Below are 57,671 nucleotides of genomic sequence, written 5' to 3'. Positions count from 1 at the left end.
GGAAACAAATGCCAGACTATCGTTCAAAAACATCCACCGCAGGCCGTAATATGGCCGGCGCTCGTGCGCTTTGGCGTGCAACAGGCATGAAGGATGATGACTTTCACAAACCGATTATTGCTGTCGCTAACTCATTCACCCAATTTGTGCCAGGTCACGTACATCTAAAAGACCTAGGACAGCTCGTCTGTCGCGAAATTGAAGCTTCCGGTGGCGTAGCCAAAGAGTTCAATACTATCGCGGTGGATGATGGCATCGCAATGGGCCATGACGGCATGCTTTACAGCCTTCCTTCTCGAGACCTTATTGCAGACTCTGTTGAATATATGGTCAACGCACACTGTGCCGATGCACTGGTCTGTATATCCAACTGCGATAAGATCACTCCAGGAATGCTGATGGCTGCAATGCGCCTAAACATACCGGTTATTTTTGTTTCCGGTGGCCCAATGGAAGCCGGAAAAACTAAGCTTTCTGAGCACAAACTGGATCTTGTCGATGCGATGGTCATTGCAGCAGATGACAGCGTATCTGACGAAATGGTTGAGGAAATTGAACGCTCAGCGTGCCCAACTTGTGGCTCGTGCTCGGGTATGTTCACCGCTAACTCAATGAACTGTCTAACGGAAGCGCTTGGTTTAAGCCTTCCAGGTAACGGTACGGTCGTGGCAACGCACGCAGATCGCAAACGCCTTTTCCTTGAAGCTGGACAGCGTATCGTCGAAATCACGAAAAAATACTACGAGAAAAACGAAGAGAAATGGCTTCCGCGCTCGATCGCGACATTTGAAGCATTTGAAAATGCGATGACTCTCGATATTGCAATGGGTGGATCGACAAATACTATCCTTCACCTCTTAGCGTTAGCACGTGAAGCCGAAGTCGATTTCACGATGAAAGATATTGATCGTTTATCTCGAAAAGTGCCTCAACTTTGTAAAGTTGCTCCTAATACACAGAAATATCATATCGAGGACGTGCACCGTGCCGGCGGAATCTTTGGTCTGTTAGGCGAGCTAAACCGTGCAGGGGCATTACATAGTCATGTACATACTGTACATTCTGACACCATGCTCGATGGCCTGAAGAAGTGGGACATCATGGAGTCACCAACCCCAGAAGTGGTCGAGTTCTTTAAAGCAGGCCCTGGTGGCATCCCGACACAAGTCGCCTTTAGTCAAGATAGCCGCTGGCCGACATTAGATGGCGATCGCGCTAATGGTTGCATTCGCTCTTTAGAAAATGCGTTTTCATTAGAAGGTGGTCTGGCCGTACTGTATGGCAACATCGCTCAAGATGGCTGCGTCGTCAAAAGCGCAGGCGTGGACGAGTCAATCTTGGTCTTTGAAGGCAAAGCACATGTGACCGAATCTCAAGACGAAGCCGTCAAAAACATCTTGGATGACAAAGTTGAAGCGGGTGACATTGTAATCGTTCGCTATGAAGGACCAAAAGGTGGTCCTGGTATGCAGGAAATGTTGTACCCGACATCGTACATAAAATCTAAGGGGCTTGGTAAGGCCTGTGCCCTGCTGACTGACGGTCGCTTCTCAGGCGGCACCTCAGGTCTGTCTATTGGCCACGTATCTCCAGAGGCTGCAGCGGGTGGTGCTATCGCACTTGTCGAAAATGGTGATCGCATCTTGATCGATATTCCAAATCGAACCATCAACGTGATGATCTCTGACGAAGAGCTGGCACACCGACGTGCAACCATGGAAGCCAAAGGCGCAAACGCTTGGAAGCCTGCCGAGGTTCGCCCACGCAAGGTGTCTCCTGCATTAAAAGTTTATGCGCACTTCGCGACCAGTGCTGACAAAGGCGCAGTACGCGATCTAGATCAACTAGACTAGTTTCACAACGAAACTTAAAAGCCGCGCCTTTTTGATAGAGGGGCGGCTTTTTTCATTCTATCGGAATTAAATTTATGCTGAGCTACCGACATATTTACCACGCAGGAAACCATGCGGATATATTAAAGCACTTGGTTGCCAGCCAAGTATGCCGACACCTAACCAAGAAAGAAGCGTCTTTCTTCTACCTTGATACTCATGCGGGAATTGGCTTATATGAGCTCAATTCGGATCAGGCTCAACTGAACCAAGAGTTTAGCACTGGAATAGGCAAGCTTATGTCAAGAGCTGACCTACCTGAACCGCTTGAGCATTTTGTTAGTATCGTTAAAACGTTAAACCCCGATAATAAACTAGCAGTCTATCCGGGCAGCCCGAAAGTCGTAGACCATTATTTACGCCTTAAAGACAAGATGCATCTTTGTGAACTGCATCCCAACGATTTCCCTCTACTCGCAGCATTGTTCCCGCAAAAGCGTCGGGCAAATGTCGTTAAAGATGATGGGTTTCTCGCTGTAAAAAGTATGCTTCCACCACCACAGAAGCGTGGTTTCGTTCTTATGGACCCACCTTACGAAGTCAAACAAGATTACCAAAAAGTTGTTAAGGCTCTAGAAGAAGGTTACAGACGCTTCAATCAAGGCACCTATGCCATCTGGTATCCAGTTCTAAATAGACGACAAGCAGATGATTTATTAAATGCCGTACAACGCACAAGCATTCGCAATACTTTATTATTAGAACTCAATATTCGTGGCACTGAAACTAAGCGCGGTATGGCGGGAAGTGGTATGATTATTGTCAATCCACCATGGACGTTGGAAAATGAAGCTAAGCGATTTCTACCCTACCTAGTAGAAATACTCGCAGAAGACTCGGATGCTCATTACCAGTTACGCTGGATTACACCTGAGTAAGACCCTACGACGTACCCCGTCAGACAGATTAAGAGGAGCGCCACATGACCATTCCATTTAACATAGCCTTTCAACATATGCCAACACCAGCCTTTGTTGCGCGTATTGAAAGCGGAGAGATTGTGGCGGCTAACGAACACCTCGAAAATCTCTACCTCAATGTTGGCGCCGCACGCCAAGCCACTTGGGCAGAACTAGTAAACGATGACAAGGCATGCTTGCGGGATACCATATCACTTGTTAAAGAAGGCCGTATTGAAAAGGTAACCGCCCAGCTGCAGGTTGGAGACCGAATCATTGCAGGAGAAATTAGCTTTAGCATCCTTGATGACGCCTATACATTAGGTTACATCTCGCACACCGAGCACTTAGACTTTTCCGCAGCGGAAAACACCTTGCTCAAATTTGCTTTGACTGAATCATCTGCTGGCCTCTGGATGTGGGAAATTGAAAGCGACACCATTTCTTGCTCACAGTCTATCGCCTCTCTGTTAGGCTGTACCTTAGAGGCTACTCCACATAACGCAAATGCGTGGCATGATCTTATCCATAGAGATGACGCAGAAAAGCTCATTCGCACAGTGCAAGAGCATATTGATCATCAACAAAAATACTATGAAGCGGAATACCGCATTCGAAGAGCAAATGACGAGTACATTTGGGTACGTGAGCGAGGACGTACATACAGTCAAAGCAAAGATGGCAAGGTGCTAAAACTCATCGGGTTCGTTGAGGATATTAGCCACCAAAAAGCTCTCGAAGAGCATTTACGCTCCCAAGCGACCTTTGATGAATTAACAGGGCTGCTTAACCGTGGCGCCGCGCTCACGCACTTCACCAAACAGCTAGGATTGGCTCGCCGACAATACACTCCATTGACCATGGCTAAAATAGACTTAGATGCGCGAGGCCTATTGGCAGACATGCCATTGGAGAACCGTAATACAGCTATCCACACGACCGCACGCTATATCTATAAAAAAATTCGAGAAGCAGATATCTTGGCCCGAGTGGCTCACGACAAACTACTACTTCTATTACCAAATACTAGCCTTAAAGATGCGCAAAAGCTCATCAACGAATTTTTAATGCCGCGAGAAGAAGAGAAGAAAGTACTAGAATTTAGTGATAGTAGTCATCTCAACCTATGCGTTGGTTTAGCAACCTTCCCAGAAGACGGTGAAACCATTGAAGAGCTTGCAAACAGCGCCAATTCCGCAGTTGAAAGAGGGCGTACCGAAGGTATTTCAGTTTCGATTGCCAAATGATCGTTTTGTGCTTAAGGAGTGCTTTGACTCCTTAAGCACTTTGATCCGCCACACTATTCCCCATGTAATGTTAAAACTAACGTTCGGGAACCGCCCCTATTCCGATGCTCACAAAAATAGATACCTTGCCAAGTTCCTAAATTCAGACGCCCCTGTGTCACTGGTATAGATAAACTAGCGCCCAAAATGCTGCTCTTTAGATGCGCTGGCATATCATCACTACCTTCGAACGTATGCTGATAATATGGCTCTTCTTCGGGTACTGCGTGGCTAAAAAAGCTTTCGAAATCTATCCGAACCGTTGGATCCGCATTTTCATTAATTGTCAGTGACGCCGAAGAATGCTTAATAAACACATTTAGCATTCCGACCTCCAATGCACGCATTTCCGGTAACTGATTCAAAATTTCTTCCGTCACCAAATGAAAGCCGCGTTTTCTAGGGGATAAACGAATTTCCTTTTGAAACCACATATTATCTACCCTTTTTGATACACCGAAAAACGATAGTCATAAGGGTTTGGGCCTTCCGCAGCAAACGCCTCTTCTCCTACTTTTTCATAGTTTTGCCAAGGTACCTCAGGAAAAAAGGCGTCTCCCTCTAAGTGCGTATCAACATGAGTAATATACAATCGATCAGCCCTAGGCAAGGCTAACTCATAAATCTGCGCGCCACCGATCACCATGACTTCTTCATGCCCATCGATCAAGCAAATATCCTCTCCTAGCTTGATCGCCTCTTCTAATGAAGACACCACATCAATGCCTTCAGCTTGGTAGTCTGGATTTCGTGTGATAACAATATTGCGACGTCCGGGCAGCGGCCGGCCAATCGACTCATACGTATTACGCCCCATGATAATTGGTTTACCCATCGTCACTTGCTTGAAGTACTTTAGGTCGTTTGGCAGATGCCAAGGCAAAGCGTTATTCACACCGATCACTCGGTTAGTCGACATAGCGACAATAAGAGATAGCATAGTGGCTCCAATGTATATTCATTGTCGATCTTAAGCAGCTGTCGGCTTTATTTTAAGATCTGTTATAATTGCCGCCATCTTACCCCAACAAAGAGTTCAATTACATGAAACAGTATCTCGACCTTTGTCGCCGCATAATAGATGAGGGGGAATGGGTAGCGAATGAACGCACTGGTAAACGCTGTCTTACCGTGATTAATGCCGATCTAACCTATGAAGTAGGCGCTGGAGAGTTCCCTCTCGTTACGACCCGTAAAAGTTATTGGAAATCTGCCGTCGCTGAGATCATCGGCTATCTTCGGGGCTACAATAGTGCTGCAGACTTTCGTGCCTTAGGTACAAAAACTTGGGACGCCAACGCGAACGAAAACAAAGTTTGGCTCGACAACCCTTATCGTAAAGGTGAAGACGATATGGGACTTTGCTACGGCGCCATTGGCCGTAATTTCCCAAAACCCGATGGCGGTACAGTCGACCAATTACAGCTGATTGTTGATGACTTAACTCGTGGCGTTGATAACCGCGGGGAGATTTTCACCTTCTATCACCCAGGCGCACTACACATGGCTTGCCTGCGCCCGTGTATGTACAGTCATCACTTTTCCCTTCTTGGTGATACGCTCTACTTAAACAGCACGCAACGTAGCTGCGACGTGCCTCTAGGGCTGAATTTCAACATGGTTCAAGTATATTTCTTGTTGGCCATCATGGCGCAGATTACGGGGAAAAAACCAGGCAAGGCGTATCACAAGATAGTAAACGCACACATTTACGAAGATCAGTTAGAGTTAATGCGTGATGTTCAGCTCAAGCGTGAGCCTCTGGCTGCGCCACGCTTTAAAATCAATCCAGATATTAAAACGCTTAAAGATCTAGAGACTTGGGTTACCTTAGACGATTTCGACGTGGAAGGTTATGAGTTCCACGAATCTATTGCGTACCCATTCTCTGTTTAGCCTTTATGCTAGACACCTAGCCAAAACTAGGTGTCTAGCAATACACTATTTCTGCGGAAAAGTATTGCGTTTGAAGCCCACCCAGATAAGCCCCGCCCCCAGCAGAACCATAGGCACTGATAACAACTGCCCTTGAGTCAACCAGCCAAACGCCAAATAACCAATCTGAGGATCGGGTTCGCGAACAAACTCTACCAAGATACGAAATAGTCCATAGCACAATAGGAATAAACCGGAAACACAGTAACGCGGTTTAGGCTTGCTAGAGAAAAACCATAAAATCAAAAATAACGCGACGCCTTCTAACGCAAACTGATAAAGCTGCGACGGATGTCTTGCCAGCTGTAATGGATCCCCAGGAAAGATCATCGCCCAAGATACATCTGTAGGCTTGCCCCAAAGTTCACCACCAATAAAATTCCCAAGTCGTCCCAAGCCTAAACCTATCGGCACAAATGGCGCTCCAAAATCGGTAATATCGACCAAGTGCTTTTTCGTTTTACGCGCGAACCACCACATGGCAACGATGACGCCTAGCAAGCCTCCATGGAATGACATACCGCCTTCCCATATTCGAACTAAAACCAACGGATTGTCCACAAAAGATGGGAACTGATAGAACAGAATGTATCCTATACGTCCTCCAAGGATGACACCAATCGCTCCATAAAAAATCATGTCGCTGACTTGTTCTGGAGTCCAAATGCCTTGAGAGCGTTTCGCACGATATACACCTAAGTAATAGGCGGAGACAAAACCAATTAGGTACATTAAGCCGTACCAATGGATTGCCAATGGACCGATGGACACAGCAACTGGGTCAATATTAGGGTAAGGAATCATATAGAAAGGTCTTTTATTAGCAGAATTAGTGCAAAGTGGCCGTTTTAGACGGGCGAATCAGACGTTCGACACCAGCCTCTCTTACGAGTTTCATTAGCGTTTGTTTCACGGCATCGGCATGTGCCAAAGGCATAACCTGATGCAACATATTTTGCGCTTGCTCCATACTAAGTTTACGCAGTACCGCTTTTACCCTAGGTAAGCTCGTAGAACTCATCGATAAGGTATCGTAGCCCATCGCCATGATCAGAATAGCGCCTAGCGGATCACCGGCCAGCTCACCACAAACGCTTAATTTGATGCCTTCGCCCTTCGCTTGTCGAACAATATCTGACAAGGCCCGCAAAACCGCAGGATGGAATGTATGGTAAAGCCCTGCGACGCGAGAGTTATTTCGATCGACAGCCAATAGATATTGTGTCAAATCGTTACTACCTACGGACATGAAATCAACCATACCCGCTAGCTCTTTAACCTGATATACCGCTGCAGGAACTTCTATCATGACGCCGACTTTTGGCATCACCACATCATAACCTTCCTCTTTGACCTCTGCGTAAGCACGGCGAATCAGGGCTTGAGCCTCTTCCACCTCAGCGACGTTGGAGATCATAGGAAGCATGATTTTCAGATTATGTAAGCCCGAACTAGCCTTAATCATGGCCCGTATTTGTGCCATGAAAATCTCAAGGTGATCCAATGTTACTCGAATACCCCGCCAGCCCAAGAAAGGGTTTTCTTCGTTAATTGGGAAGTACGGTAAGGCCTTATCACCGCCGACATCCAAGGTACGAATTGTCACAGGGGCAGGAGCAAAGCCTTCGAGCTGCTGACGATATATTTGCTCTTGCTCAGCCTCTGTAGGGAATCGATCTCGAATCATAAAAGGCACTTCAGTTCGGTAAAGCCCGACGCCCTCCGCACCACGATCTAAAGATCGGTTCACATCGGCCAATAGCCCTGTGTTGACGTATAGACCTATGCGTTGACCATCTAGCGTTTCACAAGGCAAATCTTTAAGCTGCTCGTACTCACTCTCGAGCTGACGCTCTTCGTCAACGATCTGTTGATAGCTGTCTATGATCGCATCGGAAGGGTAAGTAAAAATCTGCCCCGAGTATCCATCAACAATCATGTCAACTTTATCAAGCTTGGCATAAGGCAAATCAACAGCCCCCATGACCGTTGGAATCCCCATCGCACGAGCTAAAATCGCCACGTGAGAACTGCTGGAGCCCATTACGGAAACTAAGCCTTTAATCTTGTCTAACGGCACTTCACCTAACATTGAAGCCGTTAACTCTTCACTGACAAGTATCGCTGGCTCAGTGAGATTATCCGCCATTTTAGGTGTTTGCTCTTGTAGATGGGATAGAATTCGACGGCCAAGATCACGGATGTCACTGGCCCGCTCACGCAAATACGGATCTTCCATCTGCTCAAAAAACGAGATATGCAGTTTAATCACCTGTCGCAATGCCCCAGGTGCCCAATTTCCTTCTTTGATCTTGGTCTCAACTTCACCCGCTAATGAGTTGTCATCAAGAATTTTCAAATAGACGTCAAACAGTGCTTTTTCGTCACTGCTAATATGCTGACTTAAACGGCTGCTAACTTTTTTTATGTCTCGACGAACGGAGGCAAGAGCTTGATAGAACTCTTTAATTTCAAAGTTAATATCTTCAGGTGTCCGATCAGGAATAGCATCCAAATCGGCAGGAGGGAAAACAACAACAGCCTTACCTATCGCAACACCTGAACTGCCCGCGATACCTTTATAGCGAAAATCAGCGCCCGCAGGTGATGTGTTCGGGGTTAGCGACATCATTGCACCGGTTGCTTCTGCGTGAGCAATGACGCCGGCGAGCTGAGCTGATAACGTAATTAAAAAAGCTTCTTCACCTTCATCAAAACGGCGGCGCTCTTCATGTTGAACAACCAACACCCCTAAAACCTGACGATGATGAATGATCGGTACACCAAGAAAAGAGCGATAACGCTCCTCTCCAGTACCACTCAAATAATGAAATGAAGGGTGTATATGGGCATCTTCAAGATTAACAGGCTCTGCACGACGCCCAACAAGACTCACCAGCCCCTCGTTGGCTTTTAGGCTAAGCTTACCCGCGGCGTCCGCATTCAAACCTCGGGTAGCCATTAAGATATAATCCTGTGAATTAGGATCGACTAAGTAAATTGAGCATACTTCAGAGCGCATCGCACGACGTACACGACGAACGATAATATCAAGCGCCGCTTGTAATGACTGAGCCGCGGTGACTTCTTGAGTGATTCGTCTCAATAAACTTAACATAATTCTTCTACCCTCTATGTAGAAAGAAGTTTATGCAGACTTCTTTCTACGATTAAGCCACCTATGCGCATTGGGGATTAACTCCTTTAATGCACGTCGGTAGACATCCTTTTTGAACGCGACGACTTGTCCTAGCGGATACCAGTAGCTGACCCAGCGCCACCCATCAAACTCAGGGCAATCGGTACCATCAACACAAACACACGCATCCGCACAGCGAATGGAAAGCAAAAACCATTTCTGTTTCTGTCCGATGCAAAGGGGTTTACTGTTGTGGCGTAACATACGCTTTGGTAATCGGTAACGTAACCAACCACGAGTTCGACCGACAATTTCTACTTGATGTGGCTCTAACCCCACCTCTTCTTTCAATTCTCGATACAGCGCTTGTTCGGGTGTTTCATCCGCTTTTATACCACCTTGGGGAAACTGCCAAGCATTTTGACCTACTCGCCTTGCCCAAAGTAGCTGGCCTCGCTCGTTCATCAAGATGATGCCTACATTCGGTCTATATCCGTCTGCATCAATCACGAGACTCACCTTATAACTAAAATCTAATTACTGTCATTGTTCCATAATTCGGTGTTGCGCACAATTAATCGGGCTGTTATTTGTCATAAGCATCGCTATACTGACGCACATTATTTAAAGAAAAGGTAACGTTGTGACACTAGCAATTTTTGATTTAGACGGCACATTATTAAGCGGTGACAGCGACTATAACTGGGGGCAGTTTTTAGTTGAAAAAGGATTGGTTGATGTAGACGTGTATAAAGAAGCTAATGATCGCTTCTTTGCTCAATACCAAAGCGGGGAACTGGATATCTACGAGTATTTAAGGTTTAGCCTAGAACCTTTAACCCGCTTCAACAAGGACGAACGAGATACATTACATCAAGAGTTCATGACGCAAAAAGTTCGCCCGATGATGCAGGAAGAAGCAACAAAACTGCTAAAACACCATCGTGATCAGGGCCACTTCCTGCTTTTAATTACGGCCACTAATCAATTCGTCACAGGGCCAATTGCAGAAGAGTTGGGCATGGATCACATTATCGCTCCGATACCAGAAATTATTGATGGTCAATACACCGGCAAGGTTGTTGGCGTCCCGAGCTTCCAAGAAGGCAAAGTAACCCGTCTAAACGATTGGCTCGCTGAGACGGGACACTCTATGGAAGGTAGTTACTTTTACAGTGACTCACGCAATGATTTGCCATTATTGGAACTAGTAAGCCATCCAGTAGCCGTCGATGCGGACCCAGTGCTAACAGACATAGCCAAAGAGCGTGGCTGGCCACATATTTCTCTGCGCGGCAATTCTATGTAGCTTGACATTGGCAAGAAAGCGTTCTCTATGCTTTCTTGCCAGCATTCGGATGCTCGATAGCATTCATGTCAACTAAATCCCAAGGCATACCTTGATGCCGATAAAGACGCTTGTTTAGGTTTGGATACTCCCCAATATCGTGCTCTAAACGCTGACCAACCACAATACACTTGAGGCTGTTTGCGCCTGTATTGCGGATTGAGTGCGCTTCACCACCCGCACGATACCCAATAAAATCTCCGGCTTTAATGGTATAAACCTCTTCCCCTATTTGAGCTTCACCAACACCTTCCAGAATATAAACACACTCATCTTCGTGATAATGCTTATGAAACTCAGTGGATTCATGGCCAGGCTCCACGGCAATCAAATGAAAACCAAAACCAGTGAGGCCTGTAAGATCCCCTAATGATTTATTCACGCGTTTCGCATTGTCATTCAGAAAATGTGTTTTAGAGATCCCTTCATACTGATCTATCTCTTCTTTCGTAATTAAATACTTATCCATTACTTACCTCAGACAAAGACCTTAGCGCCAAGAACTGACTAATCACGCATACCGAAATAAATATGCACCAATAAACTTAGGTTAATTCCCTATGCTACTCCTTCGTGTACGTTAACTCCTATCAAAGACTCAAATTAATAGCACAACACAATTTGACAAACAGGTTGACTACATTATGCTCGAACAATACTTAGATACTCTAGACCTAACCCTGCCTAAAAGCCCTAATCTTGCCTTCTTGAATGAATACACTCGCGCGCACTTGGCAAGGTTTACTTTTAACAACCTCGCAGTGTTACTACGCGAAACGATTTCTTTAGAAACGTCCGATATCTTTGATAAAGTCATTAGCCGACAGCGGGGCGGGTACTGCTTCGAACACAACAAAATTGCTCATGAAACGCTTAAATCATTAGGCTATTCAACTCGCATCATACTGGCTCGGGTACTTAACAACCATGATCGGCCGGTACCTCGAACTCACCGAATTACCCTGGTTAAACTTGGGGAAGAACTGTATTTAATTGATGTAGGATTTGGAGGAACTTGTCCTGTAGCGCCGATTTCACTCAGCAATTCCGGACCTCAAACCGCCGGATTTGAGCAGTATCAGGTAAACAAACTTAGCCACACTGAATTTGAGCTTGTCCTACTCACCAAAGAAGGGCCATTTTTACTCTATCGCTTTGACTTAGCAGTTTACACCGAAGCCGATTGTGAAATGGGGCATTTTTATTCCCATCAGCACCCTAGAGCAGTCTTTGTTAATAATTTCGTCGTTAGCCGGAAAACCCCCTCTGCGATTTACACCCTAATTAACCACCACTTCACTCAACACACAGAACATAAGGTAAAAGAGGTTCTAATAGATTCTGCTGATGCTTTACGGCGCTGCCTTACTCAAGAGCTAGCGCTCATTATTGAGCCTGAAATTTGTGATTATCTTTTCGACAGCTATATCAAGCCAAAACTGAACGAAGATCGTAATGAGGACCAAAAACCATGACGTCTATCCTATCTGCCTTATTGTGGGCCTGGTTAATGGCTTCGTCTTTTTTGGTTTCTGCGTTTATCGTGCCCTTCGCTTCACCCATGGCTACGACAGGTCTGCGTTTTTTGTTTGCATTAATCATCATGACACCGTTTTATTTAGCGCAATCACGCCCATCGGAAAGCACTCTTCGATCTCTGATTCGATCTCCAGTTTTTGTACTGAAGTATCTTTTCATTAGTGGCTCTTTGGTCGGTTTTTTCATCGGCTTGTTTACTGCGCTTAAGTCCACAACGTCATTAAATACTTCCGTCATTTATACCCTAGTTCCTTTGATCGGTGCCCTGATTATGCTGGGGGTTGGCATTAGGACACCTCTGAAACACTGGGTCGGCTATGTACTTGGGACAGCAGGCGCAATCACCGTTCTCATATTTTCTCGTGATGGGCATTTAGCTTGGCACTCAGGTGACGCAATCTACGTTGTAGCGTGCGTTTTACTTGCCTTACATGTAGTAAGTGTGCAGGTGTGGGGAAGCAATGCGTCTCCTTTCGAAGGAGCGTATCGCATTACTTTATTCGGATCGCTATGGTTATGGCCCATCATGATTTTTTGGGGGGATCTCACCAATGTCCGATGGTATTCGAGAGAATTTTGGCTGCTATTGAGCTATCTAACACTGTTTACTACATTGATAACATTTGTATTACAGCAAATGGTTGTCAAGCAATCGGGCGCATCCCGTTTATTAGCATTCAGTTATACGATACCTATTTGGGTGTCCCTATACTTCGCCAGTCATACAGCCAGCCTGACTGAAGAACTATCGCTGGGATTCGTTATCGGCGCTTTAATGGTCTTAATCGCACTGGTATTAATTGATAACTCATTACTTTTTCGGAACACGTCCAATGGATCGACTTCAACTTAAACAGCAATTTATCGACTACTTCAATCAATACCATTCTAAAATTGACTGGTCACTGTTCAAGTGTGAGATCGATCTACATCTATTAAAAAAAGGCCAGCACTTATTTCAACAGGGTGATGACGCCAAGCGGCTCTATTTCCTAAACAGCGGCTTAGTACGCTATTGCAACGTTTCAGATAAAGGTAAAGAATATACTCAATCAATCGCTAAAGCTCCGAGAGTCGTAGGCTCAACCCGAGCCATGACACTAGGAACGCCTGCTCTATTCAGTATTGAGGCTGTCACCGACAGTATTGCGATTTCGTTTCCTTGGGATATCTTTTATCAGCAGATGAGCCAAGATTTAGGATTTATGAAAGCCTATGCGACGTTCCTTGAAACCATTTTTATTCAGAAAGAGCTAAAAGAAAGCTCAATCATTCATCTATCGGCAACCCAAAGATACTTAAATTTCTGTAGGGACTTCCCTGAGCTTCCAGGCACGATGCCACAACAGCAAATTGCTTCGTATATTGGTATTACCCCTATCGCTTTAAGCCGGATTCGAGCGCGCATTAAAGAAAGCGCCGGATCGCGATAGTATTTTGACCAGTCTTATAAAAAACGCAGCCAAGGCTGCGTTTTTTATAAGACTATTTAAAGCCCCATATTATTATGCACACGATAAAAAAGGGCTTTGAGATATTCCGTTTCTGGTATCGCTGGATGAACAGGATGATCTGGTGCTTGCGTCCCGCGATAGATTAGTTGCGAAAACCGCTCCAACTGTCGACTATTACTGCGCACAATGTCATGTAATCGCGACGTTTCCAAATGCATTGAGCAAGACCCAGAAACAAGGACACCACCTTTGGCAACCAAGCGCATTGCGAGTTGATTAGCGCGATGGTAAGCACCTTCCCCAGCTTTAATGTCCTTACGGCGGGCAATAAAAGCAGGCGGATCCATAACGACCACATCAAAGCGTTGCTTGTCGTCAATCAAAGATTGCATCGCATCAAATGCATCGCCATGCATCAAACTGGCATCACCTTCGTACTGATTAAGAGCTAAATTTGCATCCACATGCTCAAGAGCCGATTCTGAAGCGTCAATAAAAGTGACGTCCGTCGCGCCTGCTGAAGCAGCTTGCACCCCCCAACCACCTACATACGAAAATACATCTAAAACACGTTTACCAGAACAAAAGCCCTGCATGGTTTTTCGGTTCTCGCGATGATCATAAAACCACCCTGTCTTCTGCCCATCCCAAACTGGCGCTTGGAACAAGACATCGTTTTCCTTTAAATAAACGACTTCCGGCACGTGCCCAAAAACTTCTTCAACATACGTATCAAGCCCCTCAATGTTGCGCATTTTGCCGTCATTCTTCATCAGAATGGCACTCGGCTTAACAACGTCTTGCAGAGCCTCAATAATTTCTTGCTTCAACCGCTCCATTCCAGCAGTAGAAATTTGCACCACCAAAATGTCATCAAAACGGTCGACAACAAGGCCTGAAAGCCCATCTGAATCACCGAATACCAAGCGATAATAAGACTCTGGATACACCATTTCGCGTAACGAGAGCGCTATTTTAAGTCGGTGAATGAGCGTAGACTTGTTCAATACTGTATCAATACTGCGGCTCACTAAACGCCCACAGATTAGAGTATTCGGATTGATGGTCGCAACACCTAACGGCTTACCTTGCGCTGTTTCCACAACGACTTGATCCCCCGCACTAAATTGCTTTAATGGCGTTGCGTCGGTATTCACTTCATTGCTATAAATCCATTGATGGCCCGCACGAAGTCTTCTATCTGCTTGCCCTTTTAACCGAATTACGCTCAAACTATTCACCAAGGTTACATTAAAAAACGCTATTATAAATGTTCACTGAGTGATTTCTATGCTTACTGGGGATTTCACTGTTTTTTTCGCCCACCCCTCATACATTAAGAGGTAAAGATGTCGACAGATCTTAATGAAGAACAACTCAATCGCGTCCTGCAAGGCGTCACAATCCCCCCTCAGCCACAAGTGATGGTTGACCTTCACATGGAGCAGGCCATGCCTGAGCCAGATATGGAACGTATCGCTCAAATCATTTCACAAGATGTTGGCTTGTCCGCTGCCGTGCTTAAGTTTGTCAACTCTGCTTACTTTGGATTACCGCGCAAAATATCTTCGATACACCAAGCTGTCATGATGCTAGGCACTAACTCAATCGCCAACATCGTCAATGGTTTATCGGTCAAAAGCGAATTATCAGACGGTGCGATTGAAAACCTACATCACTTTTGGGATAACGCGATGGATGTGGCTGCTGTCTGCTCAAGTATTGCCCAGCAAATTGGCTTCAAATACCAAGACGAATGCTATGCATTAGGCTTGTTCCACAATGCAGGCATTCCGCTCATGATAAAGCGATTTGACGGTTACCAAAAGATCTTAGAGCAGGGCTATCAGTCTAAGACATTTGAACTAACCGACTTAGAAAACAAATCGTTTCGTACTAATCACTCTGTAGTGGGGTATTATCTCGCTAAATCATGGGCATTACCCAAAACTTGCTGCTATGTCATTGCTCATCACCATCGCTCAGGACGCCTATATAACAATCGAATCGCAGGCGACAGTAAGCACCTTACGTTTATGTCGATATTAAAAATGGCGGAACACATTAGTGGAACGTATCGCCATTTAGGTAAAGCGGAGGAAAACTATGAATGGCTTAATATGGGTCATTATGCCCTTGAGCACTTAGAGCTGACCGAATATGACTTTGAAGGGATTATTGATGCTTGCCATGAGCAAGGTATTGGTAACCTCTGAGCTAGGCATCGTAAATGGGCGCGTTTTCGCGCCTTTACGATTAAGGCGCTCGCCGTTTTATCTGGCGTTAGACGCAAACATTACTAAATGGTCTAGCTCTACCCGAATACCAATCTCTTGGCCAATCGAGTGATTATGATGAGAGGATGCGAAACAATAAATTACTTTCCCCGACGACAATTTTACGCGATACAAAAAATACGACCCGCGAAACCATTTACTAACAATTAGCCCTTTAAATTGACTCTCGTCATCATGCAAAATGTCGTCTGGTCGAACCAATAAATCGACCTTTTCCCCTGCTGCAAACCCGTGATTCAAATCACCATGGATTTCCCCTAAATCAGAATGCACACAATTGTCGCCACAAACAACCGCTGGCAAGAAGTCCCCCTGCCCAACAAACATTGCTACAAAGCGAGATACCGGTTCATGATAGATTTCATAAGGGGTACCAACCTGCAAAATTTTACCAGATTCCATCACAGCGACCTGATCTGCCATTGCAAACGCTTCTGACTGATCGTGAGTAACAAGTATTGCACTAACGCGCTCATGCATAAGAATCGCGCGAATATCCGGTACTAGTTCTTCTCTGAGCTTTGCATCTAAGCCTGAAAAAGGCTCATCCATCAGCAATAACTTTGGCTTTGGTGCGATCGCTCGAGCCAGCGCAACGCGCTGCTGCTGCCCTCCTGATAACGAGTGTGGATAACGCTCTCCAAACCCAGATAAGCCCACCAGATCAAGCAAGTAATCAACTCGTGCCTGCGAGTCCCGCTTTGCCCAACTTTTCAAACCAAACGCAATATTGTCGCGAATCGTAAGATGAGGAAACAGAGCGATGTCTTGAAACACCATACCAATACTGCGTTTCTCTGGGCTCAATACATGGTCCGCCGATGACAACTCTTCATTGTCTAATACGATTGTCCCAGCCATGAGGGGCTCAAAACCAGCAATCGCACGAAGTAGAGTCGATTTACCGCAACCACTTGGCCCCAACAAGCACCCTATCTGCCCTTCAACAATCCGAAAGCTAGCATCTTCAACGACGGCTTTATCATGATACCCGACGCAAATACTATTCAGGCTTAATTCTTTCAATATCTTGTTTGGAGGCATAGCTGTCATATTCTTATCTCTTAACCGTTAGTATTAGCGGAGGAAATAGAGCGACTCAGTAGAATCACAGGGATTAGCCCCACTAAAACTATCATCAAAGACGCAGGCGCGGCGTCGACCAACCGTTCGTCAGACGCCAACTCAAACGCTCGTACGGCTAGTGTGTTGAAATTAAACGGACGCAAAATCAAGGTTGCTGGCAACTCTTTTAATACATCTACGAACACAATAAGCAAGGCAGTCAGCACAGAGCTTTTCAATAACGGCACGTGAATACGTCGCAGCACCTCAGCTGGGGAGCACCCTAAAGAGCGGCCAGCCATGTCCATACTGGGCTTCACTTTACCTAAACCACTTTGCACAGACCCTAAGGAAACGGCCATAAACCGAACTGTATAAGCGAATAATAGAGCGATAATAGTACCTGAAAAAATCAGTCCGATTTTCACATCAAACATTTGCTTCACCAAAGCGATAATTTGATGATCTAACCAAGCCAGTGGCACAATCACACCGATAGCGATAATTGTACCAGGTAAAGCATACCCCATACCTGCACTCAGAGCCGCAGCATTCACACTTTTGGAGTGATGCAAACGTACGGCATAAGCTATTACTAGCGCCAACGATACGGTGATTAGTGCTGCCGAAGCTGCTAAATAGAATGAATTCCAAGACAGAATTACAAAATCCCAGCCAATGCTTTCAGCTTCAAATAGCGCCCAGTATCCCAACACACTCGCAGGAACAACAAAGCCCGCTAGGACTGGGATAGAACAGGCCAAACACGCCAATGCACCAGAGAGGCCCGTTAATGGAATCCTTCTTTGACTCGCTTTGCGTATGCCGGACGCATGATATTTAATCTTCCTTCGAGAATAACGCTCGGTAAAAATAAGAACGGCTACAAATAACAACAACACACCTGCTAATTGCGAGGCTGCAGCCAGATCTCCAAAGCCGTAAAACGTTCGCATGATTCCGGTTGTGAATGTCGTCACGCCGAAATATTGGACTGTGCCATAATCTGCAAGTGTTTCCATCATAGCCAGCGTCACCCCAGCAACAATCGCAGGGCGCGCCATAGGTAGCGCCAACTTAACAAAAGCATGTGGCGCCGAATAGCCAAGCGTACGAGATACTTCTAAGGTGTTAGCAGACTGTTCGAGAAACGCAGCGCGACTCATTAAATATACATAGGGGTACAACACCAAAGAGAGCATGACAAATGCGCCGCCTAGCGAGCGCATCTCGAAGAACCAGTATTCGCCATAACCCAACCCAGTCACTTCACGTATAAAGGTTTGCACAGGCCCTGCAAAATCAAACAACCCAGTATAGGTATAAGCAATAATGTAGGCAGGCATCGCTAACGGCAGCAGTAGCGCCCAAGAAAACATTCGCTGACCAGGAAAATGGCAAACGCTGGTAAGCCACGCCGCAGGAACTCCCATTACGAGGGTACCAAACGTGACTCCAACCATTAAAAGAAGCGAGTTAGAGACGTAATCAAATAGCAGCGTGTCATAAAGATGCTGCCAAACTTGATCGCCCCCTAAAAAGATATTAACGACAATGATTAAAACTGGCACTGCTAACAATATAGCAACCAACAGCGCACTCAGTTTCAACCAAGGAAGTCGGCGCCGAGCTCTCGGCGTCGACAACTGGCTGGTTAATGTAGACATTGTATTACGCTACTTAGCTTGACTATTTCCAACCCCCAATATCCATCATTTCAACCGCTTTGCGGTTGTTGTCTCCCAAGACACTAAGAGATAACGAGTCCGCTTTAAATGGACCAAATGGCTGCAGGCTTTTCGGTGGGGCAATACCTTCGACAACAGGATATTCATTATTCACATCTGCATACCATTCTTGGCTTTCGTGGTTAGTGAGGTACTCAACCAATAATTTTGCATTCGTGATATTCGTTGCTGATGCAGTTAACCCAATGCCACTAACATTGACATGAGCACCACGCTCATCTTGCGCTTGGTTTGGCCAGAATAAAGCAAGAGCGTCGTATACCGCTCGATCTTTCGCATCATTGCTTTGACCTAAGCGACCAAAGTAATAAGTATTCGCCAAGGTAACGTCACATACGCCCGCGGCAACTGCTTTTAGTAAGTCTGTATCTCCCCCAAAAGGAGGGCGTGCTAAATTCGCAACAAAACCATTAATCCACTTCTGCGTTTCAGCTTCTCCATTGGCTTCAATCATTGATGCGACTAAAGACTGGTTATAAATATTTGAGGATGATCGAGTACAAATACGTCCTTTCCATTTGGGATCAGCCAACGCTTCATAGGTAGATAGTTCTGATGCGTCTACTTTTTTAGGGTTATAAAAAATGACACGAGCTCGTTGCGATAATCCGTACCAGTATCCATCACGGTCATGCAAATTATCCGGCACAACCTCATTCAATAAATCTGTTTCAAACGGTTGTAACACACCCGCATCTTTTGCTCGGTAAAGGCGCCCCGCATCGACAGTAATGAAGACATCTGCAGGGCTCGCATCGCCTTCGACTTGCAAACGACGCAATAGCGCATCAGCGCTTCCAGTAATGAGATTAACTGTCACATCATTCGCTTTCGAGAAGGCGTCTAATGCAGGAGCAATTAAAGCTTCTTTGCGTGCCGAATAGACATTCACTTCGCCTTCTGCATAACTGACCGAACTTCCAATAGTAGCGCCAGCCATTAACGCAAAAAGCCCCCCCTTCACTACAAGAGATGCTTTAAAGCTCGCTAAAATATTGCGTGATAACATTATTGAAAACCCTTTTAAGATTGATAGTACTCAAGTGCTACCGAAACGATATGAAAATGTTCTACAAATGCAACTATAAATGAAAACCGTTCCTGTTTACAATTTTTTCTTGGTTCTATTTTGGATATTCATGTTCTATTTTGAGGAAATCTAAAAAAGAGGCTTATAGCCTCTTTAGAAACACAAACTCGCCGTTTGATACCACAAGTCAGAAAAAACCCGACTTAAGTTAGTACGAATGAATGCCCGCGGCATGGGCGACTAACTGACGTTTCATATAAGCAGACGCATTACATAGACTCATCCCAGTATTACGTAACTGCACCACCAAAGGATGCTGAGTGGTAAACGCTCGCTTAAACGCCTCCATTGACGCTGCCATTGCGATATTATCCAGCATTCGAGCACGCTGGTATCGACGCAATGTTTTTAAAGCGCCAAGCGACTCTCCACGTTGGTGAGCCTTAACTATTATTGGCACCAGTGCACTGACATCGGCAAAGCCAAGATTCGCGCCTTGCCCTGCCAATGGATGGATAGTATGTGCGGCATCCCCAACTAAGGCGATGTTCTCTTGTACATATTGTTTAGCGTGACGCTGGCGCAATGGTATTGCCAATCTCGGCACCGTAATCGCCAGCGCAGTAAAGCGACGATTCATCGCATAAGTTAGGCGCTGACAGAATTGAGTCTCATCCAGCGCCAATAAAGCTTCGGCTTCTCTAGGCGCTACCGACCAAACAATCGATACGTAATGTTTGTCCGCAATACTGGGAAGCGGCAAAAAGGCTAAAATTCCCTCCTCACCAAACGCCTGCCACGCCGTATCCTGGTGAGGTTGGTCGATCTGGACAGTAGTAACAATCGCGTGATGACCGTAGTCCCACTCAACTGTATCAAAACCGCTCTGCTCTCTTGTTTTGGATTGTGCGCCATCGGCAGCGATTAGCAACGCCCCTTGCAATTGACGATCAGACGCTAGCGTGACTTCTATACTATCCGACACATAGCGTTGCTCTGCAACCGTGTCATTAAGATATAGATCTATACCGCGGGTATCTTGAACAGTTTTCATTAAGGCATCACATAACACGGCGTTTTCCACCAACTGCCCTAAATCGTGACGATGCTGAGTCATCGCGTCAAAATCTATTTCTCCAGCGCCTAGCCCATCCCATACCACCATATTTTTGTATGGCGCTAAACGGTTTGGATCAATTCGCTGCCATGCTCCGGCTTCCTCCAAGAGTGTTTTGGATAACGTCGAAATCGCACTCACACGTGCGTCATAGGCAGGAGGCACCGACAACGGGTATTGGCCAGAGTGTTTATCAACCAATGCGACCGTTAATCCTTTCTTTGCCGTTAAAACAGCGGTCAAAGCTCCGACCATTCCAGCGCCAATTATGATGAGATCGTATTCTCTGGCCATACCTTACCTCTGCTCTACTAACGTGATGCCATCAAGGCTTCAATCTCGCTTATTTCTTTCGCTAACCCGTGGGTCAATACGTAGGGGCCGTCTTCTCGTATCAATATATCGTCTTCAATTCGAATCCCAATACCACGCCACTTAGCATCTACCGTTTCATTGTCAGGATTAACATACAACCCAGGCTCAAGCGTGACCACCATGCCTGCTTGTAACATTCGAGACTGTCCATTTTGCTTGTAGCGACCGCAATCATGCACATCCAGCCCTAACCAGTGCCCAGTATTATGCATGTAAAAGTCTCGGTATGCCTTGCTCTCTATCAGCTCTGATACATTTCCCTGCAACAAGCCATGCTTCACAAGCCCGTCAGTCAGCACTTCTACTGCAGCATTATGAAATGCGTCATACGGCTTACCGACCCTTAGCTGCTCAAGGCCTGCATGGTACGCATCCAATACTACTTGATAAAGTTGTGCCTGCGGCTCACTGAACTTACCATTAGCAGGAAAGGTGCGAGTAATGTCCGAGGCATAACAACCTAGCTCGCCTCCCGCATCAATCAAGATTAAATCGCCATCTTCGATTTGCTCATCGTTTTTGATGTAATGCAAAACACAAGCATTGCTCCCCGAGGCCACAATATTGTTATAGGCAGGGACACGAGCGCCATGCTTCATAAAGTGATAATTAAGCTCCGCTTCCAGCTGATATTCCATCATTCCTGGTTGAACGGTCTTCATAGCTTGGATATGGGCTGCTACGCTGATTTGCGCAGCCTTTTCCATGATTTCAATTTCCGCGCTGTCTTTTATTAATCGCAGCTCATGTATCTCATCGCTCATATCTATTACTGCTTGCGGCGCCACAACACCAGCGCGAGCTTTGGCAGCTAAAGCATCACGCCAACCAAGTGCATGATCCCGCATGACTTCATCATCCATTAGTAAAGCAATGTTCTGAGCTCCGTCTAGCAATTCAAAAGCTAAATCGTCTAGCTCATCTAGCTCAACCGCGCCATCCATACCAAATTCATTTATGGCTCCTGTCATACCGTAGCGAAAGCCATCCCACTGTTCGCGTTCAGGATCTTTCGGCAAGACCGCCAAATGGCTTTCACCCGTAGGTAAGATTAATAACACGGCACTGGGCTCTGCAAAGCCAGTTAAATAGTAGAAACTTGAATGCGGCCGAAACTCATAATCACAGTCGTTATTACGTGTGCATAACTCACCTGATCGAATGACGGCTACGGTATGGTCGGGCAGGTTTGCCATTAATGTATGACGGCGCGAACGATAAATGTCTGTCGACAGCTTCATAGCAGGGGTCCTTATCTATTTCGGCTTTGGTGTATTCACAGCGATTTGAAAGACAGATTAATGAAACAGCGGTGCTTGCTCTTTGTTCGAATCACTGACTCCATGATGCTCAGAATAGAGCATAAGTGCAGATAGGCGCACGTACTCAATCAATTCCGTTAAGTCAGTTTCATTGTCATTATTATCTTCAAGGTCCGCCATATCGGCTTGCATCGAAGAAATATTGGCAAAGTCATGTAACACTTGTTTTGTATCGTCTGATAATTTTTCTTTACGACCAGATAACCCATATCCCGCAAGAAAGCCGTGAGCCCATTGAGATAATGTGGTGCCGCGCTCACTTAAAGGAGAATCATCATCACTTATGCAGGGTACGAGTGCGTATTCACCGTTTTGAAATAGTGCTTGTGTCGATTGGTATAATTCAACAATTGCAACCCGACTCGCCTCTTCTTTCCAGCCTTCAATGTCACAAAAATCTGCAACCATTGTCAGCCAGTCTTCTAACGGCAAAGCGACACCTGACGCGAGATACCCACACAGTTGGCCATGAAGCTCGGCTGGAGACGCCGAGATGGACTCGGTCACAAACACGTCAGCGATTAAGTCAAAATCTAGGGCATCAAGAAGCATTTCAGTGGACATGAACAAAACCTTTCATTCGATAAAAAACAAAGCCGCACCCGAAGGTACGGCTCTCTATATAATCTATATATGGATTACATAATCAGATTCAAGCTCAGCCAAGTTGCTTCAGGCCGGATTCAAGAGTTTGTAGGATAAGAGTGTTGATGGTCATTGGACCTACCCCTCCAGGGACGGGAGTATAGGCAGACACACGTTCTTTCAAAGGAGACAGTTCGATATCACCTACCCCACCAGGATGGTAGCCAGCATCAATAACAACAGCGCCATCTTTGATCCATTCGGCTTTTATTAGCTCCGGTTTGCCTACCGCACCTACAATGATATCTGCTTGCTTAACGAACTCTGGTAAGTTTTGCGTCCGCGAGTGGCAAATAGTAACGGTTGCATTAGCATTGAGCATCATCATTGCCATTGGCTTACCCAAGATAGGACTGCGCCCCACTACCACCACATGCTTGCCTTCCAGCTCTATATTGTATTCTTCCATAATACGCATGATGCCTGCAGGCGTCGCTGCACCATATGCAGGTTCTTTCATGGCCATACGGCCAAACCCTAAGCAGGTGACGCCATCTACATCTTTGTGCGCGGCGATAGCATCGAAACAAGCGCGTTCATCAATTTGAGCTGGGACAGGATGCTGTAACAAAATACCGTGTACATCGGCGTTGTTATTCAGCTCATTAATTTTTGCCAACAATTCTTCAGTCGTTGTTGTTTCAGGCAACTCGATTGCCATCGAATCCATCCCTACACGGCGACAAGCGTTTCCTTTCATCTTTACGTACGTAGCAGATGCTGGATCAGCTCCGACTAGAATTGTTGCCAAAATGGGCGTACCGCCTGTACGCTCTTTTAGTTCAGCAACCTGTTGTGCCAAACGCTCTTCGGTTTCTTTGGCACATCGCTTGCCATCAAGAACCAATGCAGTCATGAACGAACTCCTGCGAAAATTGTCAGTGTGGTTAAAATGAGGGACGCCGATTATATCCTATTATCGACGAGTTGCCGCCCCTAGCAGAGCAAATACTCGTCGTTTATTACCCAATTGCCTAAGAAACATCGGTAATATGATCGATCAATAACTGTAAATTACGCTGGCCCCGAAACTCATTCACATCAAGCTTGTATACTAAATGGGCTTTTTGAGCGGTACTCGGCCAAAGATCTAAGTCCGCAAAAAAATGTATACCATCAATTAAAAGACCTGTTTTAGGCTCTCTAAGCGTCAACTTTAAATGCTTTTGGCCGACAATTCGCTGTTGCAACAACTCAAACACGCCATCAAAACAGGGCTCAGGAAACGCCTGCCCCCAAGGCCCTGCCGCACGCAACAATTCCGCAAACTCCAAACTAAAGTCTTCCCCAGCTAATTCTCCGTCCGTATAAATGGTCGCCTCAAGCTGTTCAGGAGTTACCCACTCAGTAATGATGTGGTCAAATGCCTCCGCAAAATCTGGATAGTCAGCCTCATTAATAGACATCCCTGCGGCCATCGCATGACCACCAAACTTACTTAACAAATGCGGATGGCGTTTCGCTAGCAAATCCAAAGCATCACGAATATGAACGCCAGGAATGGACCTCGCAGAACCTTTTAAAAGCCCTTCATCTGTTTTCGCAAATGCAATCACGGGACGGTGGCACTTTTCTTTCATTCGTGAGGCCAAGATACCAATCACACCTTGGTGCCAATCCGCTTGATAAAAACACATACCATTAGGAAGGTCGTTCCCCTCATCCAAACTAAGCAAATAGCGCTCAGCTTGTTGCTTCATGTCAGACTCAATGGATTTGCGCTCTCTATTAAGGTGATCCAACTGCTCTGCATAGGAACCTGCCAACATCGCTTGATCAGACAACAAACACTCAATCCCAATCGACATATCATCTAGTCGTCCCGCGGCATTAAGTCTAGGGCCAACGACAAAACCGAGGTCAGTCGCTTTTACCCGAGAATAATCTCGGCCGCCTAACTCTAATAACGCTAAAATGCCAGGACGAGCATGCCCTTCTTTGATCCGCTGCAATCCTTGCTGCACTAAGATTCGGTTATTAGCATCTAACGCCACAACATCTGCTACCGTGCCCAGCGCGACAAGATCCAAATAGTCCGCCATATTAGGGCGAGGAATATGCTCTCTCTCGAACCATCCACGCTGAGTCAATTCAGCACGCAAGGCGGACATGACGTAAAAAATAACACCGACTCCCGCCAGTGCTTTGCTCGAAAAACCACATTCTGGATGATTTGGATTCACGATGGCATCTGCGTTAGGCAGGGTATCACCCGGCAAATGGTGATCTGTTACGACCACCTTCATACCCGCTGCTTTAGCAGCCGCAACTCCGTCGATGCTAGCAATACCATTGTCTACCGTGACCAAGACATCTGGCTCAAGCTCTGTGGCTAGAGCTACAATTTCAGGTGTTAAACCATAGCCGTACTCGAAGCGATTAGGCACTAAATATTGGGGATCGACTGCCCCCATAGCACGCATTGCAAGAATACCTAACGTAGTCGATGTTGCACCATCTGCGTCAAAATCCCCCACAATTAGAATACGCTGCCCGTGCTCAATAGCATCCGCCAATATTGTTGCCGCATTTTTGATATCAAAAAAACGTTTGGGGTGCTCTAGACTGGAAAGCTTATATTCTAACTCGGAGGGATTGGATACGCCGCGCGCTAGATAAATACGCGCTAAGGTTTCAGGGAAGTGAGCGGGGAATTCACTCGCTTGCGTCGTCAACGCTCGTTTCAAAATTCGCATGCTAAGATGGCTCTGATATACTTTTTTAAAATATTACCATACTCACCGAACTTACATACTAACTAAGCACGAGCGACATAGAGGTAAAAGCCTTACGTAAATCAGGTTTGAGCGATCATAAGCACAGAATCAATGCATCTACTTTGCGATAGCCTGATCACGTCCCCTGCGTTTTGCTTCATATAGCGCACTGTCAGCGCGCCCTAATGCTTTAGGAATCCCCTCGCCAGAGGCCATCATTGTAAGACCAATACTAACGGTTGTTTGAATCGCTTGGTCGTCATTTGTTTTTACAACTGTGTTCTTTAATACATCAATCAAGCGTTCACTTAGATTTAGCTGAATGGATGGTCTATCCAATATGATCAAAAACTCCTCACCTCCCCAGCGAGAAATCAGCGCCTGCTCATTCTCTAAAAAACGAGTCAACTCTTGAGCAACGGTTTTTAGATAGGCATCGCCCAGCTCATGCCCAAAGTCATCGTTGATTCGTTTAAAGTAATCAATATCCAGTAACCAAACATTGGATGTAGAGTAGTTCACTTTTTCATACTGCTGCGCCAATCCGCGTCGGTTCAGTAAGCCGGTCAATGGATCAGTCGTGGCTGCAAGCTCTAGCTTCCTAGACACCTGTTGTAATGATTGATTAAAACGCGATGAAATATATTCATAAATCGTCGACAAGAACGTGATCAGAACAAAAGAATACACAATTCTAGAATTGAGATCGGGATGAAAATTTAAGTCATCGAATGGCGTTTCCATGAAGAAAAGAATCACAATCAGCCCGACGGTAAAGAGTAGTACTTCCGTCAAGCCACGCTTCAAGCCATGTAAAAACAGTGAGACGGGGGGAATACAATAGATCCAAACATGTCCTGTACCGTTTACTCCACCGCTGTAGACTAAATAAAGCATCAATCCATACAAGGGATAAAGAATAATGTTCCCTGACAGCACGTGGTTTTGAGTACGTCGTAAATAGATATGATTACCGATGTAGAGTAGTGCAACACCGATCAGCCCACTGCCCACCAACCAATAGCCATGAAAAAGCGAAAGCAAACCTAGGGGTGCGGTAAATAACACTCCCACCAAGCAAAATAAATTGATAATAAAAGTGCGGCGTGATGAGTCGGAAATGGCGTCACTGGATACCCCGACTTGCAAGGTATTTGAAATCAATCTTGAAATCCAACGACAAACCGCCGCACGTAAATACTTTCGCATACACTACTAACCCTTCTACATGTACACATTATCACCACGTTTGTGCGAAATGCATACAACAAGTTAGTAAAGTTTCTTATCTAGCGGGGTACAAACGAGATATCACCACAGGGACCGCTGTCTCAACTTTCAGTATACGCTCTCCAAGATGGACGGTATCCATACCAGCTTCAACCCACTTCTCTACCTCGAACTCATTCCATCCGCCTTCAGGACCAATGCCTAATAGGCAAGAATATTCGATATCTATAGGGCAAGATTTAGCTTGGTATGGGTGTGCTAGAAGACCTTTTTTATCGGCAAGTATTGACGGCAGTACATCTTCAACAAATGGACGAAAGCGTTTGTGAAACTCAATCGTTGGTAATTGCGTATCACGTGCTTGTTCCAAACCCTCCAGCAAGTATTGATGCAAAGCATCGGCCTCTAGCACTGGACTTTGCCAATAACTTTTCTCAACTTTCGCAGAGTTTAGCAAATGGATTTTTTTTACCCCCATTGCCGTTATATTCAACAAAGTTCGTTTCAACATATTCGGTCTAGGCAATGCCAACACAAGCTCCATTGGCAACGCTGCCGGAGGCGAGGTATCTAAGTTCAAAATAGTTACCCTATGAAGCGATGCATCGAATACGGCCTCTCCTAAATCACCATTGAGCACTCCAACACGAACCCTGTCTCCATCTCGCTTTTTTAAAACTTTAGTCACATGCTGAATTTGACGCTCGGATAGATCATAGCTGTTAAGTGAGCACTGCTGCTCAGGGGCAAGTAGAATTAAGTTCATTGTTAGAAACCTAGGGGGCGGAGAAGAGGACAATTACAGCGGGGTAATTGTCCTTTAGTATCACTTAGATATTTTTAGCAACGTATGACTGAATATCAGCCAATTCGTTTTCCAACACTTCATACGACTCATCGCGTTCAAATAAGTCTTTCATGTGCTCGGGTAAGCTCGGAGATTCACAGTTAGCTTTTTCTACTGCTTCTGGGAACTTCACTGGATGCGCTGTTGCAAGTGTAATCATAGGTACTGATTTGTCCTTCCAACACTTACGCGCCGCTTCGAGTCCAATTGCAGTATGCGGATCAAGAAGGTACTGAGTCGACTCAAACACCTCTGCTATGACTTCACACGTGCGGGCATCATCCACTTTATGACTATCGAAATTATCTTTCACATAAGCCCAAGCTTCATCACTAAGCGTTACATCACCAGCATTAAAGCGGGACATAAGATCTGTTAGTGCATCACTATCGCGACCATGAGCATCAAACAACAAACGCTCAAAATTACTCGAAACCATGATGTCCATACTAGGGGATAGTGTCACGTTAAGTGATTGACGACTCATATCATTTTCCGCAATAGTACGATGCAGAATATCATTCTGGTTCGTTGCCACGATCAACTGGTCAATTGGCAAGCCCATTTGCTTAGCTAAATAACCCGCAAATATGTCACCAAAGTTACCCGTCGGAACAGAAAAAGACACTTTGCGGTGAGGGCCACCTACCGCCAAAGCAGAAGAGAAATAGTAAACGATCTGGGCCATGATACGCGCCCAGTTAATGGAGTTTACTGCTCCTAACTTAGCGCCATTTAGAAAAGACTGATCAGCAAAGCTCGCTTTCACCATGCCTTGGCAATCATCAAAGTTCCCTTTCACTGCTATGTTGTAAACATTGTCATCAATGACGGTTGTCATTTGGCGACGCTGCACTTCTGATACACGCTGATAAGGGTGTAGAATAAAGATATCTAGGTGGTCAGAGTGGCGACACCCTTCAATTGCTGCGGATCCAGTATCACCCGAGGTTGCACCGAGAATGACTAACTTTTCATTGCGCTTCGCAAGGACATAGTCCATCAAACGGCCCAATAGCTGCAAAGCAAAGTCTTTAAACGCTAATGTCGGCCCGCGAAATAGCTCAAGCACCCATTCATTGCTATCAGTTTGCACCATTGGCGCCACGGCAGAATGATTGAAACCAGCATAAGCCTCATCAATCATACGAGTAAACTCATCCGCTGGAATCTCACCTTCTACGAACGGCCACATCACTTTGAAAGCCAGTTCTTGGTAGCTTAGAGAAGCCCAAGATGCAATTTCTTCCTTTGAATAGCTAGGCAGCTTTTCTGGCACATACAAACCACCATCACTCGCTAAACCTGCAAGCAAAACATCCCCAAAGCTCAATACAGGAGCTGTTCCGCGCGTTGATACATATTTCATTGTCTCTATTCCTTCCTAATCCAGATTCTCGACACGGATGCGTTGTACCGCGCCAGCCACATCTGGCAAAGCTTCAATCGCTGCAATAGCAGCATTCATATTGCGTTCTTTTACAACGTGCGTCATTACAACTAATGGCACAAGATCACTGCCTTCACGCTCGCGTTGGATAACAGACTCTATGCTAATACCGTTATTCGATAATATCTGAGTAATATTGGCTAACACACCGGCACGATCTTGAATCGTCATATTAAGGAAGAATCCGCACTCGATATCATCCATCGGTAAAACCGTTTCGTTCGACAACTGATCAGATTGGAATGCTAGATGTGGTACGCGATTGGTTGGGTCTGCCGTAAAGGTACGAGCAACATCTATAATGTCTGCGACCACTGATGATCCTGTAGGCATTGCTCCAGCACCCGCGCCGTACGTTAAGGTAGGTCCAACTGCGTCTCCTTTGACCATAACGGCATTCATCACGCCATTTACGTTAGCAAGCAGTGCTTTCTGTGAAATGAGGGTTGGGTGAACACGCAGCTCAACACCTGCTTTAGTACGACGAGCAATACCCAAATGTTTGACGCTGTATCCAAGCTCTCGGGCAAAAGAAACGTCTTCCGCAGTAATGCGACTAATACCTTCAGTGTAAGTCTTCTCAAATTGTAACGGAATCCCATAGGCAATGGACGCAAGTATCGTCAACTTATGCGCCGCATCAATCCCCTCAACATCAAAAGTAGGATCTGCCTCGGCATACCCTAGTTCTTGGGCTTCTGCTAACACATCGTCAAACGCACGACCTTTATCACTCATTTCGGTCATGATGAAATTGCCGGTGCCGTTTATGATACCAGCTAACCATTCGATACGATTTGAAGATAAGCCTTCTCGTATGGTTTTGATGATTGGAATACCACCCGCAACGGCTGCTTCAAACGCGACCATGACACCTTTTGCGTGCGCCTTCTCGAATATCTCATTGCCGTATTCAGCAATAAGCGCTTTGTTGGCAGTCACAACATGCTTACCATTTTCGATCGCATTTAACACTAATTCACGCGCGACCGAGGTACCGCCAATTAGCTCAACAACAATATCAATCTCAGGATTCTTAACGACATCGAAAATATCACGGGTAATATTAATATCGGTAGTATCGCAGGCAGGATTGTCTCGGCGCGCACCAATTTGTTCGACCACAATGCTTCGGCCTACACGTCGCGTAATTTCTTCTGCGTTGTCACGCAAGATGTTAAATGTACCGGAACCTACAGTTCCTAACCCACAAAGTCCGACTTTTACCGGTTTCAAAACGATACCCCACAACTGACGGTTTTTTAATAATGTTGACTCGCTTACTAACAACAAGCGTATATTGACCAACGATTATACCGTCTGCTGTGGATAAACCCAACGAAGAAACACCTAAGTTGAGCGGATGTTTAGGAGAATATTTCGCGATAAATCTATAAGTTTAATTCTTTCGCTATTTCTTCCGCTGGCAAGTAGCCAGGAATGAATTTTCCATTGTCCAAAATAATGCTTGGTGTGCCGCGAACGCCAACAGCATTACCAAGACGATACTGACTTGCCACTGGATTCGTGCAGGTATTTTGCGGTACATCTTGGCCCTGCTTAGCTTTTGTTAGCCATTCTTGAGGGTCATCTGAGCACCAGATGCTTACCATGTCATTGTAAGCCTTAGAACCAACTCCCGCACGTGGATACGCCAAGTATCGCACCGTCACACCCATTTGGTTAAGCTTATCGACCTCCTTATGAAGCATGCGACAGTAACCACAGGTGATATCGGTAAACACTGAAATATGCGCTTTCTCATTTTCAGCTTGATAAACCACCATTTCCGACGTTGGAATTTCTTCTATCTGAGCAAGTTTTTTCTGTTCTGTCTCATTGGTTAGCTGCTGTCCTTCAACGCGGTACATATCCCCCGCTACAAAATAATTGCCATTCGGTGTGACATGGATAACTGGCCCATTCTCAAGCGTCACCACAAACAAGCCGCTACCTTCATGCTGCTCAACAGACTGCAACGAGTACTGAGGCAATGCGGCAGCTACTGCGTCTCTAACCTCTTGCTCACCAGCATGAACCTGAGCTACAAAGCTCAACCACGTGACCGCTAAAACAGTCATCACTTTTGATCGGTACCCCATATACACCTCTATAATCCATGAATATTGTTTAGGCCATCATACCCTGATGAAGTTCCATAAAAAAAGGCGACCGAAGTCGCCTTTTTTATAATCAAATAAGGAATTAGCGTTTTGCCAACTTCTCTTTGATACGTGCAGATTTACCTGAACGCTCACGTAGGAAGTAGATTTTAGCTTGACGAACATCACCACGACGTTTCACTTCAATGCTATCTACAAGAGGGCTGTATGTCTGGAACGCACGCTCCACACCAACGCCACTAGAAATCTTACGTACAGTGAACGCGGAGTTAAGACCACGGTTGCGTTTTGCAATCACAACACCTTCGTAGGCCTGTAGACGCTCACGAGAACCTTCTTTAACTTTAACTTGAACAACAACAGTATCACCAGGACCGAAGGCTGGGATCTCTTTGTTCATTTGTTCTGCTTCTAGCTGTTGAATCAGCTTAGTTTTGTTGCTCATGGATTTGACTCCTAATGATATGGTTTCTAATCGGCGCGAAGGTTATAACGTTCCGACTAGCTCGTGATTCCTACTCTGCCGAGGTTGAAACTTCAGTTTCACGAATAAACTCTTTTAACAACTTCTGCTGTTCCTTGTCCAACTCAAGGTTCTGCAGAAGGTCAGGCCGACGTTGCCAAGTTCTTCCGAGCTTTTGCTTTAATCGCCAGCGCCGTATCGCCTCATGGTTGCCACTAAGTAGTACAGACGGTACAGGTTCGCCTTCAAGCACTTCGGGGCGAGTATAATGTGGGCAATCAAGTAAGCCGTCAGCAAATGAATCTTCATCGGCAGACGCTTGTTTCCCCAACACTCCCGGAACCATGCGAAAGACAGAATCCATCAACACCATTGCCGGTAACTCACCTCCACTTAGGACAAAGTCGCCAATCGACCACTCTTCATCAATCTGAGATTGAATCAAGCGTTCATCAACGCCTTCATAACGGCCTGCTACCAGAATAAATTCTGCTTGTTTAGCAAGCTGTTGCACACCTTCCTGCGTAAGTGTGCGCCCCTGAGGGGATAGATAAATAACTTTTGCATTGGGCACCCATTGCTTGGCGCTCTCAATAGCATCTTTTAGGGGCTGAACTTTCATCAGCATCCCAGGGCCACCACCGTAAGGACGATCATCAACAGTATTATGTCGATCATGCGTAAAGGTTCTAGGGTTGAAGAAATCAACTTCGACAATTCCAGATTTAACAGCTCTGCCCGTTACACCATGCTGGGTAATGGCTTGAAACATCTCTGGAAACAGTGTTACCACACCGATTCGCACACTAGGCCTCGTTTAGATCTTAAAAGTCTGGATCCCAATCCACGATCATTTCTTGTTTGTCTAGAGCAATACTCATAACAAACTGATCAGGAACATAAGGAATCAAACGTTCTTCACGATCAAAACTGCCTTCACAACTCCGAACAACCAGCACATCGTTAGCACCAGTCTCCATTAGCTGAGAAACCTTACCTAGAAGAACACCTTCTTTGGTGATTACCTTTAGACCTTCCAATTGATTCCAGTAAAAATCACCTTCATCAAGCTCTGGTAGATCTTTTGCATCAATGTAGACATCCATACCGCAAATCTCTTTGACCTGATCACGATCTGAATAGCCTTTAACTGCTGCGACCAAACCACGCCCTTGAACGCGACCTTGGCTTAACTCTACAACCTTCCACCCACTAGGAGTTTTCAGCCACCAATGTTTGTAATCAAAGATTCCAGTCATTGGCTCGGTATGGGAGTATAACTTCACCCACCCTTTAACACCGTATACTGACGTAATGCGTCCTACGACAAGCGCCTGCTCTGGAGCTTTTGCTTGCTTTAATGAAGACATTGCATTACCCCAATATTAAGCGTTTTTGCCAGCTTCTTTAACAAGCTGAGCAACACGGTCAGAAAGTTGTGCACCTTGACCTACCCAGTGATTAACACGGTCTAGATCAATACGTAGACGTTCTTCTTGACCACGAGCAACAGGGTTAAAAAAACCGATACGCTCGATAAAACGACCATCACGTGCACGACGGCTATCAGCCACGCTTAAGTGATAGAAAGGGCGCTTCTTAGAGCCACCACGAGAAAGACGAATAGTTACCATATGATTGGTTCCTTATTGCTTAACGAAACACCTCTTGTTAGGCTGGTTATCGGCCTAGTACAAGAAGGCGGCATATTCTAGTCGATTCTTTAGAAAAACAAAAGGGCGAATTGATCGCCCTTTCAACAATTTTTCTTTTGCGCTACGAAGTTTAAAATTTAGGGAAGTTGCCACCACCTGGGAAGCCGCCACCGCCACCAGGAAGCATCCCCCCCATTCCTCGCATCATTTTTTTCATCCCGCCTTTTGAGCTGAATTTCTTCATCATCTTCTGCATTTGTTTATGCTGTTTAAGCAGACGATTCAAATCTTGAATCTGTAATCCTGCCCCTGCAGAAATCCGCTTTTTACGTGAGCCGTTAATCACATCTGGATTACGGCGCTCTGCGGGCGTCATAGAATTAATCAAGGCTTCCATTTGCACGAACATTTTATCGTTCACTTTGTCTTGGATATCACCCAACTGCCCCATACCAGGAAGCTTGTCCAGCATTGACGTCATACCACCCATGTTTTTCATTTGCTGAAGCTGTTCTTTAAAGTCTTCTAAGTCAAAGCCTTTACCTTTCTTTAACTTACCTGCAAGCTTTTCAGCTTTATCCTTGTCAATTTTTTGTTCTGCTTGCTCTATTAGAGAAAGCATATCGCCCATACCAAGGATGCGAGAGGCTAAGCGATCAGGATAAAAAGGCTCCAGCGCATCTGTTTTCTCACCCACCCCCAAAAACTTAATCGGCTTGCCAGTCACATGACGCACAGACAACGCCGCACCGCCTCGAGCATCACCATCGGTTTTCGTTAGGATAACACCTGTCAAAGGCAACACATCACCAAACGCTTTCGCGGTGTTGGCGGCATCCTGACCTGTCATGGCATCGACTACAAACAACGTCTCTACTGGGTTGATAGCTCCGTGTAATGCCTTAATCTCAGCCATCATATCTTCATCAATCGCCAGTCGACCGGCGGTATCAACGATCAAGACATCTTTATGGCTTTTCTTCGCTACACCTATCGCATTATTAGCAATATCAATCGGCTTTTGAGAGATATCGCTAGGAATGAAATCTACTCCCACTTCTTTCGCAAGAGTCTCCAGCTGTTTGATCGCCGCAGGTCGGTAGACGTCGGCACTAACAACCGCCACAGATTTTTTCTGACGCTCAGTCAGATATTTAGCAAGTTTACCCGCTGAGGTCGTCTTACCAGCACCTTGCAAACCTGCTAGCAAAATAACGGCTGGAGGCGTAACGCGGAGATTCAGCTCATCATTTTCTTGCCCCATAACCGCTTCAAGTTCTTGCTTGACGATTTTGAGAAAAACTTGACCTGGACTCAAACTACGCGTCACTTCGGTGCCGACTGCCCGGTCTTTTACGGCTGCAATGAAGTCTTTAACAACTGGCAACGCGACGTCAGCTTCCAAAAGTGCCATACGCACTTCACGCAACACGTCTTTGATGTTGTCTTCGGTGAGTTTAGCTCGACCGCGTATGCGATCTAAGGATGACGTTAAGCGATCCGATAAGTTGTCGAACATATTGCCCTCAAAATTTGCTCTAGATGGAAAAAACCGTGCATTTCAGTTTATCCAAGGTGAAATTGACTTTATTATAACGAAGATTTGATCGTCACCCTATAGTTTTAACCATTGGATCGGCTTATACATGACTCAGTATTCACTTTGGACTGCCTGCATTTTGTCTATTATTGCCGGAGCAATCTACTTTTTGCGCCCTGGCACTCGCAGCGCGCAAACGGTTGGCGCCCTCTCTATCGTCATTCACACGATGGCGCTCATTCAATTATTAGGCAGTAAAGATGGCTTTGATTTTTTAACCATTGGTTTGCTAATCGCTCTGATTGGAAATTTATTGCTTTGGTTCAGTAATCGGGACAAAGACCTGTCTCTCTTACTTAGCATCGCCTTTGTATTGGCAGCGATCATGATTGGCCTTAACGCAATCGAACCATGGAACCTTAAGCAATTACATAGTCCATCTTTAGGCACTTCTATGCACATCCTAATAGCATCAGTGGCCTACAGCCTATTTACTGCGGCATGCGGTGTCGGCATTCTACTCTCGATCCAAGAATACCAGCTCAAACACCATCATCTACGTCAATTACTACGAGTACCACCGTTGCAAGTACTAGAAAAGCTCATGTTTGAATTCATTTGGGCTGCGTTTTTGCTACTGAGTATCACTATTGCAACAGGCTTTTACTTCATTGAAGATATGTTCGCACAACACCTCGTTCATAAAACCGTTTTCACCATGGCTTCATGGTTCGTTTTTGCGGGACTTTTAACTGGACGATATTTCCTTGGATGGCGAGGCCAGCTTGCTGTTAAATTGACGCTTAGTGGTTTCGTTTTGCTTATGCTTGGTTATTTTGGGACACAAATTGCCGTTGAAATATTTAATAATTGATCATGGCATTTGACACTCACAGGCCGACAACTAATAATCCGTTCTAATCCCATAATTGAGGCATCATTTTTTTGAACGACGTTCCCTTAGGTATTCTCGCTGGAATACTATTTTTCCTAATCATTTTTTCTGCTTTTTTCTCAAGTTCCGAAACCAGCATGTTGTCGATCAACAAATATCGGCTGAAGCATTTGGTAAAAGGTGGACACAGATCAGCAAAGAAAGCCAGTAAATTGCTTGAGCGACCTGATCGGCTGATCGGCGTAATATTGATAGGTAATAATTTCGTCAATATTTTGGCTTCCGCGATAGCAACCATTATCGCTGTGCGGATATGGGGAGACGCGGGTGTTGCGATCGCAACCGCCGCCCTAACCTTAATCATCCTTATTTTTGCCGAGGTCACACCAAAGACCATGGCGACAATTCATCCTGAACGTATCGCCTTCCCAGCATCATGGGTATTAACCATTTTACTCAAGGCGTTATACCCGTTAGTGGTCATCGTAAATACACTGTCTAACGGCCTACTAATGATATTCGGTATTCGTCATGGTCATGGTAACTCCGACAAGTTGGGCTCTGAGGAGTTGAGAACCGTTGTAAATGAAGCGAGCGGCCTCATTCCAGCAGCCCACCAAGAAATGCTCTTATCAATACTGGATCTCGAAAACGTTTCAGTAGAAGATATTATGGTTCCTCGTAACGAGGTCATCGGGATTGACATAGAAGACTCCATCGAAGAAATCATTCAGCAAATTTGCGAATCACGCCATACACGAATGCCTGTTTATAATGGTGAGATTAATAAGGTTATTGGCATACTTCATGCTCGCCATGCAGCTCAGTTTTTACGTGAAGCAAATCCCTCTAAAGCTGCACTTCTTAAGGCAACATTAGAGCCCTACTTTATCCCTGAGAGCACTTCAATTAATACCGTGCTACTCAATTTCCAAAAAGATCACCAGCAAATGGGCATTGTTGTAGATGAGTACGGTGACGTTCAAGGTATTGCTGCATTAGAAGACATTTTAGAGGAAATCGTAGGCGAATTTACGCCGCCACAGCAAGACGATGAAGAAGAGATTTCACTGCTTGATGACGGCTCATTCCGAATTGAGGGCTCTACACATATCCGCGACATCAATAAGGCGCTAAGCTGGCACCTTCCGACGGACGGCCCAAAGACACTCAATGGGTTGATTATAGAAACTCTAGAATTCATTCCTGAACACCCGATTAGCCTATGGGTGGACAACTACATGATTGAAATACAAGAAATAGAAGACAAGGTCGTAAAATTCGCTCGATTAGAACACAAACGCTAGAAGGTAACGATTATGAGATTCTGCCCGAAATGTGGTCACCAAGTGAATATGGAAATCCCTGATGGCGATAACCGCGAACGAGCAGTGTGCCCTAACTGTGATTTTATTGATTACGATAACCCAAGAATGATCACAGGTACTCTGCCATTATTTGAAGGCAAGATCTTACTGTGCAAGCGCAATATCGAGCCTCGCCTAGGCTATTGGACATTACCCGCTGGATTCATGGAAAACAATGAAACAGCGCTCGAAGGGGCACTGCGGGAAACTTTAGAAGAAAGCGGATCACATGCGATAGCAAAGCAGCCCTTTTCGATTATCAGCATCCCGCACGTTAACCAAGTCCACCTGTATTATTTAGCGGAGTTGAGGCAAGCAGATTTCCATCCCACATCAGAAAGCTCTGAAGTGGCCTTGTTTGAGTTTCATGATATTCCTTGGGACGACATTGCATTTAGCAGCGTTACCAAAACACTAAAGTTTTTCCTAGACGATCATAAAACCGGTCATTACGGCTTTCATGAAGCCAGCATAATTGTTAATGCTCAATAGCACTTATTTGATAAGCCACTTCTTCATAGGGGTGGCTTAACTTTAAAGCCCTTACCACCTGCTCTCGGCATGAAGCCATCAAAACCATCTCGACTCGATACTCACTTACTACTTCAAGCCGACCAACATCACCAACGTACGGCGTTGCTCCCACTTTAGGCTGGAACTGGCCTTGCCCCTTAACCTGCCAACAGGCGTGCTCATAATTACCCATTTTGCCTGCTCCAGCCGCAAATACAGCCCGTTTAACGGCCTCCAAATGGGTTTCTGGGACATAAAAGACCAACGAATACATAATACTCATTCCTTATTAAAACAGTCCGATTTGATCGTGCTGAGAAGGCAACAACAAGCGCTTAGCATATCTGTCACTTTTGGCATCAAGCTTGTCATCTAACCAAGCAGCAAGTGTCGGTGCAGCAATATTGTCTGATGAATGCACAAATACTGTCGGTGACCTCCCTTCTTCCAACCACATCAACAACTTGTCTGCCCATTGATCTAACCAAAAATGATTACGCTCTAAATCTGGATGCCCCACAAATCGGACAACAGGCGAAAAGCCCGTGGCAACGGCGTGGCAGGGAACTCTTGGCTTTTTGCGCTGCGCCTCAACCAGACTCTCGCAATATGCGTCTGTAGAAAATACGGGGCGCGAATCCATCACCACCTTGTCATACTGGCCATTTGCCAGTACACGCAATAGTGAGGCCTCACCTTCAAACTTATCAAAGTATGACAGAGACCGAACTTCAACACTCAGACTGCTCGGTAACCTCCATTCGTTACATAACTGACTAATTTTATCTAAATACGATACATCTACCGAAGCAGGGAACTGCAACATCGTCGGCCCCAATTGATCCTGAATCGGTAGCAATAAATCCTGAAAGCGCTGCCAATGCTGCAGTACCTGAGGAAATGGAATTTCATTCAATTGATGCGATATTCCCCGAGGCACTTTAAATGAGAAACGAAAGTCGCTTGATACCAGCGCTGCCCATTTGATTATTTGATCAGCAGCGACCTCCGTATAAAAAGTACTACCTACCTCGACACTATTAAAAAAGCGAGCATAGTATCCCAGCCGTGATGATGGTGCTTCTGAACGAGGGTAAATCCAATCCACCCAAGCTGGGTGCTGCCATTGGGCCATTCCAAAACGAATCATATCCATTAAGGGACTATACCTTTGATTTGATAACTGCAGAGATCACGTTCTTCATTGTGAGCGAATAATGGGTAAAGGCTGCATTTAGATACTCCTATTCAAAGCCAGGCGGATATTTGTCTGCGACTTCTTTAATGAGCTCACGAATTTTTTTGATGGCTAAGGTTAACTGACCATGCGGAGACATAGACAGGGTCAAATAACGCTTTACATTTGGTGCAATTACCTTTGATAAAGAGAGGCCCAGTGATTTTTGCGCCGCATAACTGGCGTATGCACCTAACAAAGCATAGCAATTACTAGATAAAACAGCGTGCGTTTGAAGCGACAGTGAATCCGCTTCTAGAACCACATTTAGCTTTATATCATGCCTTCTTGCAATTACCTCTAGATAATCTCTCCAACTACTTGGACGACAAAATGATGTCAGCGGCACCCCGTCTAACTTAGAAAACTCAATCGTATCATTTATTGTGAGTGGGTTATTGGGCGACCCAACCAAAAACGTGGCCGTATCACGTAAATATATATCTCCAGTACTATGTTCAACACTGTGACGAAACATTAAGGCGAGATCTACTTTCCCCTGCTCTAGCCAACTTTCAAGCTGATGACCTTGGCCTTCTCTCACCTCCAACTGAATGTCAGGGTATTTCTCACTTGCCAACTTATACACTTCGCTCAGCCATGGTGATGCTGTTGAAGGCAGGATTGCTAGCCTTACTTTACCTATCGGCAACCCAGAACTGTTCCTAATGTTATTCTCTAGTTGCTCCGTTTGCTGCAACCACCTGCGGATTTCAGGTTCAAGCAGTCGACCTATTTCAGTAAGCTCCACCCCCCGTCCATTGCGAACAAATAGCCGACAAGCAAACTCCTTTTCAAGAGATTTTATTTGGCGACTAATCTGTGGTTGGCTGGTATTCCAAAGAATAGCCACTTTACTAAGGCTGCCAAGCTCACATACGTCAACAAACACCTTCCAAGCTAAGTAATTCAACTCACACCCCATACATAAAATGCATATCAGAAATCCCAATTCTACAGTATTAATATATCTGTTCAATTACTACCCTGTTTCTATGCCCAGAAAGAGCACGGGCATCTTAAAATTCGAACAATAAATACAGGAAATCAGAATGAGCAAAATAGATATCGATCTACGTGGACTAAACCCAGCACCAGTTACACCATTCAACCGTGATGGCTCTGTGGACTATAAAGCGATCCAGCGTTTGGGTTCTTGGTTAAAAAGTGTGGACGGCGTTAAAAGCCTAACAGTACTTGGCCATGCTGGTGAAGGCACGTTTCTTTCTGAAAAAGAGCAAATGAAAGTCATCGAAGCATTTGTGGATTCTGTAAACGATGAGATACCTATCATTGCCGGTATTACACGCGAAGGGACGGAAGTTGCTGCTGAAGAGTGTAAAAACGCGGTTCAAGCTGGAGCAAAGGCTGGTTTGATGTACCCATCTCATGGCTGGCTTCGATTCGGTTATCAAAAAGGTGCGCCTCAAGACAAATACCGTGTGTGTTATGAAGAGAGCGGATTACCTCTAATTCTTTTCCAATACCCTGATGTCACTAAATGTACTTATGACTTAGAAACTCAGTTGGAAATTGCTGATCAACCAGGCGTGTTTGCGATGAAAAACGGCGTACGTAACATGAAGCGCTGGGACACTGAAATTCCTGTCGTGCGTGCTGAGCGCCCAGATCTACAAATCTTAAGCTGTCACGATGAATACTTACTGCACACAATGTTTGACGTAGATGGCCTACTAGTAGGTTACGGTAATGTTGCTCCTGAGCTATTGGTTGAATTAATCAAAGCTGGTAAGAATAAAGACTATCCAAAAGCTAGAGAAATTCATGATAAGCTACTTCCCGTTACATCGACCGTTTACCACCGCGGCTCGCACATGGAAGGTACCGTTGCTCTGAAACACGCACTCGTAGCACGAGGGATCTTAGAACACGCAACTGTCCGTTCACCTTTGTTACCGCTTGCTGAAGGCGCTGATCTTGAAATCAAACAAGCGCTACAATCAGCAGGAATAATCTAACGACGGAAAGCAACGGTTACATCAAATAGCTTATGTTGTTAAACATAGTATCTAGGGAGGGGTAAAACCCTCCCTAGAACAGTAGGAGAATGCAATGATAAAAATAACATCAAAACTCTACTCAATTTTAGCCCTACTATTAGTAACAGTAGTCTCCCAAAACTCGATAGCAGAACAACTTAGATTAGGAGCCATGCCCGTAGGCTCAGGTTGGTACGTGGGCGCAGCAGCGATTCAAAAGATGGTTGAAGCTTCAGGCTCCGACTTAGATGTCGAGATTTTAGCTCGAGGCGGCGGTGTTGCAAATCCAATGGTTGTCAATGCAGGAAAAGCCCAAATAGCCATTTCAAATATCGCCACATCGCAATGGGCTGTGGAAGGTATGCTGTTATACAAGGGCAAAAAAGCAGACAACATTCGCTCACTTGTTGGCGGCTTGAACCCCGTTTACATCGGCGCCATCGCGCGCAAAGATTACATGTCTGAAAATGGTTTTAAGACCCTAGACGACATTTTAACGTCAGGCAAACCTATCAATATAATGATGAAGCCTGCAGGCTCTAACATCCCTCCTGTTGTTGATACCATTTTAGCTGCTTACAATCTGGACAGAGACAAAATTAAGCAGCAAGGCGGCAGCATCGTTCAAGTAAACTCGTCTCAGATGTCTGGTTTAATGAGAGATAAGCGAGTAGACCTGTACTTCGATACGATCTTGAGAGGGCACCCTACCATTACTGAAATTAGCTTAACTGGGGATGTAGAATTCTTAGATATGTCACCTCTTTCTATTGCTGCTTTCAAAGGAATTGGTCTCCAAGAAGGTGAATATGGCAAATGGTTTGACGCTCAAACAGGCCCAAACATTGGAGGAAATTTCGGGACTCATCTAATCGCCAACGCTTCTCTAAGTGATGATTCTGCCTATGAAATCACCAAATTAGTCGTCGAGAATATGGATAAGTTGAGCGAAGAATTTAAAGCATGGAAGGCATTTGATCTTAAAAAAGCAGCACTACCTGAAAGCAATGGAATCCAGTTGCACCCTGGCGCTGTTCGTTACTACAAAGAGATTGGCCTAATTAAATAAAAGCACCTTTGCCAAACATAAAAATAATATTTTTTGGTAGGACATAATGACACAAAGTAGCTTTAAGAATTATCTTAGCCCAATTGCATTGTTATCATTAATACTCATTTGCTTTCAATATTGGACTTTATTTAATCCTCAATTGCCACTTGTAGAACGAGCGTCACACCTCGTTCTCACTTTGGCCATCGTTGTTTTTTCAACAAAAGCTTTCAAAGCAAAAAAACTAGCTACGTTCGACAACGTACTATCAATCATTCTTTTCTCTATTGTCGCATTAGTGGGATTATACTATTACCTTGAAATAGATCGACTCACAAATAGAATTGAGAATGTTTCTCCAATAGAGAAAATCGATATACTTGCTTGCACTGCGTTGGTTTTTATCTTGCTCGAAGCTGTAAGAAGAACAGTTGGCAACATTTTGCTAATTGTTATTGCAATCTTTCTAATATATGGAGTTTTTGGACATAACCTCAATGGAGGCCTAGGGTTCTTTCCAATAACCTGGGTTGAATGGACTGAAATACTAGCCATGACATCGAGCGGAATTCTTGGTGTCACAACAGCAACATCAACCAACTTCATTTTCTATTTTATTGTGTTTGGTGTTGTCTACAGCTCCGTAGGGGGTGGGCAATTATTTATCGACCTTGCGGTAAAACTAGTAGGTAAATCAACAGGCGGCGGTGCGAAAGTAGCGATCGTAGGATCAAGCTTAATGGGCACTATTTCTGGAAGCGCCGTGGCAAACGTTACTTCGACAGGGGTTTTCACTATTCCCCTTATGAAGCAAACAGGCATTAAACCGGAAAAAGCTGCTGCCTATGAAGCAATCGCTTCCACTGGTGGCCAATTAATGCCTCCAATTATGGGAATCGCTGCATTTGTAATGGCTGAGATGTTGGCGACATCCTATTCAAAAATAGCACTCGCTGGGATCTTTCCTGCTTTAGCGTTCTACCTATCTTTGTTTGTGTTTGCAGGCTTAGATGCTAAGAAATCAAAAGCGGGTACTCTAAGCGATAGTGATATTGAAAAAATTGCACCCATTTTTCCTAGAATACACATGCTATTACCGCCTATCGTACTCATCGCAGGTTTGATAATTGGGTACTCGGCCCAAATAGCAGTATTTTGGTCTACTATTGTGTGTTTTGTTGCGCCCATGTTAAAAGCTGAAACAAGATATGACCTTAAGCTTATACCAAAAATGGTCATAGACTCTGGTGTTCAATCAGCTAAAATTGCAGCCCCAATCATTGCCATTGGTATCGTTGTGGCTGTGGCAATCCAGTCTAATCTAGCTCTGAAATTTGCATCTGGTCTTATTAATATCGGGGGTGGGTTTTCGGCATTTTCTCTAATTCTAATTGTGCTGGGATGCATAATTATGGGGATGGGATTACCGACTGTCGCAGCATACATTATCGGTGCAGTGTTGTACGTGCCAGCACTTAAAGAACTTGGCGTAAGTGAACTTCAATCCCACTTCTTTGTTATGTATTTTTGTGTGCTGTCCATGGTGACTCCTCCCGTTTCCTTAGCATCATTTGCCGCTGCTGGGGTAGCAGGCACAGATTCGATGAAAACGAGTGTCGAGGCATTCAAGATATGCGCGGTGGCATTTATGATACCTTTCGCCTTTATCTCAGATGAAGCTCTGCTTTTCATCGGTAGTTTTTGGGACATCGCGATCGCTGGAATAGGGCTGATTTTCTCTACGTGCATTTGGGCTGTTGGCGTCACTGGGTTTGCTAGATATAAGATCGGCACCTTTGGACGGATATTAATGATAGCGTGTGGCATATTGGCTATGATATACCCGACTGGAAGCCAATTCTGGTTGATCGCTATTTCAATTAGCGTTGTATATTTAATATTCCATATAGTCACAAAACCAACCCCGTCTACTTGTAAAGCCTAACTCAGTCGTCGGCTGTAAATCATCATAAGACAAGTGCTCTGAGAGCACTTGTCTTTGAAGATTTAAATCAGCGCACTTTCCAGCTATAAAGCGTTCCCTGCAATACGAATCATAGACATCAAGGATCTACATATTCGATTTGTTCAACGTAGAAAACCTTCTCTCCACCCGCACGCTGCAGCATCACCTCATCGCCTTCTCTCCGCTTTAAGAGCGCCTTAGCGACTGGAGAATCCATGCTGATATACGCTTCATGATGATCAATTTCATCAGGCCCAACGATGCGATATCGCTCTAAGTGACCGTCTTCATCTTCGAGCGTCACCCAGGCACCAAAAAACACAATACTGCGGTCAACTGGAAGACGATCAACAACGGTACACTGATCCAAGCGCTTTTCTAGGTAACGCACTCGACGATCAATCTCTCGCAACTGCTTCTTACCATAAATGTATAAGAACCCCATATTAAAACATACTATTTCATTGTTGAGGTGGATAGGATCTCGTATCATTGGACTCTCATCTCCATCAATGCTCAGGTTAAGAGAACACCTATATGGCATATGTTAGAAAAATCAACACAAGATACACTGACAGCTTCAGCAACCTAACCTTTGAGCTACCTGCATTGATCACAGAAAAAGGAATAATTATATCCCATCTTAGGTATTTAGCGTGGTTCAACACTAAAAGTGCCTCATGGAAAGAGCGTGCAATATTTTCTTTAAAGCTGCTTGTAGAATATATAAATGCAAACCCTAACCATGAAAAAGGATATGAACTTCTTAAAGCCTTTAGAGACTCTCTAGCTACCGGAACAATAGACTACGAAACTTGCGATGATGCTCTAGGCCTTTTCTGGCGACCTAGAAGTACAAATGACATTAACAATATTTTGCATCACCTCAATCACTATACAGACTTCTTGTCCTTGCAAGATGATTACCATGACCTTCGTGTGAACCCGTTTAGAAAAGCTTCTAACTATGAAGAGAGACTTAACTGGTGTGCATACTACAACAAACAAAAGAATGTATTTTTAAATCATTTAAGTGACTATGGCGATGTAAAATTAAAAGCACAAAGAGCTAGGTGGGTCACCGCTCTTCCAAACTTAAAAATTGATAATGATAATGTCGTCAGGTTTCCTGAAGAACATATTAATGACCTTATGTATAAAGGATTTTTAAATAAAGGAGTTCCTGATTATAAAATGCAGGCAATGACTACATTACTGCATTACGGCGGGATTAGAACTAGTGAACTATTTCATATTTATACTTCAGATATAGTTTTGCACCCGAATAGGCCTGATGAAGCCTTGATAAGAATTTATCACCCTGAATATGGTAGCGCCCCTGATCCAAGATACAAAAACCGAAAAGAGTATCTAAACCTAGAATTTAAGCAGCAACCAAGAAATATAATTCCTAGAACAAAACGGCTTCATGCTGGTTGGAAAGGTGCGCTTTTAACAGATAACCGAAATTTTTTTGAAGTTGTCTTTAACCCAGCCTCTAAAGCAAAAGAGTTCTTAGATCTCTGGATTTTATATCTTAAGTATCAACGGGTTGAACCAGAAGGAAACGCGTCACACCCTTATGCGTTTACAAACAGCAAAGGCGAACCTGAAACTGAAAAAAATTTCCAAAGGCAGCATAAAAATGCTGTAGAAAAAATTGGGCTAGAAGCTAAAAAAGAACATGGCACTACACCTCATGGCCATAGACACGCATATGGTTATCGATGCAGAAAGTCTGGCTTAGAGCCTATTGAGATTCAGAAAGTCATGCACCACAAGTCTCAAACTTCATGCTTAGTTTATATCAAGCCAACGAATGAGGAGATAAGAGAAATAATGAGGCGTAGCGAAAATTAAAACATAGTCTCAAAGTTTGTTGTAATCACCAAAACGATCAACTCTATTAGCTCCCTATCGATGACATACTCTAATTCCATTTGAAGAAATCAGTTAACTACTGCGAGCAGTTTTTAGTCCCTGTCTGTGACGTTTCTCAAAGTACCTTGCCACTACCTCAGGATTATGGGTAAGCGGATTAAATGGTTGATCTTACCTTTGCATGAGAGTGAGGCAAACCGGCATCTCATCGGATTATCTGGTTGGCACTCCAACCTACTGCTGATGCATGCTTCCCTCGCTAATTCCAGCAAGAACCCCACACGCCTTAACTTCCCGGTCATCGTTGCAACGCGCTCTTAGTGAAACGAGTTGTTTCTCAAGCGCCTGTAGAGCGGTTATCTGCGAGCGCACATGAGAGATGTGATCATCGAGCAAGGCATTGACAGCGGTACAGGACTGATGAGGGTCGTCCTGATAGCGCTTTAGTTCGTGAATTTCTGCCAGTGACAGATCCAGGATGCGGCAGCGACGAATAAAGGCCAGCCGCTCAACGTGTTTCTCGGTATAGACACGGTAACCGTTCTCCTGCCGACCAGGCGGCGGCAACAAGCCCTGCCGTTCGTAGAAGCGGATCGTCTGTGTATCTACCCCTACTGACTGTGCCAACTGACCAATACGCATCGGGTTCCTCCGCAACGGATTCTCTACGCTATTGACATTATAGCTACTATATAGTTTTAAATGAAAACCCGATCACATTCAAGTGGAGTCATATCATGAGTAAAAACTGCGGAGGCCCCTGTGGCGACCATGCAAGGCCTGCGGCGGATACCGATATGCAGGCCTCCTCCGATGCGTCGGGGGAATGGGTCAGTGTTTATGCCGTGCCGAAGATGGACTGTCCATCAGAAGAGCGCATGATTCGCCTGGCCCTGAACGGCGTAGAGGGGATTCGGGCACTGTCCTTCGACTTGTCGAACCGCCGGTTGAAGGTCGTGCATGACGGTGAGGTCGAGCCCGTCACCTCGAAACTGAAGACCTTGGGGCTAGGCGCCTCGCTTCAGGAAACCGTCGCTGCAAATCCGGAGACCATCAAGGCCGCCGAGTTTTCGGCAGCTTCTGCTAAGCAAGAATCCGGGACCCTGCGCTGGTTGCTCGGCATCAATGCACTTCTGTTCGTGGTGGAAATGACTGCCGGTCTGATCGCCCGGTCCACCGGCCTGATTGGAGAATCCCTGGACAATTTTGCCGATGCGGCGGTGTACGGGCTTGCCCTTTATGCGGTTGGACATAGCGTGAAAATGCAGGTACGTGCCGCGCATCTTGCTGGTGTACTGCAACTGATCTTGGCTGGGGGAGTACTCATAGAGGTGGTGAGACGCTTTGTATTCGGTAGTGAGCCTGAATCGCTGGTGATGATGGCTATCGCATTCGTCGCATTGATTGCCAATACCAGTTGTCTGCTGCTCATATCCAAACATCGGGAGGGCGGGGCGCACATGAAGGCAAGCTGGATATTCTCGGCCAACGACGTGGTGATCAACCTGGGGGTCATCACCGCCGGCGCTCTGGTCGCGTGGACCGGGTCCAATTATCCGGATCTGATTATCGGCACCATCGCGGGGGTAATTGTACTTAACGGTGCTAGACGCATTCTGGCGCTCAAGGATTAAGCAATGTCCATTTTTGGCAAACATCTGTCACCGTACGCTCTGTTGTCCATATCGGGCCTGCTGGCAGCGTCTGATCAGGCCATAAAATGGCTGGTGCAACAATCAATGGCATATGGCGAGTCTATTTCAGTGACCTCATTCTTTAACTGGGTACACGTATGGAATACCGGTGCCGCATTCAGTCTTTTTGCGAATGGTGGAGGCTGGCAGCGCTACTTTTTTATCGGAATCGCGGTAGTGGTCTCGATTTTTCTGATCAAGCTGATCCTTGAAAATCGTCATAAAGGAGAAGCCATCGCTTACAGTCTTATCCTCGGTGGCGCCATGGGCAACCTGATTGACCGGGTCTTTCGCGGCTATGTTGTGGATTCCTTTGATTTCTATTGGCGAGACTGGCATTGGCCGGCCTTCAACCTGGCTGATATTGCAATTGTCCTCGGTGCCTTACTTTTAGTTTCCAGCAGCTTGTTGGGTAAAAAAGCAAACACCAATGCCGAGTCGGATGGATCTGACTGACACCTACGCCTATACAACACCATGACCGAACTTCCCGACAACATCCTTCACCTGCCGCAATACCACATGACGCATTTGATTTTATTGCGATGTCGATTAGTAAAGACATACAAGGCCCCAGAAAATGGATTGTGCCCAAGCTCTTGTTCAATCAACACCGCTAACCCATGAGCCTGCTTTCTAAAATCCACCGGGTCTCGGTACAAAAATATCTGAGGTAAATTTAACGCGGGTCGCAGATAACGGGGTTTCATAAAGCGGCGACCAAGCTAGTCACCAATGGAATATTTCCCGCATCAATGCCACGTATGAGCACGCCATTGGGGAGCAGGATTTCTAGATCGCGAGCCTGCTTGGAAGGCGTTGCCAGTTCTACCGATACTAATTTCGACCCATTTGGCGATTCATCCGCAGATGAGAACTTTTGTCTCCAATAGCCGAACTGGTGATATACCAAGCGTTCTTGTTCACAGAACGCTTTGGCGGATAACCCAGATGACCGCCACTTTTCGATGTGGGCAGCCCAAGTTTGGTTTAATACTGTGTTTGTACTCATATTGATTACTCCGTCGATTATTGGGACGAAGCACAGTGTGGAAGGGACTAAGCACAAAAACTAGAGGCTGATTTAGTGACGCTTACAATAAACCCAAGTCTAGATTAGTTACGATAATGCCAATCATTCATCACTTATAATACTCTCTCTTGATCTGTTCCAAGGACATTCCCTTAAGACTAGAAACCTTATTTTTCTTCCTTTCAATCGCTTTATTGGAAGTGTAGCGCTGCTCAATTCTTGAAGCCCCAATGTCAAAGTCCAGCATTACATTATCAAGATTGGGGATCTTAACTCTATTCTCAACAGCCCATTTATTTACATAGTCCCAAATAGCTTTCTCTCCCATAAGAGGCCAAGTTGAAAGAGTATGGCTGGATATTTTCCAACATGCACAATCAAGATCTTCACACTCCCTAACAACAACACAACCTCTTAGACGAGGAATATCGGGATAACTAACGTCAACAGCAACAATTCGGTCGTTGATAGTTCTTGGATTCTTGCATCCACAAACCGTCTTAACACCTAAACTTATAAAGTTCAGAGCATACCTGTTGAAATGATCAGGAGAACAAACATAACGCACATTCTCAGCTAAAATATCGGATGCCAAGATAGATGAGCTAATGCTAGCTTTATTCCACTCAACCTCCCTCCAGGTTCCGAAAGACTCTACTTTAAGCTCTACTTTTCCTCTTTCAGAAAGATAAATCTTCCCGTTAGCAAGCCCCATGAAAGGCTTCGTTAGCCTGAAAGAAACTTCGTCTGAATATGTTTTCTTAATAAGAAGGTACCCTGATTCAACTTCCGGCTTCAATATTTCAATTAAAGTGTTTTGTTCGATCATTTTCGTTTCAACTTAAGATTTCAAAAGCCATTTGATCCAGCTTTTCTTTTGTCTTTTCCCAATTCGGCATTACTTGCCCCATTAGCCGGTAAAAGCGTTCGCTATGGTTGTGCTCGGCAATATGACACAACTCGTGCAAGATAACGTAGTCGATGCATTCACGAGGCGCTTTAACAAGATGGGGATTAAGGGTTATAAGCCCTTTAGGGGAGCAGCTACCCCATTGGGTTTTCATAGTCAGCACCCGAATGGATGGGTGATCAGATACCCATAAGGCTTGTTCAAGCATCGCTGTAAGGCGTTTGGCGAAAGTTTCTTTGGCTCTGGCTTTGTACCACTCGTCTAGCAAAGCTCGAATTTTCTCTGGCGACTTCTGCTTCACCGAAACCTCTAGTTTTCCTCGGGTCATTTTGACGCTCTGAGCCACTTCCGGTTGCTCTTCCACCTTCAATAGGTACTGTTTACCAAGGTAAAAATGGCTTTCGCCACTCACATACTGCCGTGGTAAAGCGTGTTCTTGGAGCTTTTTAAATTCCCGTATTTGCTCATAAATCCAACGGCCACGCTTGGTTAAAGCAATCTGAATATCCTTGAGTTCAGCGTCTTCCGGTGCAGCCACAACAACACGACAATCCGGATGAACTTTGATAACGATCTTCCTAGCGGAAAATTGTCCTTTCAAGAGAGTACAGTCATAGCGATGCTCACCGTAGCGAAAGGACAATTTTTTATGCTCTGGAATAATGGAGACAGACATAGCTTACGATTCTTTCGCCAAACCAGTTCGGGTAATTTGAACGACCAACTCCACAGCTTTCTTAGCTTGATCCATACCACCACCAATCGCTTTGCACTCTTGGAACAATTTAGGCAGCAGCTTTTTACGGATATCAGCCTCAATATTGTCAGGATTAATTGAGTTTTCAGATACGGCAGCGGACACCAGCTCATCCACCTCAAACGCCAGTTTTGTCCACTTATCCATAATCTGTCCATCCGTGACAGCAAACACTTCAGGCAATACCTTCTTGAATACCCCGAAGTAGGCTTGGGCATGATGATTACCAGCAAACACATTTGGAATATCATCCAAACGACGCGCCTCTACTTGCTCTTTCAGCTCGCTAAACAGAAGGTATTGCTTGTTGGGATGATCAAATAGCTCTTCGGCTTCCTGTATCGCTTTCAATAACAGTGCGGAGAAAGACTCTTGCGCATAGGGGTCATCAGCCAAGTCTTGCTCTATAATTTTGGTTACGCGAGTTTTAATAATATCCATCTCGTTTCGAGTCTTTTCCTCAGACCAGCTTTCTGGGCCAGTGCTTTGCCCCATCTTACCCACTTCATACTTGGCATTAGGTTCGTTAACCGCCACCCCCACAACATGCTTATCAAGTAGTTTCTTCACTCGACCCGCATAATCATCATAATCAACCTGCTCACCGGAAGCCTGTTTAACCACCTGCCGCAATGACGATAACTGCTTCACGGTCTCCTTATAGTGTTTTCGATCCTGATCAGTGAAGCTGGTGTCTTCAAAAAAGGTGGCGGATTGCAAAGCCACTTTTAGACAGCTTGCAAAGTTAGTCAACGCCTCAAAAAAGTTGTCCCGGCGCTCTTGGTTAACGTCTACTAGCTCACCATTTTGATTCTCTATTTTCGGAATTAAAGGAGCTTTGAGCTGTTCGATTTGAGACTTATTTTTCACCCCATCAAAGATCGCCCACAAGGCCTTATACAAATGAGGGAGACGTTTGTATTCGGTGCTCATCTGGTTATAAAGCCCCGCAATATCATCTACGTTATAGCCTCCTTGAGTGCGGTTTGCTAAGTCCTGATAATCTTGGATTGTAGTATCGAGTTCGCGCAGGATGCCGCGATAATCGATCAACAAGCCAAATTGCTTTTTAGGATGAAGTCGGTTTACCCGAGCAATCGCTTGAATCAGATTGTGAGATTTGAGCTGCTTGTCGATATAGAGCACCGCGTTCTTAGGTTCATCGAAACCGGTCAGAAGCTTATCGACGACAATGATCATTTTAAGAGGGTCTTTTTCATCAGCAAAACGGCGAATGATATTGTCGGTATAGATTTGCTCATCTTGTTTACCAACGTTGTCATTCCACCATTTGGTGACTTCTGGCATAGCCGTGCTGTCAACAGCTTGATTACCTTCACGGCTGTCGGGTGGACTCATCACAACAGCCGTTTCAAAACGATCTTTCTCTGGCCACTCTAGCATGGCTTGATCTAAGTATTTCTTGTACTTAATAGCAGAAGTTTTGCTGTCACAGGCCAATTGCCCCTGTAATCCATCTGGAATATTGTTGATGAAATGGCTCACCACATCTAAAGCTATCAACTCTATACGATCATCGACCGCATAAATTTCACCTTTTTTGGCAAACTTACGCTTAAGATCGGCTTTTTGCTGTTCAGAGAGACATTGTGTGACGCGATCAAACCATGCATCGATGGCTTTTTCGTTGACGTTTAACTCAGGCTTACGTTCCTCGTATAACAAAGGTGTGACAGTTCCATCCTCAACTGCTCGCTGCATGGTGTAGGCATGGACAATGCCCCCGAACTTACTTTCTGTCTCGTCGTCCTTCAACAGAGGCGTCCCCGTAAAGGCCACAAAGGAGGCTTTAGGTAATGCTTGTCGCATACGGATACCATTTTCCCCACCTTGGCTACGGTGCCCTTCGTCAATGAGAACAATGATATCTTCGCTAGTATTGCGACAGTTTGGGTACTTGGTTGCAGAGTTAAATTTCTGAATAAGGGAGAAAATAATCCGCTCTGTGCCCAGACCAATTTGCTCGGCTAGGCGTTTGCCAGAACTCGCCATAGCGGCTTGTTTACCCTTTTTACCGGACAACTCCCCCCCGGAGGCAAAGGTATTGCTTAACTGGGTTTCCAGATCCACTCGGTCTGTCACCACAAAAATACGGCATTGCTTGAGGCTGTCATGCAAGATCAGCGCTTTACTTAAAAACACCATGGTAAAGGATTTACCAGAGCCGGTGGTGTGCCAAACCACACCGCCTTCACGACCGCCAGATGAATTCTTGGTGTTGATCTTGGCGATTAATTTCTTGATACCAAATACTTGCTGATAGCGGGCAACAATCTTCCCTGCTTTTTGGTCAAACAAAGTGAAATAACGCACCATTTCCAATAGCCGATCAGGGCGCAACAGACTGATCAGCAATTGATCCTGCCCGGATACTGACAGTTCATTGGCCGACCAGATTTGATACCAATCCAAATCCTTGCCTTTGCGATAATCAAACAGGGCTGAGATTTGTTCCGGTGAAAGCTTCCTGTTGCGAACAGCATAAATCTCTGCATCGGATAGTTCTTCTTCACGCCATGCCGCCCAAAACTTAGCGGGGGTGTTACAGGTGCCGTAACGTCCTTCGGAGCCGTTAATGGAAAGCAGCAACTGGCTATAGGCAAATAAATGGGGGATTTCATCGGGGCGCTGATTGCGAAGACTCTGGGAAATACCTTCGTCCACCGTTGGGCCTTTCTTCCCATCGGGACGTTTTGCTTCGATCACCACCAAAGGTATGCCATTCACAAAACACACGATATCAGGGCGACGAGTATCTTGTGCCCCGCCAGAACGGCTAACGGAAAACTCTTCGGTAAAGATAAAGCTGTTGTTTTGAGGGTCAGCCCAGTCGATAAGCGCGACAGTAGGTGTCGCTCGCTTTCCGTCCACAAACTCCGTTACTGAAATCCCATACATCAGATGGTTGTAGAGTTTTTCATTGGCCGTCAGCAAACCTTCATTCAATGCAGGGGAGCAGATTTCCGCAATTAAGTTATCAATCGACTTGGGTGACAATGGGTAGCTTTTGCCGCCAAACATAAAGCGACGCTTTTGCAGCTCCCCCTTTAGCACTTCCCTCAGCACCACCTGATCGAACTTACCCCCCCGCTCGGCTAACGCCTGCTCAGGATTAAGAAATGACCAGCCCAAGCTCGTCAATAGCGTTAGCGCTGGTAGCTTAGCGCTGTATTCTTCCTGAAATTTGAGAGATGGCTGCATAATTCGTAATCCTTGCTATTTATTTGAGCGGTTTCCAATTGAGAAGTTCTTCAATATCTTGCGCCTTTGATGCTGCGATGATTTACCATCAGAGGCAGTTGTAAACTTTCGGTTTACAATTGCCTTTTCAGACAGCTCCCCGTCTGACAAAACGCTTTTAATATGCTTACCTATATTCAACTTGCTAGTTTGATACAACTCGGTTATTTAAAGCTGGACTAGCCAAACCTGACCTCTCAACTCACGTAAAACGAGTCGAGATTGGCCTGCGTCGGTGGTATAGAGAATCCGGTAGCTACCCATTCGCCCTCCAGATTAAAGCCGATCAAAAATTGACCCTTTATGAGGGTGGTATATTTTTTCATACATACGGGTAGCATATTCGTCAGTCATACCTGAGATGTAATCACAAATTACTCGCATTTGAGGAGATCCCTCAGAGACATTCTCGTACCGTTCGACAGTCGAAACAGGCAGCAGCCTTGTAGGATCTGAGCTTAACGCATCAAATAGTTCAATCACTAACTTTTGGCCTTTGAACTCGAGCTGTTGGACATTTGGGCTCTGAATGACCTTAGTTTTGACCAGATCAAAAATATGTTTTCGTAACTTCTCGCAATCTTTATCCATTACCGCATTCCATTTAAGAAATGGTGAAACAGCTCCCTCCATATTGGTCTCTTCGACATATGTATTAGTGATAAATTTATGTACTAAGTCACCAATCTGACGTTTGCGCTCATAACTATGTTCTGAAAATAGTTTCAGCCCCATTGTTTCACTTGATAAGCCACAACTTTGAAAAATATCTTCCTTGCCGCCGTTATGCTTTTGCCAATCTTTATCTGTAATCATGCCCAGAGAGATCGCATCTTCTAAGTCATGGAGGCTATATGAGATGTCGTCTGCCAATTCCATAATGGATGTATCTAACCCTTTGTACATGGGTTTCAAATGCCCAGATTTTGCATCTGGCTTCATCTTTATGAACGACTCCCGCTCTTCTTTTGAAAAAGGCTCAAGAATCCAGTCAACAACTTCTCTTTCGGTATCTAAGTAGCATTTAGGCGGATGTTGTTTGTCAGCGGGAGAAAGCCACTTAAGTGCACCTAGCGTCTGGTAAGCCTCATCTTGCACACATTGGTTATAACTAGCCGGGTATTTAAGAACGCCTAGCAGTAGTCTTCTTGTAGGTGCCATGCCATGCTTAAGGGTGTATTTCTCTAAACGAGACAAAATTCGAAGTGTTTGACCATTACCTTCAAATCCACCATGAGCTCGCATACAAATATTTAGTGCAACTTCTCCTCCATGACCGAAGGGAGGGTGTCCGATATCATGTGCCAAACAAATAGCATTCATCAGTGCAGATTTTGGTAGGGCTGCCTTAATATCTTCATCAGCTCGGTGCTTTTTATCTCTGAGGTAACGAACAATTCCCGTACCTATTTGAGCAACCTCCATCGAGTGCGTTAAGCGAGTTCGATAAAAGTCACTCTCCCCCAGACCTAGAACCTGAGTCTTTGACTGAAGGCGACGAAATGCAGCTGAATGAATTAGACGAGCATAGTCTCGCTCCCACTCATTTCGAACATCATCCTCCGAGCTAGATGCGTTAACATCATTTCCCCACCGTTGCTCCCATTGGTTAATTTCAGTCATCAAAAACCTCCTTATTCATTAATTTGAATTCAAGAATTATCAAGCGGAGTAGTTGAACCCCTTAAATCAATCGGACTCTAACCGTTTAGAATTTGTACGGTATTGCTCCCCCGAGAGAGGGCCTACAAAGATATTTTCTAGCAGGAACTGCAAGAGCGTTTTTAGCTCTTTTTTGTCTGTTGGGAGCTGAATCTGGCCATTGGCCACGGTGATATTGACCTGAGAGAAACCGTCCGCAACATCTGTAATTTTCTGCAAACCATGTTGGTTTAACACATCATCCTGACTAATCGCATGTACCATCTTGCGAACCGACGAATCTGCATTAGATTTGAAATTATCGATATCCGCACAGGCCAGAAGAGTATGACCTGCAAAAGATTCCAGATCTGAGTCCGTGGCCTCCCTATAGGCCTCAGACAAATCAAATACAGTACGGAGATTGGAAAAGCTCTTGAATTTCAGTTGCCCATTCTGAATCACAGCTACCAGACTGCGAGCTAGGGTAAACATTGGCTCCGTCATTTCAGTAAAGGTATTACCAGTTTGAAGTCTGATAACAGGGATCTGGTTTCTTACCAGCATTTGAGATGAGATGAAACGCTGTACCTGCACAGTTACATTGGCTCCGCTCGCATATCCACTGAACAAAGCCTTGATGGGCTCATCTTCAAATCGGGACAGATCTAACGCAGGATAGGATGTCACATTGCTGGTAATGGCAGTACTCATGAGCTCAATTTCAGTGAGACCTTCTAGTACCAGCACTTCATGGGCATCGGGCTTCCAGTCTCCGTTAAAAGGCAATTCATCTTCAATACCATTAAAAAAAGCTTGCTGTTGGTCGTCAAATAATTCAGTGATTTTGTTCTGAAGAGGAGCACTTAAACGAACACGTCGAACCTCTGGAACACCAGCAACTAAAACCAGCGCAAAAAGATTTTGCGGCACATTAAACCTCCTTATCCAACACAATGTATTCCGTCAGTTGCACCACAATCAGCCCATCCTGCGCACGACGAAGTTCTTTTTTTGTGATCAGTACATAGGTTACTCCTTCAGGAGTTGAAACCTTGTAGAAGTGCCATCCCATTAACCCAAGTAATGGATTGAAGTGATAGCTATAACCGGTGCTAACCATTACGGCAAATATAACCAATGTTGGTAGCCATACCTGCCAGTTCAAAGATGTAAAACTGGCGGTAAATAACGGTAGCAGATACAGCAAGAGAAAGGTCATATTCTCCCGATCTGCTGCTTCCACAGTGGAGATCTGAAAGTTGCTACTTTCAAGATTATTACGGGCGTAGCGCAGCATCCAAATGCAGATAAATACCAACCCCAAAGAAGCTGCTACTGTGAGTAATGCAACATCCAAACGCCCATCGGTGTATGCCACCCAAGCATAGCTAATTCCCACGGGGGCGATAGCTGTGGCGGTCAGCAATAGCTTGGCGAACCAGCTAAGCATCGACAGCCACTCGACGTTTACCAGTCAACAACTGCTGCATCAGGGCTTTTTTCTCTTGTTTCAAGTGATCCAGCTGCTGTTGCAGGGTGGTGATTTCCTGATCGGCAGCGGAGAGAACGGCAGCGATTTTTTGTTGTTCTTCCCGAGAAGGAAGCGGCACTTTCAACGAGAAGAAGTCCGCTGGTTTAACATTCAACAAACCATGAGCACGTCCACCTTCATGAGCTACTTGGCTAAGTCCCTTGTTCATAAGGCCAGACTCGAAGTAATGCTCCCAGTAGTCACTATTAGCCTTGTTCGAATCAGATAGTTCAAAGCAGATATACAAGGTGGTCACAACGCCATCGTCATACCGATTCAGGCGTTTAATCGCCCCCATCGGATAGCCATTTGAATAGCTTTTGTTGTAAGCAAACTGGCCTTTTCTTAGCAAGAAGTACCCATCGAGCGTTTCGGAGGCTACTGTTTTCTTGAAAAAGTCCTCTTGTCGGATCAGGCCGTGAACGCCGGATATGGTCACTACGTTGGTACTTTGGCCATTATTTTTCTCTGTAACCCGGTCAAAAATCGAGGACAATTTGACCTCGCACCACTCCCCCTCAAACCTTTCTCCATTCTGATCCAGCAGGCGCTGTTTGCCGGTGAGCAGTTGTTGCATCAGAGCTTTTTTCTGCTGCTGGCTGTTGGCGAGCAGCTGTTCGGTGGTGGTGATGGCCTTGTCCCAAGTGGAGAGGATTTCCGCGATTTTCTTTTGTTCGGGAAGTGGGGGGGTAATCCCCCCGAAAATTAACAGCAGCCAAAAGTAGAATTTTCTCGTAATCTAAACGCAGGAGGTTCTGCATGAAAAAGTCACGTTATACCGACAGCCAGATTATGGCGATTTTGAAACAAGCTGA

Annotated in this window: 57 protein-coding genes; 18 read left to right on the top strand and 39 right to left on the bottom strand. The window is 45.2% G+C overall.

Going from position 1 to position 57,671, the window contains the following annotated elements; all coding sequences use genetic code 11:
- The first annotated feature begins 8 nt into the window (after positions 1 to 8).
- The 3 genes from ilvD to DN730_RS17875 all read left to right on the top strand — a co-directional run bounded on the left by ilvD (position 9) and on the right by DN730_RS17875 (position 4,038).
- Positions 9 to 1,853: a dihydroxy-acid dehydratase gene (gene ilvD, locus DN730_RS17885; RefSeq protein WP_115469501.1), complete on the top strand. Its 1,845-nt coding sequence runs from the start codon at positions 9 to 11 to the stop codon at positions 1,851 to 1,853.
- A 74-nt stretch (positions 1,854 to 1,927) separates the two neighbouring features.
- The gene (locus tag DN730_RS17880; RefSeq protein WP_115469500.1) at positions 1,928 to 2,770 is read left to right on the top strand and encodes a 23S rRNA (adenine(2030)-N(6))-methyltransferase RlmJ; all 843 of its coding nucleotides are present in this window, start codon (positions 1,928 to 1,930) and stop codon (positions 2,768 to 2,770) included.
- 44 nt (positions 2,771 to 2,814) lie between these two features.
- Complete coding sequence (locus DN730_RS17875; protein ID WP_115469499.1) at positions 2,815 to 4,038, top strand: PAS domain-containing protein; 1,224 nt, start codon at positions 2,815 to 2,817, stop codon at positions 4,036 to 4,038.
- A 53-nt stretch (positions 4,039 to 4,091) separates the two neighbouring features.
- Here the strand turns inward: DN730_RS17875 and DN730_RS17870 are convergent, their stop codons facing one another.
- On the bottom strand, positions 4,092 to 4,511 hold the full coding sequence (locus DN730_RS17870; RefSeq protein ID WP_115469498.1) for a secondary thiamine-phosphate synthase enzyme YjbQ: 420 nt from the start codon (positions 4,509 to 4,511) through the stop codon (positions 4,092 to 4,094).
- Between the two features lie 5 nt (positions 4,512 to 4,516).
- A complete protein-coding gene (folA, locus tag DN730_RS17865) occupies positions 4,517 to 5,017 on the bottom strand; it encodes a type 3 dihydrofolate reductase (protein ID WP_115469497.1) in 501 nt (166 codons plus the stop codon).
- A gap of 104 nt (positions 5,018 to 5,121) precedes the next feature.
- Between folA and DN730_RS17860 the strand changes: the two genes are divergently transcribed.
- Positions 5,122 to 5,973 (top strand): thymidylate synthase, encoded by an 852-nt coding sequence (locus tag DN730_RS17860; protein ID WP_115469496.1) that lies wholly within the window; start codon positions 5,122 to 5,124, stop codon positions 5,971 to 5,973.
- A 45-nt stretch (positions 5,974 to 6,018) separates the two neighbouring features.
- On the opposite strand, the gene lgt is transcribed toward DN730_RS17860, so the two are convergent.
- Genes lgt through DN730_RS17845 form a run of 3 tightly spaced genes read right to left on the bottom strand, consistent with a single transcriptional unit; the run spans position 6,019 to position 9,661 of the window.
- Positions 6,019 to 6,816, bottom strand: coding sequence for a prolipoprotein diacylglyceryl transferase (gene lgt / locus DN730_RS17855; protein ID WP_115469495.1), 798 nt, complete (start codon positions 6,814 to 6,816; stop codon positions 6,019 to 6,021).
- A gap of 25 nt (positions 6,817 to 6,841) precedes the next feature.
- Positions 6,842 to 9,130, bottom strand: coding sequence for a phosphoenolpyruvate--protein phosphotransferase (gene ptsP / locus DN730_RS17850; protein WP_115469494.1), 2,289 nt, complete (start codon positions 9,128 to 9,130; stop codon positions 6,842 to 6,844).
- A 30-nt stretch (positions 9,131 to 9,160) separates the two neighbouring features.
- On the bottom strand, positions 9,161 to 9,661 hold the full coding sequence (locus tag DN730_RS17845) for an RNA pyrophosphohydrolase (protein WP_115469493.1): 501 nt from the start codon (positions 9,659 to 9,661) through the stop codon (positions 9,161 to 9,163).
- Between the two features lie 133 nt (positions 9,662 to 9,794).
- Here DN730_RS17845 and DN730_RS17840 point away from each other — a divergent pair, with 133 nt between their 5' ends.
- Positions 9,795 to 10,460 (top strand): histidinol-phosphatase, encoded by a 666-nt coding sequence (locus tag DN730_RS17840; RefSeq protein ID WP_115469492.1) that lies wholly within the window; start codon positions 9,795 to 9,797, stop codon positions 10,458 to 10,460.
- Positions 10,461 to 10,485: 25 nt separating this feature from the next.
- Here the strand turns inward: DN730_RS17840 and DN730_RS17835 are convergent, their stop codons facing one another.
- Positions 10,486 to 10,968, bottom strand: a complete 483-nt coding sequence (locus DN730_RS17835; RefSeq protein WP_115469491.1) for a cupin domain-containing protein — start codon at positions 10,966 to 10,968, stop codon at positions 10,486 to 10,488.
- A 175-nt stretch (positions 10,969 to 11,143) separates the two neighbouring features.
- Between DN730_RS17835 and DN730_RS17830 the strand changes: the two genes are divergently transcribed.
- The 3 genes from DN730_RS17830 to DN730_RS17820 are packed head-to-tail and all read left to right on the top strand — an operon-like array spanning position 11,144 to position 13,471.
- Positions 11,144 to 11,974, top strand: coding sequence for an arylamine N-acetyltransferase family protein (locus DN730_RS17830; RefSeq protein ID WP_115469490.1), 831 nt, complete (start codon positions 11,144 to 11,146; stop codon positions 11,972 to 11,974).
- Entirely contained in the window at positions 11,971 to 12,891 is a 921-nt protein-coding gene (locus tag DN730_RS17825) for a DMT family transporter (RefSeq protein WP_115469489.1), read from the top strand. The genes DN730_RS17830 and DN730_RS17825 overlap by 4 nt, the downstream gene beginning before the upstream one ends.
- Positions 12,872 to 13,471 (top strand): Crp/Fnr family transcriptional regulator, encoded by a 600-nt coding sequence (locus DN730_RS17820; RefSeq protein WP_115469488.1) that lies wholly within the window; start codon positions 12,872 to 12,874, stop codon positions 13,469 to 13,471. The genes DN730_RS17825 and DN730_RS17820 overlap by 20 nt, the downstream gene beginning before the upstream one ends.
- A 56-nt stretch (positions 13,472 to 13,527) precedes the next feature.
- Here DN730_RS17820 and DN730_RS17815 read toward each other — a convergent pair whose 3' ends face one another.
- Positions 13,528 to 14,724 carry a class I SAM-dependent rRNA methyltransferase gene (locus tag DN730_RS17815; protein WP_115469487.1) on the bottom strand — a complete coding sequence of 399 codons (1,197 nt, stop codon included), beginning with the start codon at positions 14,722 to 14,724 and terminating at the stop codon, positions 13,528 to 13,530.
- A 117-nt stretch (positions 14,725 to 14,841) separates the two neighbouring features.
- Between DN730_RS17815 and DN730_RS17810 the strand changes: the two genes are divergently transcribed.
- Positions 14,842 to 15,708: an HDOD domain-containing protein gene (locus tag DN730_RS17810; RefSeq protein ID WP_115469486.1), complete on the top strand. Its 867-nt coding sequence runs from the start codon at positions 14,842 to 14,844 to the stop codon at positions 15,706 to 15,708.
- A 57-nt stretch (positions 15,709 to 15,765) separates the two neighbouring features.
- Here DN730_RS17810 and DN730_RS17805 read toward each other — a convergent pair whose 3' ends face one another.
- From DN730_RS17805 to ffh, 18 genes are all read right to left on the bottom strand, one after another.
- Positions 15,766 to 16,842: an ABC transporter ATP-binding protein gene (locus DN730_RS17805; protein ID WP_115469485.1), complete on the bottom strand. Its 1,077-nt coding sequence runs from the start codon at positions 16,840 to 16,842 to the stop codon at positions 15,766 to 15,768.
- An 11-nt stretch (positions 16,843 to 16,853) separates the two neighbouring features.
- Positions 16,854 to 18,521, bottom strand: coding sequence for an ABC transporter permease (locus tag DN730_RS17800; RefSeq protein ID WP_115469484.1), 1,668 nt, complete (start codon positions 18,519 to 18,521; stop codon positions 16,854 to 16,856).
- Positions 18,522 to 18,543: 22 nt separating this feature from the next.
- Positions 18,544 to 19,542: a Fe(3+) ABC transporter substrate-binding protein gene (locus tag DN730_RS17795; RefSeq protein ID WP_245958011.1), complete on the bottom strand. Its 999-nt coding sequence runs from the start codon at positions 19,540 to 19,542 to the stop codon at positions 18,544 to 18,546.
- 298 nt (positions 19,543 to 19,840) lie between these two features.
- Complete coding sequence (locus DN730_RS17790; RefSeq protein WP_115469482.1) at positions 19,841 to 21,043, bottom strand: UbiH/UbiF/VisC/COQ6 family ubiquinone biosynthesis hydroxylase; 1,203 nt, start codon at positions 21,041 to 21,043, stop codon at positions 19,841 to 19,843.
- Between the two features lie 17 nt (positions 21,044 to 21,060).
- Positions 21,061 to 22,365, bottom strand: a complete 1,305-nt coding sequence (locus DN730_RS17785; protein WP_115469481.1) for an aminopeptidase P N-terminal domain-containing protein — start codon at positions 22,363 to 22,365, stop codon at positions 21,061 to 21,063.
- A 57-nt stretch (positions 22,366 to 22,422) separates the two neighbouring features.
- Positions 22,423 to 23,010 carry a UPF0149 family protein gene (locus tag DN730_RS17780; protein WP_115469480.1) on the bottom strand — a complete coding sequence of 196 codons (588 nt, stop codon included), beginning with the start codon at positions 23,008 to 23,010 and terminating at the stop codon, positions 22,423 to 22,425.
- Positions 23,011 to 23,104: 94 nt separating this feature from the next.
- Entirely contained in the window at positions 23,105 to 23,947 is an 843-nt protein-coding gene (folD, locus tag DN730_RS17775) for a bifunctional methylenetetrahydrofolate dehydrogenase/methenyltetrahydrofolate cyclohydrolase FolD (protein ID WP_115469479.1), read from the bottom strand.
- 118 nt (positions 23,948 to 24,065) lie between these two features.
- Complete coding sequence (gene recJ / locus DN730_RS17770) at positions 24,066 to 25,787, bottom strand: single-stranded-DNA-specific exonuclease RecJ (protein WP_115469478.1); 1,722 nt, start codon at positions 25,785 to 25,787, stop codon at positions 24,066 to 24,068.
- A 138-nt stretch (positions 25,788 to 25,925) separates the two neighbouring features.
- Positions 25,926 to 27,017 carry a GGDEF domain-containing protein gene (locus tag DN730_RS17765; RefSeq protein ID WP_115469477.1) on the bottom strand — a complete coding sequence of 364 codons (1,092 nt, stop codon included), beginning with the start codon at positions 27,015 to 27,017 and terminating at the stop codon, positions 25,926 to 25,928.
- 76 nt (positions 27,018 to 27,093) lie between these two features.
- Entirely contained in the window at positions 27,094 to 27,804 is a 711-nt protein-coding gene (locus DN730_RS17760; RefSeq protein ID WP_115469476.1) for a 16S rRNA (uracil(1498)-N(3))-methyltransferase, read from the bottom strand.
- 64 nt (positions 27,805 to 27,868) lie between these two features.
- Positions 27,869 to 29,254, bottom strand: coding sequence for a threonine synthase (gene thrC / locus DN730_RS17755; RefSeq protein ID WP_115469475.1), 1,386 nt, complete (start codon positions 29,252 to 29,254; stop codon positions 27,869 to 27,871).
- 15 nt (positions 29,255 to 29,269) lie between these two features.
- Complete coding sequence (locus tag DN730_RS17750; RefSeq protein ID WP_115469506.1) at positions 29,270 to 30,571, bottom strand: homoserine dehydrogenase; 1,302 nt, start codon at positions 30,569 to 30,571, stop codon at positions 29,270 to 29,272.
- Positions 30,572 to 30,726: 155 nt separating this feature from the next.
- On the bottom strand, positions 30,727 to 31,437 hold the full coding sequence (locus tag DN730_RS17745) for a thioredoxin fold domain-containing protein (protein ID WP_115469474.1): 711 nt from the start codon (positions 31,435 to 31,437) through the stop codon (positions 30,727 to 30,729).
- 103 nt (positions 31,438 to 31,540) lie between these two features.
- The gene (gene rplS / locus DN730_RS17740; RefSeq protein WP_115469473.1) at positions 31,541 to 31,903 is read right to left on the bottom strand and encodes a 50S ribosomal protein L19; all 363 of its coding nucleotides are present in this window, start codon (positions 31,901 to 31,903) and stop codon (positions 31,541 to 31,543) included.
- Positions 31,904 to 31,973: 70 nt separating this feature from the next.
- Positions 31,974 to 32,726, bottom strand: coding sequence for a tRNA (guanosine(37)-N1)-methyltransferase TrmD (trmD, locus tag DN730_RS17735; RefSeq protein WP_115469472.1), 753 nt, complete (start codon positions 32,724 to 32,726; stop codon positions 31,974 to 31,976).
- A gap of 19 nt (positions 32,727 to 32,745) precedes the next feature.
- Positions 32,746 to 33,291: a ribosome maturation factor RimM gene (rimM, locus tag DN730_RS17730; protein ID WP_115469471.1), complete on the bottom strand. Its 546-nt coding sequence runs from the start codon at positions 33,289 to 33,291 to the stop codon at positions 32,746 to 32,748.
- A gap of 15 nt (positions 33,292 to 33,306) precedes the next feature.
- Positions 33,307 to 33,555, bottom strand: coding sequence for a 30S ribosomal protein S16 (gene rpsP, locus DN730_RS17725; protein WP_115469470.1), 249 nt, complete (start codon positions 33,553 to 33,555; stop codon positions 33,307 to 33,309).
- Positions 33,556 to 33,706: 151 nt separating this feature from the next.
- A complete protein-coding gene (ffh, locus tag DN730_RS17720; RefSeq protein WP_115469469.1) occupies positions 33,707 to 35,095 on the bottom strand; it encodes a signal recognition particle protein in 1,389 nt (462 codons plus the stop codon).
- A 127-nt stretch (positions 35,096 to 35,222) separates the two neighbouring features.
- Here ffh and DN730_RS17715 point away from each other — a divergent pair, with 127 nt between their 5' ends.
- The 3 genes from DN730_RS17715 to DN730_RS17705 all read left to right on the top strand — a co-directional run bounded on the left by DN730_RS17715 (position 35,223) and on the right by DN730_RS17705 (position 37,870).
- Positions 35,223 to 35,990, top strand: a complete 768-nt coding sequence (locus DN730_RS17715) for a cytochrome C assembly family protein (RefSeq protein WP_115469468.1) — start codon at positions 35,223 to 35,225, stop codon at positions 35,988 to 35,990.
- A 71-nt stretch (positions 35,991 to 36,061) separates the two neighbouring features.
- Positions 36,062 to 37,318, top strand: a complete 1,257-nt coding sequence (locus DN730_RS17710; RefSeq protein WP_115469467.1) for an HlyC/CorC family transporter — start codon at positions 36,062 to 36,064, stop codon at positions 37,316 to 37,318.
- 12 nt (positions 37,319 to 37,330) lie between these two features.
- Positions 37,331 to 37,870: an NUDIX hydrolase gene (locus DN730_RS17705; protein ID WP_115469466.1), complete on the top strand. Its 540-nt coding sequence runs from the start codon at positions 37,331 to 37,333 to the stop codon at positions 37,868 to 37,870.
- Here DN730_RS17705 and DN730_RS17700 read toward each other — a convergent pair.
- From DN730_RS17700 to DN730_RS17690, 3 genes are all read right to left on the bottom strand, one after another.
- On the bottom strand, positions 37,857 to 38,165 hold the full coding sequence (locus tag DN730_RS17700) for a YqfO family protein (protein ID WP_115469465.1): 309 nt from the start codon (positions 38,163 to 38,165) through the stop codon (positions 37,857 to 37,859). The two genes, DN730_RS17705 and DN730_RS17700, sit on opposite strands and share 14 nt — an antisense overlap.
- A 15-nt stretch (positions 38,166 to 38,180) precedes the next feature.
- Entirely contained in the window at positions 38,181 to 39,047 is an 867-nt protein-coding gene (locus DN730_RS17695) for a DUF72 domain-containing protein (protein ID WP_245958009.1), read from the bottom strand.
- Between the two features lie 88 nt (positions 39,048 to 39,135).
- Complete coding sequence (locus tag DN730_RS17690; protein ID WP_115469464.1) at positions 39,136 to 40,041, bottom strand: LysR family transcriptional regulator; 906 nt, start codon at positions 40,039 to 40,041, stop codon at positions 39,136 to 39,138.
- Between the two features lie 139 nt (positions 40,042 to 40,180).
- Here DN730_RS17690 and DN730_RS17685 point away from each other — a divergent pair, with 139 nt between their 5' ends.
- From DN730_RS17685 to DN730_RS17675, 3 genes are all read left to right on the top strand, one after another.
- Positions 40,181 to 41,107 (top strand): dihydrodipicolinate synthase family protein, encoded by a 927-nt coding sequence (locus DN730_RS17685; protein ID WP_211313902.1) that lies wholly within the window; start codon positions 40,181 to 40,183, stop codon positions 41,105 to 41,107.
- Positions 41,108 to 41,201: 94 nt separating this feature from the next.
- The gene (locus DN730_RS17680) at positions 41,202 to 42,197 is read left to right on the top strand and encodes a TAXI family TRAP transporter solute-binding subunit (protein ID WP_245958008.1); all 996 of its coding nucleotides are present in this window, start codon (positions 41,202 to 41,204) and stop codon (positions 42,195 to 42,197) included.
- 46 nt (positions 42,198 to 42,243) lie between these two features.
- Positions 42,244 to 44,124, top strand: coding sequence for a TRAP transporter permease (locus DN730_RS17675; RefSeq protein ID WP_115469463.1), 1,881 nt, complete (start codon positions 42,244 to 42,246; stop codon positions 44,122 to 44,124).
- Between the two features lie 118 nt (positions 44,125 to 44,242).
- Here DN730_RS17675 and DN730_RS17670 read toward each other — a convergent pair whose 3' ends face one another.
- Positions 44,243 to 44,638, bottom strand: a complete 396-nt coding sequence (locus DN730_RS17670; protein WP_342768197.1) for a GreA/GreB family elongation factor — start codon at positions 44,636 to 44,638, stop codon at positions 44,243 to 44,245.
- Positions 44,639 to 44,682: 44 nt separating this feature from the next.
- Between DN730_RS17670 and gmtY the strand changes: the two genes are divergently transcribed.
- Positions 44,683 to 46,005 carry a gamma-mobile-trio recombinase GmtY gene (gene gmtY, locus DN730_RS17665; RefSeq protein WP_115469461.1) on the top strand — a complete coding sequence of 441 codons (1,323 nt, stop codon included), beginning with the start codon at positions 44,683 to 44,685 and terminating at the stop codon, positions 46,003 to 46,005.
- A 255-nt stretch (positions 46,006 to 46,260) separates the two neighbouring features.
- Here gmtY and cadR read toward each other — a convergent pair whose 3' ends face one another.
- On the bottom strand, positions 46,261 to 46,668 hold the full coding sequence (cadR, locus tag DN730_RS17660; protein ID WP_001219642.1) for a Cd(II)/Pb(II)-responsive transcriptional regulator: 408 nt from the start codon (positions 46,666 to 46,668) through the stop codon (positions 46,261 to 46,263).
- 95 nt (positions 46,669 to 46,763) lie between these two features.
- Between cadR and DN730_RS17655 the strand changes: the two genes are divergently transcribed.
- Together DN730_RS17655 and lspA are read left to right on the top strand one after the other, a co-directional pair.
- Positions 46,764 to 47,660, top strand: a complete 897-nt coding sequence (locus DN730_RS17655; RefSeq protein ID WP_115469460.1) for a cation efflux transmembrane domain-containing protein — start codon at positions 46,764 to 46,766, stop codon at positions 47,658 to 47,660.
- Positions 47,661 to 47,663: 3 nt separating this feature from the next.
- Positions 47,664 to 48,176, top strand: a complete 513-nt coding sequence (gene lspA / locus DN730_RS17650; RefSeq protein ID WP_004726826.1) for a signal peptidase II — start codon at positions 47,664 to 47,666, stop codon at positions 48,174 to 48,176.
- A 47-nt stretch (positions 48,177 to 48,223) separates the two neighbouring features.
- Here lspA and tnpB read toward each other — a convergent pair whose 3' ends face one another.
- The 9 genes from tnpB to DN730_RS17600 form a co-directional block, all read right to left on the bottom strand.
- Positions 48,224 to 48,430: an IS66 family insertion sequence element accessory protein TnpB gene (gene tnpB / locus DN730_RS19485; protein WP_115469459.1), complete on the bottom strand. Its 207-nt coding sequence runs from the start codon at positions 48,428 to 48,430 to the stop codon at positions 48,224 to 48,226.
- Complete coding sequence (gene tnpA / locus DN730_RS17640) at positions 48,427 to 48,732, bottom strand: IS66 family insertion sequence element accessory protein TnpA (RefSeq protein WP_115469458.1); 306 nt, start codon at positions 48,730 to 48,732, stop codon at positions 48,427 to 48,429. The genes tnpB and tnpA overlap by 4 nt, the downstream gene beginning before the upstream one ends.
- Positions 48,733 to 48,862: 130 nt before the next feature.
- Complete coding sequence (locus tag DN730_RS17635) at positions 48,863 to 49,582, bottom strand: hypothetical protein (protein WP_115469457.1); 720 nt, start codon at positions 49,580 to 49,582, stop codon at positions 48,863 to 48,865.
- 7 nt (positions 49,583 to 49,589) lie between these two features.
- Positions 49,590 to 50,339, bottom strand: a complete 750-nt coding sequence (locus DN730_RS17630) for a M48 family metallopeptidase (RefSeq protein WP_115469456.1) — start codon at positions 50,337 to 50,339, stop codon at positions 49,590 to 49,592.
- A 3-nt stretch (positions 50,340 to 50,342) separates the two neighbouring features.
- Positions 50,343 to 53,642 carry a type I restriction endonuclease subunit R gene (locus DN730_RS17625; RefSeq protein WP_115469455.1) on the bottom strand — a complete coding sequence of 1,100 codons (3,300 nt, stop codon included), beginning with the start codon at positions 53,640 to 53,642 and terminating at the stop codon, positions 50,343 to 50,345.
- A gap of 315 nt (positions 53,643 to 53,957) precedes the next feature.
- Positions 53,958 to 55,304, bottom strand: coding sequence for an anti-phage deoxyguanosine triphosphatase (locus tag DN730_RS17615; protein WP_115469454.1), 1,347 nt, complete (start codon positions 55,302 to 55,304; stop codon positions 53,958 to 53,960).
- 66 nt (positions 55,305 to 55,370) lie between these two features.
- Positions 55,371 to 56,255, bottom strand: a complete 885-nt coding sequence (locus tag DN730_RS17610; RefSeq protein ID WP_115469453.1) for a Kiwa anti-phage protein KwaB-like domain-containing protein — start codon at positions 56,253 to 56,255, stop codon at positions 55,371 to 55,373.
- A gap of 1 nt (position 56,256) precedes the next feature.
- Positions 56,257 to 56,775 (bottom strand): hypothetical protein, encoded by a 519-nt coding sequence (locus tag DN730_RS17605; protein ID WP_115469452.1) that lies wholly within the window; start codon positions 56,773 to 56,775, stop codon positions 56,257 to 56,259.
- The gene (locus tag DN730_RS17600; RefSeq protein ID WP_211313901.1) at positions 56,768 to 57,433 is read right to left on the bottom strand and encodes a restriction endonuclease subunit S; all 666 of its coding nucleotides are present in this window, start codon (positions 57,431 to 57,433) and stop codon (positions 56,768 to 56,770) included. The genes DN730_RS17605 and DN730_RS17600 overlap by 8 nt, the downstream gene beginning before the upstream one ends.
- Positions 57,434 to 57,671: the final 238 nt, after the last annotated feature.

The sequence above is a fragment of the Marinomonas piezotolerans genome (genome assembly GCF_003362755.1).
Lineage (GTDB): Bacteria > Pseudomonadota > Gammaproteobacteria > Pseudomonadales > Marinomonadaceae > Marinomonas > Marinomonas piezotolerans.
Note: the sequence above shows the minus strand (reverse complement) of the source record. Positions and strands in the feature narration are given on the sequence as shown.

Bases quoted from the DNA above. Each gene is read 5' to 3' on its own strand.
- DN730_RS17635 (WP_115469457.1), bottom strand. From the start codon at position 49,582: ATGATCGAACAAAACACTTTAATTGAAATATTGAAGCCGGAAGTTGAA.
- DN730_RS17790 (WP_115469482.1), bottom strand. From the start codon at position 21,043: ATGGCCAGAGAATACGATCTCATCATAATTGGCGCTGGAATGGTCGGA.
- DN730_RS17835 (WP_115469491.1), bottom strand. From the start codon at position 10,968: ATGGATAAGTATTTAATTACGAAAGAAGAGATAGATCAGTATGAAGGG.
- DN730_RS17820 (WP_115469488.1), top strand. From the start codon at position 12,872: ATGGATCGACTTCAACTTAAACAGCAATTTATCGACTACTTCAATCAA.
- folD (WP_115469479.1), bottom strand. From the start codon at position 23,947: ATGACTGCATTGGTTCTTGATGGCAAGCGATGTGCCAAAGAAACCGAA.
- DN730_RS17765 (WP_115469477.1), bottom strand. From the start codon at position 27,017: ATGCGAAAGTATTTACGTGCGGCGGTTTGTCGTTGGATTTCAAGATTG.
- thrC (WP_115469475.1), bottom strand. From the start codon at position 29,254: ATGAAATATGTATCAACGCGCGGAACAGCTCCTGTATTGAGCTTTGGG.
- DN730_RS17680 (WP_245958008.1), top strand. From the start codon at position 41,202: ATGATAAAAATAACATCAAAACTCTACTCAATTTTAGCCCTACTATTA.
- rpsP (WP_115469470.1), bottom strand. From the start codon at position 33,555: ATGGTAACTATTCGTCTTTCTCGTGGTGGCTCTAAGAAGCGCCCTTTC.
- DN730_RS17860 (WP_115469496.1), top strand. From the start codon at position 5,122: ATGAAACAGTATCTCGACCTTTGTCGCCGCATAATAGATGAGGGGGAA.
- DN730_RS17805 (WP_115469485.1), bottom strand. From the start codon at position 16,842: ATGACAGCTATGCCTCCAAACAAGATATTGAAAGAATTAAGCCTGAAT.
- DN730_RS17600 (WP_211313901.1), bottom strand. From the start codon at position 57,433: ATGCAACAACTGCTCACCGGCAAACAGCGCCTGCTGGATCAGAATGGA.
- DN730_RS17810 (WP_115469486.1), top strand. From the start codon at position 14,842: ATGTCGACAGATCTTAATGAAGAACAACTCAATCGCGTCCTGCAAGGC.
- DN730_RS17870 (WP_115469498.1), bottom strand. From the start codon at position 4,511: ATGTGGTTTCAAAAGGAAATTCGTTTATCCCCTAGAAAACGCGGCTTT.
- DN730_RS17655 (WP_115469460.1), top strand. From the start codon at position 46,764: ATGAGTAAAAACTGCGGAGGCCCCTGTGGCGACCATGCAAGGCCTGCG.
- DN730_RS17675 (WP_115469463.1), top strand. From the start codon at position 42,244: ATGACACAAAGTAGCTTTAAGAATTATCTTAGCCCAATTGCATTGTTA.
- tnpB (WP_115469459.1), bottom strand. From the start codon at position 48,430: ATGAAACCCCGTTATCTGCGACCCGCGTTAAATTTACCTCAGATATTT.
- ilvD (WP_115469501.1), top strand. From the start codon at position 9: ATGCCAGACTATCGTTCAAAAACATCCACCGCAGGCCGTAATATGGCC.
- DN730_RS17700 (WP_115469465.1), bottom strand. From the start codon at position 38,165: ATGTATTCGTTGGTCTTTTATGTCCCAGAAACCCATTTGGAGGCCGTT.
- DN730_RS17715 (WP_115469468.1), top strand. From the start codon at position 35,223: ATGACTCAGTATTCACTTTGGACTGCCTGCATTTTGTCTATTATTGCC.
- rimM (WP_115469471.1), bottom strand. From the start codon at position 33,291: ATGTCTTCATTAAAGCAAGCAAAAGCTCCAGAGCAGGCGCTTGTCGTA.
- DN730_RS17685 (WP_211313902.1), top strand. From the start codon at position 40,181: ATGAGCAAAATAGATATCGATCTACGTGGACTAAACCCAGCACCAGTT.
- DN730_RS17605 (WP_115469452.1), bottom strand. From the start codon at position 56,775: ATGCTTAGCTGGTTCGCCAAGCTATTGCTGACCGCCACAGCTATCGCC.
- rplS (WP_115469473.1), bottom strand. From the start codon at position 31,903: ATGAGCAACAAAACTAAGCTGATTCAACAGCTAGAAGCAGAACAAATG.
- cadR (WP_001219642.1), bottom strand. From the start codon at position 46,668: ATGCGTATTGGTCAGTTGGCACAGTCAGTAGGGGTAGATACACAGACG.
- DN730_RS17875 (WP_115469499.1), top strand. From the start codon at position 2,815: ATGACCATTCCATTTAACATAGCCTTTCAACATATGCCAACACCAGCC.
- ptsP (WP_115469494.1), bottom strand. From the start codon at position 9,130: ATGTTAAGTTTATTGAGACGAATCACTCAAGAAGTCACCGCGGCTCAG.
- DN730_RS17825 (WP_115469489.1), top strand. From the start codon at position 11,971: ATGACGTCTATCCTATCTGCCTTATTGTGGGCCTGGTTAATGGCTTCG.
- folA (WP_115469497.1), bottom strand. From the start codon at position 5,017: ATGCTATCTCTTATTGTCGCTATGTCGACTAACCGAGTGATCGGTGTG.
- DN730_RS17615 (WP_115469454.1), bottom strand. From the start codon at position 55,304: ATGACTGAAATTAACCAATGGGAGCAACGGTGGGGAAATGATGTTAAC.
- lspA (WP_004726826.1), top strand. From the start codon at position 47,664: ATGTCCATTTTTGGCAAACATCTGTCACCGTACGCTCTGTTGTCCATA.
- DN730_RS17795 (WP_245958011.1), bottom strand. From the start codon at position 19,542: ATGGCTGGCGCTACTATTGGAAGTTCGGTCAGTTATGCAGAAGGCGAA.
- DN730_RS17780 (WP_115469480.1), bottom strand. From the start codon at position 23,010: ATGTCCACTGAAATGCTTCTTGATGCCCTAGATTTTGACTTAATCGCT.
- recJ (WP_115469478.1), bottom strand. From the start codon at position 25,787: ATGCGAATTTTGAAACGAGCGTTGACGACGCAAGCGAGTGAATTCCCC.
- DN730_RS17830 (WP_115469490.1), top strand. From the start codon at position 11,144: ATGCTCGAACAATACTTAGATACTCTAGACCTAACCCTGCCTAAAAGC.
- DN730_RS17695 (WP_245958009.1), bottom strand. From the start codon at position 39,047: ATGGATATGATTCGTTTTGGAATGGCCCAATGGCAGCACCCAGCTTGG.
- DN730_RS17745 (WP_115469474.1), bottom strand. From the start codon at position 31,437: ATGGGGTACCGATCAAAAGTGATGACTGTTTTAGCGGTCACGTGGTTG.
- DN730_RS17785 (WP_115469481.1), bottom strand. From the start codon at position 22,365: ATGAAGCTGTCGACAGACATTTATCGTTCGCGCCGTCATACATTAATG.
- DN730_RS17880 (WP_115469500.1), top strand. From the start codon at position 1,928: ATGCTGAGCTACCGACATATTTACCACGCAGGAAACCATGCGGATATA.
- DN730_RS17670 (WP_342768197.1), bottom strand. From the start codon at position 44,638: ATGATACGAGATCCTATCCACCTCAACAATGAAATAGTATGTTTTAAT.
- lgt (WP_115469495.1), bottom strand. From the start codon at position 6,816: ATGATTCCTTACCCTAATATTGACCCAGTTGCTGTGTCCATCGGTCCA.
- tnpA (WP_115469458.1), bottom strand. From the start codon at position 48,732: ATGAGTACAAACACAGTATTAAACCAAACTTGGGCTGCCCACATCGAA.
- DN730_RS17760 (WP_115469476.1), bottom strand. From the start codon at position 27,804: ATGAACTTAATTCTACTTGCCCCTGAGCAGCAGTGCTCACTTAACAGC.
- gmtY (WP_115469461.1), top strand. From the start codon at position 44,683: ATGGCATATGTTAGAAAAATCAACACAAGATACACTGACAGCTTCAGC.
- DN730_RS17705 (WP_115469466.1), top strand. From the start codon at position 37,331: ATGAGATTCTGCCCGAAATGTGGTCACCAAGTGAATATGGAAATCCCT.
- ffh (WP_115469469.1), bottom strand. From the start codon at position 35,095: ATGTTCGACAACTTATCGGATCGCTTAACGTCATCCTTAGATCGCATA.
- DN730_RS17630 (WP_115469456.1), bottom strand. From the start codon at position 50,339: ATGTCTGTCTCCATTATTCCAGAGCATAAAAAATTGTCCTTTCGCTAC.
- DN730_RS17800 (WP_115469484.1), bottom strand. From the start codon at position 18,521: ATGTCTACATTAACCAGCCAGTTGTCGACGCCGAGAGCTCGGCGCCGA.
- DN730_RS17625 (WP_115469455.1), bottom strand. From the start codon at position 53,642: ATGCAGCCATCTCTCAAATTTCAGGAAGAATACAGCGCTAAGCTACCA.